This is a genomic window from Streptomyces sp. NRRL WC-3618 (assembly GCF_001280005.1).
GTDB lineage: Bacteria > Actinomycetota > Actinomycetes > Streptomycetales > Streptomycetaceae > Streptomyces.
Window position 1 is genome coordinate 1 of the sequence record NZ_LGDW01000155.1, and the last position, 56,057, is coordinate 56,057.

Annotated in this window: 53 protein-coding genes and 3 pseudogenes (1 of these 56 running past the window's edge); 26 read left to right on the top strand and 30 right to left on the bottom strand. The window is 70.7% G+C overall.

Annotation, left to right across the window (positions count from 1 at the left end; genetic code table 11):
- Nucleotides 1-297, top strand: a 297-nt coding sequence (locus tag ADL01_RS16900; protein ID WP_159049548.1) for an MBL fold metallo-hydrolase, incomplete at its 5' end; no start/stop codon positions are given.
- 84 nt (nucleotides 298-381) lie between these two features.
- Here the strand turns inward: ADL01_RS16900 and ADL01_RS16905 are convergent.
- Genes ADL01_RS16905 through ADL01_RS16915 form a run of 3 tightly spaced genes read right to left on the bottom strand, consistent with a single transcriptional unit; the run spans nucleotide 382 to nucleotide 2,855 of the window.
- Nucleotides 382-1,104 (bottom strand): FAD:protein FMN transferase, encoded by a 723-nt coding sequence (locus ADL01_RS16905; protein ID WP_053742828.1) that lies wholly within the window; start codon nucleotides 1,102-1,104, stop codon nucleotides 382-384.
- A 4-nt stretch (nucleotides 1,105-1,108) separates the two neighbouring features.
- On the bottom strand, nucleotides 1,109-1,507 hold the full coding sequence (locus ADL01_RS16910; RefSeq protein WP_053742829.1) for an FMN-binding protein: 399 nt from the start codon (nucleotides 1,505-1,507) through the stop codon (nucleotides 1,109-1,111).
- Between the two features lie 10 nt (nucleotides 1,508-1,517).
- Nucleotides 1,518-2,855 (bottom strand): ferric reductase-like transmembrane domain-containing protein, encoded by a 1,338-nt coding sequence (locus ADL01_RS16915; protein WP_053742830.1) that lies wholly within the window; start codon nucleotides 2,853-2,855, stop codon nucleotides 1,518-1,520.
- A gap of 150 nt (nucleotides 2,856-3,005) precedes the next feature.
- Here ADL01_RS16915 and ADL01_RS16920 point away from each other — a divergent pair, with 150 nt between their 5' ends.
- The 3 genes from ADL01_RS16920 (at nucleotide 3,006) to ADL01_RS16930 (ending at nucleotide 5,926) form a co-directional block, all read left to right on the top strand.
- A complete protein-coding gene (locus tag ADL01_RS16920) occupies nucleotides 3,006-3,704 on the top strand; it encodes a response regulator transcription factor (RefSeq protein ID WP_078960582.1) in 699 nt (232 codons plus the stop codon).
- Complete coding sequence (locus ADL01_RS16925; RefSeq protein WP_053742832.1) at nucleotides 3,701-5,179, top strand: sensor histidine kinase; 1,479 nt, start codon at nucleotides 3,701-3,703, stop codon at nucleotides 5,177-5,179. Before ADL01_RS16920 ends, ADL01_RS16925 begins: the two co-directional genes overlap by 4 nt.
- A 102-nt stretch (nucleotides 5,180-5,281) precedes the next feature.
- Nucleotides 5,282-5,926, top strand: coding sequence for an NAD(P)H-dependent oxidoreductase (locus ADL01_RS16930; protein ID WP_053742833.1), 645 nt, complete (start codon nucleotides 5,282-5,284; stop codon nucleotides 5,924-5,926).
- A gap of 25 nt (nucleotides 5,927-5,951) precedes the next feature.
- Here the strand turns inward: ADL01_RS16930 and ADL01_RS16935 are convergent, their stop codons facing one another.
- Both ADL01_RS16935 and ADL01_RS16940 read right to left on the bottom strand, forming a co-directional pair.
- The gene (locus tag ADL01_RS16935; RefSeq protein ID WP_053742834.1) at nucleotides 5,952-6,545 is read right to left on the bottom strand and encodes a TetR/AcrR family transcriptional regulator; all 594 of its coding nucleotides are present in this window, start codon (nucleotides 6,543-6,545) and stop codon (nucleotides 5,952-5,954) included.
- Nucleotides 6,546-6,567: 22 nt separating this feature from the next.
- On the bottom strand, nucleotides 6,568-8,640 hold the full coding sequence (locus ADL01_RS16940) for a discoidin domain-containing protein (RefSeq protein WP_053742835.1): 2,073 nt from the start codon (nucleotides 8,638-8,640) through the stop codon (nucleotides 6,568-6,570).
- Nucleotides 8,641-9,149: 509 nt separating this feature from the next.
- Here ADL01_RS16940 and ADL01_RS16945 point away from each other — a divergent pair.
- Nucleotides 9,150-10,349, top strand: coding sequence for an NAD(P)/FAD-dependent oxidoreductase (locus ADL01_RS16945; RefSeq protein WP_053742836.1), 1,200 nt, complete (start codon nucleotides 9,150-9,152; stop codon nucleotides 10,347-10,349).
- Nucleotides 10,350-10,467: 118 nt separating this feature from the next.
- Nucleotides 10,468-11,433, top strand: coding sequence for an RNA polymerase sigma-70 factor (locus tag ADL01_RS16950; protein WP_078960580.1), 966 nt, complete (start codon nucleotides 10,468-10,470; stop codon nucleotides 11,431-11,433).
- Nucleotides 11,434-11,436: 3 nt separating this feature from the next.
- Here the strand turns inward: ADL01_RS16950 and ADL01_RS16955 are convergent, their stop codons facing one another.
- The 5 genes from ADL01_RS16955 to ADL01_RS16975 form a co-directional block, all read right to left on the bottom strand.
- Entirely contained in the window at nucleotides 11,437-12,372 is a 936-nt protein-coding gene (locus ADL01_RS16955) for an alpha/beta hydrolase fold domain-containing protein (RefSeq protein WP_053742837.1), read from the bottom strand.
- A gap of 87 nt (nucleotides 12,373-12,459) precedes the next feature.
- Complete coding sequence (locus ADL01_RS16960; protein WP_053742838.1) at nucleotides 12,460-13,269, bottom strand: SAM-dependent methyltransferase; 810 nt, start codon at nucleotides 13,267-13,269, stop codon at nucleotides 12,460-12,462.
- 33 nt (nucleotides 13,270-13,302) lie between these two features.
- Nucleotides 13,303-13,866, bottom strand: a complete 564-nt coding sequence (locus ADL01_RS16965) for a hypothetical protein (protein WP_053742839.1) — start codon at nucleotides 13,864-13,866, stop codon at nucleotides 13,303-13,305.
- A gap of 272 nt (nucleotides 13,867-14,138) precedes the next feature.
- Complete coding sequence (locus ADL01_RS16970) at nucleotides 14,139-14,384, bottom strand: DUF397 domain-containing protein (RefSeq protein ID WP_053742840.1); 246 nt, start codon at nucleotides 14,382-14,384, stop codon at nucleotides 14,139-14,141.
- A gap of 3 nt (nucleotides 14,385-14,387) precedes the next feature.
- Nucleotides 14,388-15,209, bottom strand: a complete 822-nt coding sequence (locus ADL01_RS16975; RefSeq protein ID WP_053742841.1) for a helix-turn-helix domain-containing protein — start codon at nucleotides 15,207-15,209, stop codon at nucleotides 14,388-14,390.
- Between the two features lie 299 nt (nucleotides 15,210-15,508).
- Here ADL01_RS16975 and ADL01_RS16980 point away from each other — a divergent pair, with 299 nt between their 5' ends.
- The 4 genes from ADL01_RS16980 (at nucleotide 15,509) to ADL01_RS16995 (ending at nucleotide 19,258) form a co-directional block, all read left to right on the top strand.
- Nucleotides 15,509-16,963, top strand: coding sequence for a hypothetical protein (locus tag ADL01_RS16980; RefSeq protein WP_053742842.1), 1,455 nt, complete (start codon nucleotides 15,509-15,511; stop codon nucleotides 16,961-16,963).
- Nucleotides 16,964-17,199: 236 nt separating this feature from the next.
- Nucleotides 17,200-17,619, top strand: a complete 420-nt coding sequence (locus tag ADL01_RS16985; protein ID WP_053742843.1) for an ATP-binding protein — start codon at nucleotides 17,200-17,202, stop codon at nucleotides 17,617-17,619.
- A 25-nt stretch (nucleotides 17,620-17,644) separates the two neighbouring features.
- Nucleotides 17,645-18,235 carry a DUF6624 domain-containing protein gene (locus tag ADL01_RS16990; RefSeq protein WP_053742844.1) on the top strand — a complete coding sequence of 197 codons (591 nt, stop codon included), beginning with the start codon at nucleotides 17,645-17,647 and terminating at the stop codon, nucleotides 18,233-18,235.
- Between the two features lie 57 nt (nucleotides 18,236-18,292).
- Complete coding sequence (locus tag ADL01_RS16995) at nucleotides 18,293-19,258, top strand: SDR family oxidoreductase (RefSeq protein ID WP_053742845.1); 966 nt, start codon at nucleotides 18,293-18,295, stop codon at nucleotides 19,256-19,258.
- A 14-nt stretch (nucleotides 19,259-19,272) separates the two neighbouring features.
- On the opposite strand, the gene ADL01_RS17000 is transcribed toward ADL01_RS16995, so the two are convergent.
- A complete protein-coding gene (locus tag ADL01_RS17000) occupies nucleotides 19,273-19,860 on the bottom strand; it encodes a hypothetical protein (protein ID WP_053742846.1) in 588 nt (195 codons plus the stop codon).
- Between the two features lie 219 nt (nucleotides 19,861-20,079).
- Here ADL01_RS17000 and ADL01_RS17005 point away from each other — a divergent pair, with 219 nt between their 5' ends.
- On the top strand, nucleotides 20,080-20,775 hold the full coding sequence (locus tag ADL01_RS17005; RefSeq protein ID WP_053742847.1) for a L,D-transpeptidase family protein: 696 nt from the start codon (nucleotides 20,080-20,082) through the stop codon (nucleotides 20,773-20,775).
- A gap of 35 nt (nucleotides 20,776-20,810) precedes the next feature.
- On the opposite strand, the gene ADL01_RS17010 is transcribed toward ADL01_RS17005, so the two are convergent.
- Nucleotides 20,811-22,013, bottom strand: coding sequence for a Gfo/Idh/MocA family protein (locus tag ADL01_RS17010; RefSeq protein WP_053742902.1), 1,203 nt, complete (start codon nucleotides 22,011-22,013; stop codon nucleotides 20,811-20,813).
- Between the two features lie 217 nt (nucleotides 22,014-22,230).
- Between ADL01_RS17010 and ADL01_RS17015 the strand changes: the two genes are divergently transcribed.
- Together ADL01_RS17015 and ADL01_RS17020 are read left to right on the top strand one after the other, a co-directional pair.
- A complete protein-coding gene (locus ADL01_RS17015) occupies nucleotides 22,231-23,400 on the top strand; it encodes an ROK family transcriptional regulator (RefSeq protein WP_053742848.1) in 1,170 nt (389 codons plus the stop codon).
- A 109-nt stretch (nucleotides 23,401-23,509) separates the two neighbouring features.
- Nucleotides 23,510-23,695 (top strand): hypothetical protein, encoded by a 186-nt coding sequence (locus ADL01_RS17020; protein WP_053742849.1) that lies wholly within the window; start codon nucleotides 23,510-23,512, stop codon nucleotides 23,693-23,695.
- 193 nt (nucleotides 23,696-23,888) lie between these two features.
- On the opposite strand, the gene ADL01_RS17025 is transcribed toward ADL01_RS17020, so the two are convergent.
- The 3 genes and pseudogenes from ADL01_RS17025 to ADL01_RS17035 form a co-directional block, all read right to left on the bottom strand.
- Nucleotides 23,889-25,247 carry a S1 family peptidase gene (locus ADL01_RS17025; protein ID WP_053742850.1) on the bottom strand — a complete coding sequence of 453 codons (1,359 nt, stop codon included), beginning with the start codon at nucleotides 25,245-25,247 and terminating at the stop codon, nucleotides 23,889-23,891.
- A gap of 128 nt (nucleotides 25,248-25,375) precedes the next feature.
- Nucleotides 25,376-26,197: an SAM-dependent methyltransferase gene (locus ADL01_RS17030; protein WP_053742851.1), complete on the bottom strand. Its 822-nt coding sequence runs from the start codon at nucleotides 26,195-26,197 to the stop codon at nucleotides 25,376-25,378.
- 41 nt (nucleotides 26,198-26,238) lie between these two features.
- A pseudogene (locus tag ADL01_RS17035) lies at nucleotides 26,239-26,601 on the bottom strand (hypothetical protein); the annotation flags it as partial.
- Between ADL01_RS17035 and ADL01_RS17040 the strand changes: the two are divergent.
- The 4 genes and pseudogenes from ADL01_RS17040 to ADL01_RS17055 form a co-directional block, all read left to right on the top strand.
- Nucleotides 26,591-27,067, top strand: a pseudogene (locus tag ADL01_RS17040) (carbohydrate ABC transporter permease); the annotation flags it as partial. The pseudogenes ADL01_RS17035 and ADL01_RS17040 overlap by 11 nt on opposite strands.
- A 31-nt stretch (nucleotides 27,068-27,098) precedes the next feature.
- Nucleotides 27,099-28,007 carry a 5-dehydro-4-deoxyglucarate dehydratase gene (locus tag ADL01_RS17045; RefSeq protein ID WP_053742853.1) on the top strand — a complete coding sequence of 303 codons (909 nt, stop codon included), beginning with the start codon at nucleotides 27,099-27,101 and terminating at the stop codon, nucleotides 28,005-28,007.
- 32 nt (nucleotides 28,008-28,039) lie between these two features.
- Nucleotides 28,040-29,040, top strand: a pseudogene (locus ADL01_RS17050) (enolase C-terminal domain-like protein).
- A 62-nt stretch (nucleotides 29,041-29,102) separates the two neighbouring features.
- Nucleotides 29,103-29,489, top strand: coding sequence for a PPOX class F420-dependent oxidoreductase (locus tag ADL01_RS17055; RefSeq protein ID WP_053742854.1), 387 nt, complete (start codon nucleotides 29,103-29,105; stop codon nucleotides 29,487-29,489).
- 91 nt (nucleotides 29,490-29,580) lie between these two features.
- Here the strand turns inward: ADL01_RS17055 and ADL01_RS17060 are convergent, their stop codons facing one another.
- The 3 genes from ADL01_RS17060 to ADL01_RS17070 form a co-directional block, all read right to left on the bottom strand.
- A complete protein-coding gene (locus ADL01_RS17060) occupies nucleotides 29,581-32,373 on the bottom strand; it encodes a hypothetical protein (protein WP_053742855.1) in 2,793 nt (930 codons plus the stop codon).
- A gap of 182 nt (nucleotides 32,374-32,555) precedes the next feature.
- Nucleotides 32,556-32,966 (bottom strand): Zn-ribbon domain-containing OB-fold protein, encoded by a 411-nt coding sequence (locus ADL01_RS17065; protein WP_053742856.1) that lies wholly within the window; start codon nucleotides 32,964-32,966, stop codon nucleotides 32,556-32,558.
- 114 nt (nucleotides 32,967-33,080) lie between these two features.
- On the bottom strand, nucleotides 33,081-33,770 hold the full coding sequence (locus ADL01_RS17070; protein ID WP_053742857.1) for a TetR family transcriptional regulator: 690 nt from the start codon (nucleotides 33,768-33,770) through the stop codon (nucleotides 33,081-33,083).
- Nucleotides 33,771-34,085: 315 nt separating this feature from the next.
- On the opposite strand from ADL01_RS17070, the gene ADL01_RS17075 reads away from it, so the two are divergent.
- On the top strand, nucleotides 34,086-34,760 hold the full coding sequence (locus tag ADL01_RS17075) for a peptidoglycan-binding domain-containing protein (protein WP_053742858.1): 675 nt from the start codon (nucleotides 34,086-34,088) through the stop codon (nucleotides 34,758-34,760).
- A gap of 30 nt (nucleotides 34,761-34,790) precedes the next feature.
- Here the strand turns inward: ADL01_RS17075 and ADL01_RS17080 are convergent, their stop codons facing one another.
- From ADL01_RS17080 to ADL01_RS17100, 5 genes are all read right to left on the bottom strand, one after another.
- Nucleotides 34,791-35,165: a hypothetical protein gene (locus ADL01_RS17080; RefSeq protein WP_053742903.1), complete on the bottom strand. Its 375-nt coding sequence runs from the start codon at nucleotides 35,163-35,165 to the stop codon at nucleotides 34,791-34,793.
- Between the two features lie 325 nt (nucleotides 35,166-35,490).
- Entirely contained in the window at nucleotides 35,491-36,414 is a 924-nt protein-coding gene (locus ADL01_RS17085; protein WP_053742859.1) for a MurR/RpiR family transcriptional regulator, read from the bottom strand.
- Between the two features lie 47 nt (nucleotides 36,415-36,461).
- Nucleotides 36,462-38,264, bottom strand: a complete 1,803-nt coding sequence (locus tag ADL01_RS17090; protein WP_053742860.1) for an ArnT family glycosyltransferase — start codon at nucleotides 38,262-38,264, stop codon at nucleotides 36,462-36,464.
- Between the two features lie 36 nt (nucleotides 38,265-38,300).
- A complete protein-coding gene (locus ADL01_RS17095; RefSeq protein WP_053742861.1) occupies nucleotides 38,301-40,232 on the bottom strand; it encodes a phosphatase PAP2 family protein in 1,932 nt (643 codons plus the stop codon).
- A 179-nt stretch (nucleotides 40,233-40,411) separates the two neighbouring features.
- Entirely contained in the window at nucleotides 40,412-41,320 is a 909-nt protein-coding gene (locus ADL01_RS17100) for an N-acetylglucosamine kinase (RefSeq protein ID WP_053742862.1), read from the bottom strand.
- Nucleotides 41,321-41,683: 363 nt separating this feature from the next.
- Here ADL01_RS17100 and ADL01_RS17105 point away from each other — a divergent pair, with 363 nt between their 5' ends.
- The 6 genes from ADL01_RS17105 (at nucleotide 41,684) to ADL01_RS17130 (ending at nucleotide 49,956) form a co-directional block, all read left to right on the top strand.
- Entirely contained in the window at nucleotides 41,684-42,814 is a 1,131-nt protein-coding gene (locus ADL01_RS17105; protein WP_234354672.1) for an ROK family transcriptional regulator, read from the top strand.
- A 280-nt stretch (nucleotides 42,815-43,094) separates the two neighbouring features.
- Entirely contained in the window at nucleotides 43,095-44,417 is a 1,323-nt protein-coding gene (locus ADL01_RS17110; RefSeq protein ID WP_053742864.1) for an ABC transporter substrate-binding protein, read from the top strand.
- A gap of 122 nt (nucleotides 44,418-44,539) precedes the next feature.
- The gene (locus ADL01_RS17115) at nucleotides 44,540-45,451 is read left to right on the top strand and encodes a carbohydrate ABC transporter permease (protein ID WP_053742865.1); all 912 of its coding nucleotides are present in this window, start codon (nucleotides 44,540-44,542) and stop codon (nucleotides 45,449-45,451) included.
- Complete coding sequence (locus tag ADL01_RS17120; RefSeq protein WP_053742866.1) at nucleotides 45,448-46,347, top strand: carbohydrate ABC transporter permease; 900 nt, start codon at nucleotides 45,448-45,450, stop codon at nucleotides 46,345-46,347. The genes ADL01_RS17115 and ADL01_RS17120 overlap by 4 nt, the downstream gene beginning before the upstream one ends.
- Nucleotides 46,348-46,349: 2 nt before the next feature.
- Entirely contained in the window at nucleotides 46,350-48,068 is a 1,719-nt protein-coding gene (locus tag ADL01_RS17125) for a hypothetical protein (protein WP_053742867.1), read from the top strand.
- Between the two features lie 49 nt (nucleotides 48,069-48,117).
- A complete protein-coding gene (locus ADL01_RS17130; RefSeq protein WP_053742868.1) occupies nucleotides 48,118-49,956 on the top strand; it encodes a hypothetical protein in 1,839 nt (612 codons plus the stop codon).
- 70 nt (nucleotides 49,957-50,026) lie between these two features.
- On the opposite strand, the gene ADL01_RS17135 is transcribed toward ADL01_RS17130, so the two are convergent.
- The 3 genes from ADL01_RS17135 to ADL01_RS17145 form a co-directional block, all read right to left on the bottom strand.
- Complete coding sequence (locus tag ADL01_RS17135; protein ID WP_053742869.1) at nucleotides 50,027-50,686, bottom strand: nucleoside/nucleotide kinase family protein; 660 nt, start codon at nucleotides 50,684-50,686, stop codon at nucleotides 50,027-50,029.
- A gap of 13 nt (nucleotides 50,687-50,699) precedes the next feature.
- Nucleotides 50,700-51,809 carry a serine hydrolase domain-containing protein gene (locus ADL01_RS17140; RefSeq protein WP_053742870.1) on the bottom strand — a complete coding sequence of 370 codons (1,110 nt, stop codon included), beginning with the start codon at nucleotides 51,807-51,809 and terminating at the stop codon, nucleotides 50,700-50,702.
- Between the two features lie 86 nt (nucleotides 51,810-51,895).
- Complete coding sequence (locus ADL01_RS17145) at nucleotides 51,896-52,303, bottom strand: TOBE domain-containing protein (RefSeq protein ID WP_053742871.1); 408 nt, start codon at nucleotides 52,301-52,303, stop codon at nucleotides 51,896-51,898.
- Between the two features lie 115 nt (nucleotides 52,304-52,418).
- Here ADL01_RS17145 and ADL01_RS17150 point away from each other — a divergent pair, with 115 nt between their 5' ends.
- Nucleotides 52,419-53,453 (top strand): permease, encoded by a 1,035-nt coding sequence (locus tag ADL01_RS17150; RefSeq protein ID WP_053742872.1) that lies wholly within the window; start codon nucleotides 52,419-52,421, stop codon nucleotides 53,451-53,453.
- On the top strand, nucleotides 53,450-54,211 hold the full coding sequence (locus ADL01_RS17155; protein WP_053742873.1) for a TIGR03943 family putative permease subunit: 762 nt from the start codon (nucleotides 53,450-53,452) through the stop codon (nucleotides 54,209-54,211). Before ADL01_RS17150 ends, ADL01_RS17155 begins: the two co-directional genes overlap by 4 nt.
- A 33-nt stretch (nucleotides 54,212-54,244) precedes the next feature.
- On the opposite strand, the gene rpmF is transcribed toward ADL01_RS17155, so the two are convergent.
- The 4 genes from rpmF to ADL01_RS17175 all read right to left on the bottom strand — a co-directional run.
- Nucleotides 54,245-54,409, bottom strand: a complete 165-nt coding sequence (gene rpmF, locus ADL01_RS17160; protein ID WP_053742874.1) for a 50S ribosomal protein L32 — start codon at nucleotides 54,407-54,409, stop codon at nucleotides 54,245-54,247.
- A gap of 114 nt (nucleotides 54,410-54,523) precedes the next feature.
- Nucleotides 54,524-55,486 carry an ATP-grasp ribosomal peptide maturase gene (tgmB, locus tag ADL01_RS17165; RefSeq protein WP_053742875.1) on the bottom strand — a complete coding sequence of 321 codons (963 nt, stop codon included), beginning with the start codon at nucleotides 55,484-55,486 and terminating at the stop codon, nucleotides 54,524-54,526.
- A 16-nt stretch (nucleotides 55,487-55,502) separates the two neighbouring features.
- On the bottom strand, nucleotides 55,503-55,694 hold the full coding sequence (tgmA, locus tag ADL01_RS17170; protein WP_053742876.1) for a putative ATP-grasp-modified RiPP: 192 nt from the start codon (nucleotides 55,692-55,694) through the stop codon (nucleotides 55,503-55,505).
- A gap of 219 nt (nucleotides 55,695-55,913) precedes the next feature.
- Nucleotides 55,914-56,057, bottom strand: partial view of a DUF6479 family protein gene (locus tag ADL01_RS17175; RefSeq protein ID WP_053742877.1) — the 3' portion only. The gene runs 228 nt beyond the window's last position; the window shows 144 of its 372 coding nt (coding positions 229-372); its start codon lies beyond the right edge, outside the window; the stop codon is at nucleotides 55,914-55,916.

The window sequence follows — 56,057 nt, forward strand, 5'->3', positions numbered from 1 at the left end:
GTGCTGACCGTCGCCGGGGTGGAACTGACCGTGCTGCACACGCCCGGCCACGCCCCGGGCGCGGTCTGCCTGTACGCACCCGCCCTGGGCGCCCTCTTCACGGGCGACACCCTCTTCAACGGCGGCCCCGGCGCCACCGGCCGCTCCTACTCCCACTTCCCGACGATCATCGACTCGATCCGGGACCGGCTGCTCGCCCTCCCGCACGAGACGAAGGTCCTCACCGGACACGGCGACGCCACCAGCATCGGGGCCGAGGCACCGCACCTGGAGGAGTGGATCGCCCGCGGCCACTGACGGCCAGGGACCCGGACACACCGGTGGGCGCCCACCGCAGCGACGGGGGGCGCCCACACGGACGTACACAGCGATGATGTTCGTTCAGGCGGCGACCGGTAGTCCCGGGGTCCGGAAGACCTGGCGGTCGGCGTCCACCGCGAAGACCTCGCAGCCCGTGCGGGCGGCGGCCCACTCGATTCCCGCCGTGCCCATAGCGAACGCCGCCGTCGCCGTGGCGTCCGCCTCGGTGAGCGTGGGGGCGACGACGGTCAGGCTCAGCAGCCCGGTCGCCGGTCGGCCGGTGCGGCCGTCGAGGATGTGGTCGCCCCGCTCGTAGCGGGCGGAGGTCGCGACACCTCCCTCGGTGAGCTCCAGGACGGTGCACAACTGGTCGGCGTGCTCGGGATGCCGTACCCCCACCCGCCAGGGGCGCCCGGCGGCGACCACGTCACCGCCGGCGTTCAGGCAGTACGTCCGCACGCCCGCCGCCTCCAGCAGATCCGCCGCCCGCTGTACCGCCCAGCCCTTCACCATGGCGCACGGATCGAGGCCCCGGCCGGGCAGCCGTACGTCGAACGCGCCCTTCGTCGCGACCCGGTAGTCCTCGCACAGGCCGAGCACCTCGGTGAGGTCCGCGCTCAGCTCGCCGGGCTCCAGCTCGCCCCGGTCGAGGCGGGACACCTCGCTGTCGGGCTTGAAGGGGCTGAAGCGCGCGTCGACCTCGTGGAGCCAGGCGAACAAGGCGTCCGCCGCCTCCGCCGGAGCGTGTCCGTCGTCGATCCGCAGCGAGATCGGGAACCCCATGATGTGTTCGACGCGCCGCATCCCGTCAGCCCCTCGCGTCGATGGCGGCCTGGAGGGACTTCTTGTAGGCGCCGCTGGTGATGGTGGCGCCGGAGACGGTGTCGATGTCGGCGCTCTGTGCGGCCAGCGTCTCCTTGATCAGGACCGGTACGGCGGCGGTGGTCTGGGGGTGGTTCGGCTGCTTCAGCATCCGTACCGAGGAGATCTTCGAGCCCGCGAACGTCACCTCGACCTGGACGTCGCCCTTCTCGGTGGTCAGGGAGGGGCCGATGACGACCGTGGACGACGAACCGGAGGAGCCGGACGACGAGGTCGTGGTGGTGGACGCCGTCGATGAGGACGTGGTGGCCGGCGACGGCTCGTAGAGCCAGACGGGGACCAGGCCCGCGATGCTCAGGACCAGTACAGGCAGTGCTCGTTTCACGACGTTCCTCTTATCCGGCCAGGCTGAAGCGCTCGAAATGGGTCTGCGACCTGGGCACGCCCAGTTCTCGCAGGTTGCGCAGCACCGCGTTCATCATGGGCGGCGGCCCGCACAGGAAGACGTCCCGCTCCGCGATGTCCGGCACCAGCGCGGTCAGTTCGGCCGGGGCCAGCATGTCGGGGACGGCCGGACCGCTCACCAGATGCAGTTCGGCGCCCTTGGCGTGGGCGATGTCCCGCAGCTCCTCGTAGAGGACGGCGTCCTGTTCCCGGCCCACCCGGTAGATGACCACGGCGTGGCCCTTGATCTCCTCCAGGAGCGCGCGGATGGGCGTGACACCCACCCCGCCCGCGATGAGGACGGACTCCGGCCGGGTGCGGTGCATCGTGGTGAACGCGCCGTACGGGCCCTCGGCGAAGACACGGGTGCCGACCGGGATGTGCCGCAGGGCGGCGGTGCCGTCGCCGGCCACCTTCGCGGTCAGCCGCAGCGACTTGCCGTCGGGCGCCGCCGACAGCGAGAACGGGTTCGCCTGCCACCAGCGGTCCTTGGTGAGGAACCGCCACAGGAAGAACTGGCCGGCGCGGGCGGGCAGCTTGTCGAGGTCACGGCCCGTCATGTAGATCGACACGACGTTGTCGGCCTCGGGAACGACCGCCGAGACACGCAGCTGGTGACGGAGGTTCTTGCGCAGCGGCAGCACCACTCTGCCCAGGAACACCGAACCGAGCGCCACGCCCCACAGAGCCCACCAGTACGTGGTGGCGGCGGGCGACGAGGTGAACGTCGTACCGACACCGACCTGGTGCGTGAACGCCAGGACCACCGCCACGTAGGTGTAGAGGTGGATGAAGTGCCAGGTCTCGTAGGCGAGGCGGCGGCGGGCGTAGCGTGCGGAGACCGCGCCGATGATCATGATCAGGAAGAGGGCGACGATCGCGCGCAGCACGCCCTCGGTGGTCTCGGCCAGCTCCACCAGCTCGTCGATGGGGCCCACGGAGGCGCCCTGGGCGTAGCCGAAGGTGATGAACACCGCGTGGGACATCAGCGTCCACAGCAGCCCGAAGCCGACCCAGCGGTGCCAGGAGGTCAGCCGGTCCATGCCGATGCGGTGGTCGAGCCACGGCAGCCGTGCGACCAGTACCAGCTGGAAGGCCATGAACAGAGCGCCGTACAGCCCGGCGAGCCGGCCCATCACGATCAGCGCGTTCGAGGCGAACCCGGCCTGGGTGAAGAAGACGGTCACCACGGCCACGTTGGCGGCCAGCACGGCGTACAGGCCGGTGCGGGCCACCACTTTGGGTCGTATCGCCGTGGTGGGGGCGGGAGGCGATTGGACGGTCGTCACGGACAGTGCTCCTTGATCGGATCCTGGGAGACCGAGCTTGACCGACGGTAGCTGTCATTGCGCTGTCGTTCGACTTTCAAGTTGTTATCGATCGCGCGTACGACGGGAGGAAGGTGTGGTGACGCGGGCGGCGTGCAGCACTATGAGCACGTGGAAAAAGTACGACTTCTCGTTGTGGACGACGATCCGCCCATCGCCGACCTGGTCGCGACGGTCGCCCGCTACGAGGGCTGGGAGGCGGTCACGGCGTACTCGGGTGAGGACGCGCTGGTCAGAGCCGTCGAGTTCCGTCCCGACATCGTGGTGCTCGACCTGATGCTGCCGGGCCTCGACGGCTTCGCCGTGCTCGACCGGCTGCGGCTGTCGGGCACGATGGTGCCCGTGGTCTTCCTCACGGCCCGCGACGGAGTCGCCGACCGGGTCGCCGGACTCACCCGGGGCGGCGACGACTACCTGGTCAAACCGTTCGCCGTGGAGGAGTTGATGGCGCGCCTGCGGACCGTGCTGCGCCGCAGCGCGGGCCCGGGCTTCCAGCGGTCCGTGCTCCGGGTCGCCGACCTGACGATGGACGAGGACACCCGCGAGGTCCGCCGCGGCGACAAACGGCTCACGCTCACCCCCACCGAGTACGAGGTGCTGCGCTACCTGATGCGCAAGTCACCGACCGTGCTCACCAAGGCGCAGATCCTCGACCACGTCTGGGAGTACGGCTTCGGCGGCCGCTCCAACGTCGTGGAACTGGTGGTCAGCCGGCTGCGCCGCAAGCTCGACGATCCCGACCAGCACGACGAACCGCTGATCCACACCGTGCGGGGGGTCGGCTACGTGGTCCGGCAGGTCGGCGAGTGATCCGCCGCCGGGAGATCTATCGCAGGCTGCGGCTGGGCACGCGGCTGGCACTGGGCATGGGCGTGCTCGCGCTGGTCGTGTTCGCCGTAGTCGGCGCGTCGCTCTCCATGTACATGCGGGAGTATCTGGTGCGCCAGCTGAGCGACCAGATGACGCACGTCCAGACCACCCAGGCCAAGGACGTGGTGGTGTACGGCCGCGTCCAGGACAAGCCCTACTGGGGCTGGTACAGCGGCTTGTACAAGATCTCGGGCCCCGCACCTGTCCTCCGCAAGCCCGCCGACGTGCCGCCGGACGCCAGTGAACTCCGCGCCACCGCCGAGGCCGTACGGACCTCTGGCGCCGACGTGCTGCGCACCGCGCGTATCGGCGGGGAGCCCTACCGGCTGCGCGGCTGTGAGGTCGACGACGGGGTCGTGCTGGTCACCGCGGCGCCCCTGGAGGACATGGAGAACACCATGGACCGGCTGGTCGCGGTCCAGGTCGTCGCCTTCCTGCTCGCCCTGCTCGGCCTGGTGATCTTCGGCCGGGCGGTGCTGCGGCGCGGCCTCAGACCCCTCAGCGACATGGCCCACACCGCCCGCGGCATCACCTCGCACGACTTCACCGACTCCGCCCGGCTCCCCGTACGCGCCGACCGGGGCGACGGCGGCCCCGAGGTCGAGGAGCTGCGCACCGCGTTCAACACCATGCTCGAACACATCGACGACTCCCTCGCCGTGCGCACGGAGGCCGAACAGCGCCTGCGCCGCTTCGTCGCCGACGCCTCGCACGAGCTGCGCACCCCGTTGATGTCGGTACGGGGCTACGCGGACCTCTTCCAGTACGCCGCCGCGAACGAGCCCGGCGAACGGGACAGACACCTGGCCCGGCTGCGCGCCGAGGCGGCCCGGATGGGCGTGCTCCTCGACGACCTCCTGCTCCTCGCCCGGCTGGACGCCGCCCAGGTCGAGGCGCCGCTGCGCCCGGAGAGCGCCGACCTGGTGGAACTGGCCGGCCAGGCGGCGGACGCCTTCCGCGCGGGCCATCCGGACCATCCGCTGACGGTGACGGCCACGCGGAAGGAACTGCGGCTGCGTCTCGACCCGCTGCGTATCCGCCAGGTCCTGGACAACCTGCTGACCAACGCGGCCGTGCACACCCCGGCCGGGACGGCGGTGTCCGTGGAAGTGACCGTGGACGACAGCGATGGCGACAGGGAAAGCGACGGCGAGGCGGTGGTCCGGGTCGCCGATGCCGGCCCCGGCATCCCGGCGGCCGACAGGGACCGGGTCTTCGACCGTTTCTACCGAGTCGACAAGGCCCGCAGCCGGGACCGGGGCGGCAGCGGCCTCGGACTGGCCGTCGCGCTCTCCCTGGCCCGGGCACACGGCGGCACCCTCGACGTGACCAGCGACCCCGGCTCGACCGTCTTCACCCTGCGTATCCCGCTCGACAGGACGGAAGGACGGACGGACCGGCAACTGAAGAGCTGAACAGGAACAAGAACAGACGCCCCGACCGAACAGAACGACGAACTGAACAGAACGACTCAGTCCGAACGGCTCAGCACGGACGATCTGAGGAGACCCCCCACTGTGAACGTACTGATCGTTTTCGCCCACCCCGAACTCTGCTCATTCAACGGCGCGTTGAAGGTCAGAGCCGTGGACGCACTGAAGCACGCCGGGCACGAGGTCGTGGTCAGCGACCTGTACCGGCTCGGCTGGAAGGCGGCGGTCGACGCCGAGGACTTCCCCGGAGTCTGGACCGACCCCGACTTCCTGGATGTCGCCGCCGAGCAGGAACGCGTGTCGGCGGAGCGGGAGACCCCGCCCGACGTCCTCGCGGAACAGGAGAAGGTCTCCCGGTGCGATCTGATGATCCTCCAGTTCCCCCTGTGGTGGTCCGGCATGCCGGCCATCCTCAAGGGCTGGGTCGACCGCACGATGGCCCGCGGCTTCGCCTACGGAGAGGGACGCGCCTACGACACCGGCCCCCTGAAGGGCAGACGCGCCCTGGTGTGCACGACCACGGGCACCCCGTCGGGCCTGTACGACCCCGACAGCATCGACTGCGACCTGGACCGCGCCCTCTGGCCCATCCAGCACGGCATCCTGAGCTGCCTGGGCTTCGACGTCCTCCCGCCGTTCGTCGTACGGGCCCCGGGAGAGGCGACGGCGAAGCAGCGGGAGGAATACCTCACGGAGTACGCCGAACGGCTGCTGGCGGTGGCCCCGTAGAGGGCGCGGGGAACTCCCGCACGGTCTACTCCCGTACGAGGGCGGCCACATGGCCGGTGACGGTGTCGATGATGTCCACGCAGGTCTTCTCGTCGCCCAGGGCCAGGAAGTTGAGCGTCAGCCCGTCCGTCATCGCGGCCAGATATCCGGCCAACACCGGGACGGGCACGCTCAGTTCGAAGCCCATGGTCTCGCGCAGCTGCTCCAGCAGTTCGGCGTACGTGGCGGTGTACAGCTCGTACTGCCGGCGGGCCAGATGCGTGAACTCCGGCTCGCGCAGGGCGTACTGGGTGAGTTCATACGTCAGCATGTGCTCGCCCGGATGGGCCGCCACATGATCCCAGTACGCCCTGAAGCCCGCCCTGATCGTCTCCTGGAGGGTGGACTGCGGCTGGATCGCCGCGCGCACCACGTCGACGAAGTGGTCCATGATCGTGGTGATGACCGACTCGATCAGGGCCTGCTTGGAGTCGAAGCAGTAGTGGAAGACGCTCAGTGACACGCCTGCCTCGGCCGCGATGGACCGGGTCGTCGTCCTGGGGACGCCGTCCCGGGTCATCGCGCGGATGGCCGCCTCGGTCAGCTGCCGGCGTCTCTCGGCCGACGGCTTGCGTGCCATGAACTCCCCCTAGGTACGGAACTCAGGTGCCGTAGACACCCACTTCGTAGAGTGAGTATCCCCATTTCGTGCCCCGCTCCAGTCCGTGGACCCGCACATAACGGGCCGGGACCCCCGCGAACCGCGCCGTGTCCAGGCCGCCGTCACCGACGGTCGTGGACCAGGCGGTCTGCCAGGTCGTGCCGTCGGTCGAGAGCTCGACGCGGTACGACTTGCCGAACGCCTTCTCCCAGTCGAGGGTGACCCGCTTGACCAGGTTCGTCGACCCGAGGTCGAGCTGGAGCCACTGGTCGTCGCTCCAGTCGCTCGCCCAGCGGCTGCCCGGGTCGCCGTCCACGGAGCGGCCGGGCTGGTAGCTGGTGAACGGGTTCGACTCGGACGCACTGGCCGTCGCGGACGCGCCCTGGGCGAGGTTCACCCCGGCCTTGTGCGTCTCCGAGGCACCCCAGGTGTCGAGGTAGGACTCGGCGCCCCGGAACAGGTCACCGACCGCGTCCGCGCCGCCGACCTGCCGGATGTCCTGGATCCAGTCCGGGATCAGCCCGACGTGCGCGGCGCCGTCCGTGTTGATGTCCCAGGTGCGCGAACCCGTGGTCTGCCGGTCGATCACCGAACCGCCGTCGACACTGGTGAAGGGGTACGTCACCGCCGTACCCGTGTCCGTGCCGCGCGGGGCGGGGTGGTCGCCGATGCCGTTGAAGTCGGTGCCGAAGCCGTAGCCCTTGTGGTACTTGGTGCGCAGGGCGTCGGTGCGCGCGGCCTCCTCGACGAACTCCTTGGAGGAGTGCATGTACTGGGCGACGAAGCCGCCGAGACCGTAGACCCGGTCGGTCCAGTTGAGGTCCATCCAACTGTGCGAGGAGAGCACGCCCGGGTAGGACTCCGCCTCGAAGATGTCCATCGCCTGACCGGCGGCCTTGACGCTCATGTGGTCGATCTCGAGCATCATCTTGCGCTTCATCATGCCGCGCACCGCGTACTCGCCGAGATCGGTGAGCCCGCGCTTGTTGCACTGCGCGTCCGAGGAATACGTCGGCAGCTCGGTGCCCTCCGGCAGTTTCTGGATCGCGTTGGTCGCCGTGGCGCCGCCGATGGGGTTGTCGTGCATCGCGGTCGTGCACTTCTCCGTCTGCCAGAAGGTGCCCGTCGACAGGAACTGGCCGATGTTGATCGCCGTACCGAGTCCGCCCTCGTCGAATCGCACCCCGCACAGCGCGTTGTCGAACTTGTGGCACAGGAACATGCTGCGCACGCCCAGGCCGTACAACTCGTCGAGGCCCTTGTCGATGTCGGCCTTGCTGCACTGGCCGATGTCCAGGACCTGCTTGCAGCCGAAGGGCTCGGACGTCTCGACGCCCAGGACGACCGCCAGCTTGCCCTGCTTGATCACCTCGCGGGCCTGCGCGCTGTCGGTGACGATCCGGAACCAGCCCTTGCCGGCGCCGCCGTACTGCGCGTCGACGAAGTCCTGGAGCTGGTACGTCAGTTGGGCCTGGAGTCGGATCGACGTCATCTCGTCGCAGCTGCGGTCCTTGAAGAAGTAGACCGAGCAGATCATGCCGTTGGTGACGAGGTCGTTGACCAGCACACGCTGACCGCCGCGCCAGGCGCGCTCGAGCCAGGCGTAGTAGTTCGCCTGATGGGTCATCGAGTCGTACGCGGGCCAGTCCTTGAACGTCGGGTAGCCGACCGGGTCGTGCTTGCCGTCGCCGCCGTGGGTGATGTAGTCGAACACGGCGAAGGTGCCGTCGGGGTAGTGCTCGGGACAGTCCTTGAGGGCGTCGGCGATTCCGCTGGTGGAGAACACCTTCCCGCAGATGAGCCGGCCGCCGAAGGCCTCGTTGGCGAACAGGTGGTTGTGCGCGTCGACGAACCCCTGTACCTCCCCCTGGGAGTTGGTGCCCTTGAAGGGCTCGCCCGTGACGTTGATCTGGGAGTCGGGCGCCGGTCGCGCGGTCGGCGTCCACCAGTCCGCGCCGGCGGCGGAACTGGGCCCGGTACCGAGCGTCAGCGCCAGCACGGCGAGCAGCAGGGACACCACGCTGAGGGGTCTGCGTCGGCGACGCGGGCGAGGCGGGAAAGCGGGCTCGGTCATACTCACGTCCTCGCACGAAGATTGTCATGGCTCGCACAAAATCTGTGTTGAGGATCGCTATGGCGGGGTGAGGGAGTCAATAGTCCGGGACGCTTGACCTGATAGCGGGGTGGCTGTAAAGGGATGGTGGGCAAGGCTCCTCCAGCCCGGGTCGTGTTTCCTGCCCACCCACCCGTTTGCCGCTTCTGTCCAGTCCGGGCCCGGGTCTCTCGGCCCGTCCGGCGTCTGAGGACAAGCCCCCTTCGGCCCCAGCTTCTTTGCCGCCCACCGGCCACCGCTGTTTCTACAGTCCAGGCCCAGGCACCCCCAGCCCGTCCGGCGTTTGAGGACGAGGCCCCTTCAGGGCCGACAGCGGGGGCCGGGGGCGCAGCCCCAGGGATGGGATGGGTAGGGGCGGCGGGGGCGAGGGAAATTTTTGGGCCGACCCCCGCACCTGTCACAACAACCGGCCGCCCGGTGTCTTGTTGTCGAACGCCCCAGACGGGCGCCGTCCAAACGGAGGAGACACCATGAGCGGGAACATCGATGTGGTCGTGGTCGGCGGCGGCTACGCCGGCGTCATGGCGGCCGACCGCCTGACACAGTGCACCGACGTCACCGTCACGCTGATCAACCCCCGCCCCACCTTCGTCGACCGTATCCGCCTGCACCAGTTCGTGGGCGGCACCCACGACGCGGTCGCCGACTACCGGAAGGTCCTCGCCGAGGGTGTCCGGCTGGTGGTGGACACCGTGACGGAGATCGACGCGGCAGGACGCGGCGTGACGCTCGCCGGCGGCGACACGGTCGGCTACGACTACCTGGTCTACGCGGTGGGCAGCGGCAGCGCCGACCAGGGCGTGCCCGGCGCCGCCGACTTCGCCCACCCGATCGCCGGCCTGGAGGAGGCGCGGCGCCTGCGGTCGGCCCTCGATGCCGCACCCGCCGAGGCCCCGGTGACGGTGGTAGGGGCAGGGGCGACCGGTATCGAGACCGCGGCCGAGCTCGCGGAGCAGGGCCGCAGGGTCACCCTGGTGTGCGGCGGACCGCTCGGCCCGTCCCTGCATCCGCGAGGGCGCCGCTCGGTGGCCAGGCGGCTCACCGCCCTCGGGGTGAGGGTGCTCGACGGCCCCGACACGAAGGTGACGACGGTGACCCGCGATGCCGTGCGGCTGGCGGACGGGCGCGAAGTGCCGAGCGCTGTGACGATCTGGACCGCCGGGTTTGGCGTCCCCGACCTGGCCGTACGCAGCGGCCTGCGCACCGACGCCCTGGGCCGTCTGCTCACCGACGAGACACTGACGAGCGTCGACGACGCGCGCATCGTCGCGGCCGGGGACTCGGCCGCCCCGTCGGACCTGCCGTTCCGGATGAGCTGCCAGGCCGCGGTTCAGCTGGGCCCGCAGGCCGCGGAGACCGTACTGAGCCGGATCGCGGGTGAGCGACCCGCGTCCATCGACGTGGGGTTCGTCGCCCAGTGCCTCAGCCTGGGGCGACACGGGGGCGTCTTCCAGCTCACCGGCCGGGACGACACCGCCAAGAAGTACTACATCGGTGGCCGGGCGGCCGCGAAGATCAAGGAGTTCATCTGCCGGGGCATCCCCTGGCAACTGTCGTACGAGGCACGCAAGCCAGGTGCGCGCACCTGGTGGTCCAAGGACGCCAAGCGACGGCAGCGTCTCGAGGCCAGGATCGACCAGGAACGGGCCACCGCCAAGCGAGCGGCCTGAGACACCGCCCGGCTGTCGAAAGAAAACGAAACGAAGAGGACCCCGCTGTGGAAGCACACCCGAGAACCAGAACCGTCGGCACACGGGGCACCCACCGGCGCCGACCGGGGGCCGGAACATGAGCGATCCCACCACTCCCGAGCCCATCACCCCCCAGCCCACCACTCCCGAGCCCACCACCCTCCAACCCACCACCCCCTCCACCGACCCGGCGACCGACACCTTCGTCGCCCACCGCAATCTGCTCTTCACGGTCGCCTACGAGATGCTCGGCTCGGCCGCCGACGCCGAGGACGTCCTTCAGGAGACCTGGCTGCGCTGGGCCGAGGTCGATCTGGAACAGGTCCGCGACCAGCGCGCCTACCTGGTTCGCATCACGACCCGGCAGTCCCTCAACCGGCTGCGCACGATGAGCCGCCGCAAGGAGGCCTACGTCGGCCAGTGGCTGCCCGAACCGCTCCTCACCGCGCCCGATGTGGCCGAGGACGTCGAACTCGCCGAGAGCGTCTCGATGGCGCTGATGCTCGTCCTCGAAACGCTCTCGCCGACCGAACGCGCCGTGTTCGTGCTGCGCGAGGTCTTCGACACCGGCTACGACGAGATCGCCGCCGCCGTCGACAAGAGCCCCGCGGCCGTCCGCCAGATCGCCCACCGCGCACGTCGGCACGTCGACGCCAGGCGCCCCAGGCAGACGGTCACCCCGGATGAGAGCCGGGCCGTCCTGGAGTCGTTCCAGCGCGTACTGGAGACCGGGGACCCGCAGTCCCTCCTCGACGTGCTGGCCCCGGATGTCGTCATGGTGAACGACGGCGGCGGCATCAAGCAGGCCGCGCTGCGGCCGATCAACGGCGCCCAGAAGGTGGCCCGATTCCTGGTCGGTGTCCTCGGCAAGAACACGAGCCCGATCACCATCGCCCCCACCGTGGTCAACGGCGGCCTCGCACTCGTCGTGCACCTGGGCGGTGAGCTCGACGGGATCATGGCGATGCGTGTCGAGGACGCGCGCGTCACCGGCCTCTACTACGTCCGCAACCCCGAGAAACTGACCCGGGCCGAAACGGAGACCCCACTCACCCTGCGATGAACGTCAGTCGTCCGCCGTGGCCTGCCGGATGTGCCGGGCGACGAAGGCGTAGATCTCCCGGCTCTTCGCGTCGTCGTTGAGGTCGTACGCGTGATCGACCCCCGCGACGTCATGGTGCTCGACCAGTGAACTGGCCTGCCGAAGCCGCTCGGCGTACCGCACGCCCTCAGCCCGGAGCCGGTCGTGGGCGGCCGTGATGATCAGGGCCGGGGCGATGCCCTTGAGGTCCGCGGTCTCCCCCGGGTGGGCGGGGGAGACGAGCCGGTCGGCGCGCCGGCGCGGGTCCGGGACGTACGCGCTGTCGAACACCTCGCCCATCCACGGGCGCAGCATCGGCTTTGCGATCGCCGCCCGCTTGTCCTTCGCGGCGGTCGCCAGGTCGAGCGGCGGGTAGTGCAGGACCTGGAGTGCGATCGGGGGGCCTTGCTCCTCCAGGGCCTGGCGGGCGACGGCCGCCGCGAGACCGCCGCCGGCGCTCTGCCCGCCCACCGTGAGCCGGGTGCCGTCCCAGCCGTGTGCGGCGCCGTTCTCGGCGACCCACCGGACCACGTCGTACGACTGCCGGGGCGGCGCCGGGAACGGGTACTGCGGGGCGACGACGTAGTCGACGTTGACGACCACCACGCCGGCCAGCGCGGCGACGGCACGGCAGAAGGCGTCGTCCGTCTCCGTCACCGGCAGGATGAATCCGCCGCCGTGGAAGTTGACGTGGACCGGCGGGGCCGGATCCCCGGCCGGGGGCCGGTAGACCACCACCCGCGCCGGGGCGACGGAGGTCGGGATCGTCAGCTCGCTCGTCGCACGCGGGAACTCGGGAAGGCGGGCGTGGGACGCGGCGGCGGAACCGCGCCCGCCGGAACGACGGTCCGCCCGCATGACGAGGCGCTGCATGGTCTTGGCGATGAGCGAGGCCACCGCAGGCTGGGCCAGGAGGGACATACAGTTCCGTTCGGTCGAGTCATTGCCAGGAATCCTGTCGATGGACAGGATGGCATCCCCCACGACCGCCCGGTGCGGCGAGGGTGGCTACGCCTTGTAGGCGATCCCCCCGTACACATCCGTCGGCTCCGGCGAGGTGCCGGGCTCCGGGCGCCACAGGGGGCACGAGACGATGCCCGGCTCCAGCAGCTCCAGGCCCTCGTACAGGGCGGAGAGCTTGTCGGGGCTGCGCAGCACGTACGGGACCGCGCCCGTGTCGTCGTAGCCCTGCTGCGCCCGCTTGAGCTCCTCGTCGGTGTCCGTGCTGTCGTAGTGCACGAAATAGCTGCCCGGGGGCAGGGCCGCCTGGAGGTGGTGTGTGATCGACTTTGCCTCCTCCCAGTCCTGGATGTGGCCGAGGATGCCCATCAGCATCAGCGCCACCGGCTTGTCGAAGTCCAGGAACCTCCGCGCCGTCTCGATGATCTTCTCGGGCTGACGCAGATCGGCGTCCACGTAGTCCGTCGTGCCCTCGGGGGTGCTGGTGAGCAGGGCCTGGGCGTGCCGCAGGACGAGGGGATCGTTGTCGACGTAGACGATGCGCGACTCGGGGGCCGCCTTCTGGGCGACCTGGTGCGTGTTGTCGTACGTCGGCAGGCCGGTGCCGATGTCGAGGAACTGGCGGATACCGCGTTCGCGGGCCACGAAGGTGACCGTGCGGATCAGATAGACGCGCGAGGCGCGGGCCATCGTCTCGATGTTGGGGGCGATCTCGCGGTACGCGTCGCCCGCCTCACGGTCGATTTCGTAGTTGTCCTTGCCCCCCATCCAGTAGTTCCAGATACGGGCGGAGTGCGGCACCGTGGTGTCGATCTTGGACAGTGCTTCCTGGTCGGGGGTGGGCCGGCCGTCTGTCATCGGAGTCTCCTGACTTGCCTCGCGCGGACATCGCTAACCTACCGTCAACTGACTGGTCGGTTGCCGGAGTTGGGACTGCCGGGGTGCGGGTGCTCGGATGGGGCGAGTCCGCTCGGCGACCACGTCCGGCACGGCGGGGGTGATGTTCACGCTCACCACGGGAACGTGCTGGGCGATCGTGCGGACCGCCCGGGTGTAGGCGAGGGCGGCGGCCGCGCTCTCCGACCCGTCGTCGCCGCTCACTCCGCCGTGCTCGGTCCCGGTGAGGTGGAGCAGGGCGCCCTCGCGTTCCGCGACCGCCTCCGCGAGGTCGAGCGCCTGGATCCAGGTCACCCGGGACCGTCCGTGACGCAGCGGCCCGTACACGAGTTCACCGATGATGCCGCCGTCGATGACGAACCGGCCGGGCGCGGCCAGCAGTTCGCGGTACGGACGGGTGGGATCGAGGTGGTGCAGACCCCCGGCGGGCCGCCGTAGCGGGAAGCCGAGCAGGGCCAGTTGGGTGAAAAATTGAGTGCGGCGGATGCCTTCGTGACCCTCGACGACCAGGGTCCGGTACGACGCGACGGTCTCCGCGAGAGGCTGCGGAAGGGTCATCGCGGGGGCGTCTTCCCCCTGGGGGAGCGACCCGGCAGGGGAGTGCCGGCACGTCCGGGCGGCATGGCTGGACCCGGAGCGCGATGCGGCGTAGGCATGCCGCTCCCTTCGGAGTGGTGCGCGCACCGTGATGCGCGCGGTCGTGCGTCGACTCCCTCAGTGTGTACGCGGCCTCCGCACGGCGGCAGGGCCCGTGCGGGTTGTCCGGTTGTGCGGGAGTGGTGGTGCGCCGTACGCGGAGGGTTCGCGCCGCAGGCGTACGGCGGGGGGTGTCAGGCGATCAGGAAGTCGGCCTGACCGGCCTTCGCGCCCTCCAGGAACGCCACCATCTCGTCCCGGGAGTAGATCAGAGCGGGCCCCTCGAGGTCCTTGGACTGCCGGAACGCGACACTGCCGTCGGGCAGTCGCTTGGCCTCGACGCAGCTTCCGCCGTTGGTGCCGCTCCAGGGCTTGTGCCAGCCCTCGGCGCCGAGTTCGGACGCGGGCATGCCGCTGTGGACGGGGTTGTCGGTTGCCATGGTTCACAACTCCTTACGCAGTGCTGCCAGGATCTCCCTGGTCCGAGCGACCGGCTCCGCCTGAACGGACATCCGGTCCAGTACCTCCAGGTACGTCACAACGTCGGCGGGCTGGTCGAAGTACTGCGCGCCGGCGAGGCTCTCCGTGTAGACGACGTCGGGCAGTTCGGAGAAACCGAAGCGGAAGTAGTGGAAGGGACCGAAGGCTCCCGGGTGCGGACCGGCGGCGAAGCGCATGATCTGGATCCGGACCTTCGGGTACTCCAACATCTCACCCATATGATCGATCTGAGCCCGCATCATCTCGGCCCCGCCCACGGGCCGACGCAGCACGGTCTCGTCGAGTACGGCCCAGATGGCGGGCGCCTCGGGCTTGTCGAGCAGATCCTGGCGCTTCAGCCGCAGGTCGACCCGGCGCCGGATGTCCTCGGGACTCGCGTTGGGGAAGCCGATGCGCAGCAGCGCGGCGGCGTAGTCGTCGGTCTGCAACAGGCCGGGGACGTAGTGGGGTTCATAGAGCCGGATGACGGTGGCTTCGCTCTCCAGGCTCACATAGGCGCTGAACCAGTCCGGCAGCACATCGCGGTACTTGTACCACCAGCCCGGCTGGTTGGCCTCCCTGGCGAGGCGGAGGAAGTCCTCGATCTCCTTGGCCAGGACCCCGTAGGTGCGCAGTAACTCCTTCACGTAGGGGATGCGGAGGCCGACCTCGGCCTTCTCCATCCGGCGGACCGTCAACGGCGTGACTTCGATCGCCCGTGCGGCGTCATCGAACGACACACCCGCCTGTTCCCGCAGATGCCTCAGACGTTTTCCGAGGACCATCCGAAGGACGGTGGGGGCACTTCCGCCTGAGCGGTTCTCGCTCACCTGGGACCTCCGGGGACCGCCGTCACAGCGGGCAGTGTGTCATGTCTTCGCTTCCCCCCGACAGGCTTTTGCGCTTCGTTCTGAAATTATCAGAACGACGGTTGCGAGCTGTGTCCGTCGGTCACCATAGTGATCGGGTGACCTCCCGCGCGTCGCGGGTGGTTTCACCCAATGTCGTCCGTGTGCCAGGAAGTTGACGCTTCGACAGATCAGGGCGCGGACGAAGCCCCACACCAACGTGATGCGAGAGCTGGATGGCCGCCGTGACGAACGGACAACCGAGAAGCCCCGGCAAGGGCGCGGGTGGAGCCAACAGGGCGCTGGCGACGGCGCTAAAGGACGCGGGCTGCTCGTACGCCTCACTCGCGCACCGCGTCAACGAACTGGGCCGCCGTCAGGGCGTGGACACCAACTACGACAAGGCGTCGGTCACCCGCTGGCTCCAGGGCCAGCAGCCTCGGGGCGGCACACCGGAGTTGATCGCCGCCGTCCTGTGCGAACGCCTGGCCCGCCCGCTCTCCCCGGCCGACCTCGGGTTCGTGCCCGACCAGCAACGCCCCGTCGTGGGCAGGGCGCTCGTGTACGGCGACGATGTGGCGGAAACCCTGCACACCCTGGCGGAACTCGGCTCCACCGACATCGCCCGGCGCACCCTCCTCGGCACGGTGCCCTTCGTCGCGGGCGCCCTGACGAGCCCTCAGCGAGAGTGGCTGCTCTGGCTGTTGGAGAACACGAGCCCCACCGACGGAGCTGACGAAGCGGGCGGTGCCCATCCCCTGCCGGCCCTCGCGCCCCCTCCCGGCGCCGCCGGTCCCGTGGAGCAGGTCCACGCGATGATCGGCATGTTCGACGAGATGGACAACCAGTACGGCGGCGGCGGGGTCCGCACCAGCATCGTGCACTACCTGACCACCGAGCTCATCCCCATGCTCCAGCAGCGCGGGGTCGCCCCGGCCCCGCTGCGCGAGCTGTTCGCCGCCGCGGCCCGCCTCGCGGCGATGGCCGGCTGGAGCTCGTACGACGCGGGGGAGTACGGGCTCGCGCAGCGCTATATGACCCAGGGGCTGCGGCTGTGTGCCGAAGGACGCGACCGGGTGCTCGGCGGTCAGATCATGGCCGGCCTGTCCCACCTGGCGACCAGCCTGGGCCGTCCCGACGAGGGCGTGTGTCTGGCCCGGGCCGGCCTCGCCACGGCGAAGGGCGCGGGCAGCCCGCTCGGCCTGATGCGCCTGTACGCCATGACCGCCCGAGGACACGCGGCACTCGGCCGCGCCCGCGAGACCTCCGAAGCCCTGCGTGCGGCCGAGCGGCAACTGGCCGCGAGCCGGGGAAGCGCCGAGGAGTCCCCCTGGGTGCGTTTCCTGGACCACCACTACCTGGAGGCGGAATCGGCGCTGTGCTTCCGGGACCTCGGCTGGGCGGCGCAGGCCGAGGACACCGCGGCGCAGTCCGTACGCGCCCACGCCGACCGCCGCCGGCGTCAGGCGATCAGCCGCTCGGTGCTGGCGACGGCCCATCTGCAGCAGCACCGGCTCGACGAGGCGCTGAGCACGGCGACGGAGGCACTCGACGCGCTGAGCGGCGTCCACAGCGAACGCTCGATCCAGGCCCTGCGGGACTTCCGCGGCCGGCTCGCCCCGCACCGCGCGGAGCCGGCTGTCCAGGAGTTCGAACGCAGGTCACGCCCCGTCCTGGGAGCCGTGGCCTAGCCGGCAGCCGCGCCACTACGCATATGCAACCGGACAACCCCCGCACCCCCTGGCCCGGCAGGCCCCCGGTGCTGTTGTCTTCGACAACAGCACCGGCGCTCCGGAAGGAACCCCGATGACGACACCCCCCACATCCTTGCCACCCCCCACATCCTCGACACCCCGGGCACCCACGGCATCCACGGCGTCCCCAACACACTTACACCGCCGCACATGGACTACACGGTGAGGCTCCCTTGATCTCCCTCAGCAGGCCCAGCCTGTTCCAGGTCGTGGTGCCCGCGCACCCGTCGTGCGCTGCCCGGGTGCGGCGCACGGTCGCCGCGCACCTCACCTTCTGGCACCTGACCCATCTGCTCGACGACGCCGTCCTCGCGACAGACGAGCTGTTCGCGAACGCCGTCTCACACGCGGGCGCCGGTCCGGGCGACTCGGTCGCCATCGTGCTCCAGCACACCGAGCACGAGCTGCGCGTCACCGTCTCGGACAACTCCCCCTTGCTGCCCCGGCCGCGCACGTCCGGCTCGGCGGCCGAGTCGGGGCGCGGACTGGCCATCGTCGCGGCGCTCGCGGACGACTGGGGCACAGCGCCGCCCGAGCCGGGCAGCTTGGGCAAGAAGGTGTGGTTCTCCCTGCTCGTCGGAGAGAAGACATGAAGGGCCTCGGGGTCAGGAGAACGGTATGAGGAGCGCACCACCCACAAAGAGCGCGCGCGGCGCGGCCGCCGAGCCGGGACAGACCGCCCTGGCCGCCGAACTGGTGCGCCGGGCCGCGGAGGACCAGCGGCTGACCCGGCTGGCCCGGGAGACGCCCACGGCGCTCAACCGGCACTTCGTCACCCGGTGCCGCGGTGCCAACGCCGACGCACTGAGAGCGGTGGTGGCCCGGCGCGGCTGGCCGGAGGCCGGTCAGGTCGGCGAGTCCGCCTCGACGGCCGCCCTGATGATCCTGCTGCACACCGCCGACCTCGGCTTCCAGCTCACCTGCCGCGATCTGATCGCGGAAGCCGTGGCGGACGGCGGCTGCCCGGCCGTGCACCACGCCTACATCGCCGACCACTGCGCGGTCGAGCTGGGCCAGCCGCAGTACTACGGCACGCGCATCGACGCCGGCACCCTCTGCCCGTACCCCATCCGCCAGCCCGAGACGGTCGAGGAACGCCGTCAGGACGTGGGCCTGGATCCGCTGGCGGAACAACTGCCCGCGCTTCGGCATGCCGTGAGCGGAATACCCGACAAAGGACGTCCGGTATCAGCGACACCCTGGACGTGACGCCGGTCGCCGACCGGGTCGGTCGCGCTCGCGCGCACGTACGGAGGAGACACAGCCATGCCGAGGACGACGGAGAGCCCCCTGGACGGGCAGCGGGACGAAGGGGCTCGGGCCGGGCAACTGACAGGCAGGGTCGCCCTGGTAGCCGGGGCGACCCGTGGCGCCGGACGCGGCATCGCCGTGGAACTCGGGGCCGCCGGAGCCACCGTCTACGTGACCGGCCGCAGCACCCGGCAGCGGCGCTCCGAGTACGACCGGCCGGAGACCATCGAGGACACCGCCGACCTGGTCACCGAGGCCGGCGGCCACGGCATCGCCGTACCCACCGACCACCTCGAGCCGGAGCGGGTCCGGGCGCTGGTGGACCGCGTCGCCCAGGAGCAGGGCCGGCTCGACGTCCTGGTCAACGACGTCTGGGGCGGCGAGAACCTCTTCGCGTGGGAGAGCCCCGTGTGGGAGCACGACCTCGACAAGGGGCTGCGGCTGCTGCGCCTGGCCGTGGAGACCCACGCGATCACCAGTCACTTCGCGCTGCCCCTGCTGCTCCGCAACCCCGGTGGCCTGGTCGTCGAGATGACCGACGGCACCGCCGACTACAACCGCGCCAACTACCGGAGTTCCTTCTTCTACGACCTCGCCAAGTCGTCCGTCCTGCGCATGGGCTTCGCCCTCGCCCATGAACTCGGCCCGCGCGGCGCCACCGCCGTGGCCCTGACCCCGGGCTGGCTGCGCTCCGAGATGATGCTGGAGCACTACGGCGTCCGCGAGGAGAACTGGCGGGACGCCCTGGAGACCGTTCCGCACTTCGCCATCTCGGAGACCCCGCGCTTCGTCGGCCGCGCCGTGACGGCCTTGGCGGCCGACCCCGATGTGGCCCGCTGGAACGGCGAGTCCCTCTCCAGTGGCGGACTCGCACAGGTCTACGGCTTCACCGACCTCGACGGCAGCCGTCCGGACGCCTGGCGCTACCTGGTCGAGGTCCAGGACGCGGGGAAGCCCGCGGACGCGAGCGGATACCGGTAGGAGGGAGGAGTAGGTCAGCCGCCGCCGGTCCTGCCTCCGGAGTCCCCGGTGCTTCCGGTGCTTCCGGTGCCCCCGGGAACCGGCAGCACCGGCCAGCGGGCCGAGTGACCCGGCGGCAGCGCCAGGTCGTTGCGTACGGCCGTGTAGTAGCCCTCACGTCCGGCCCGCTGGCGTTCCAGCAGTGCCTGCCAGGCCCCCGGATTCTCGGTCCGCTCCCGCAGGAACGCCTCCATCTCCAGCAGCGTGACCACCCACTCCCGGGCCTTCGCCACCACCTCGGGGTCGCCCAGCATCAACAGGGCTTCCCCGTAGGGGTCCCGGGCGCCGGTGGCCTCCTCGATCAGCGGCGCGGCCTCCTCGGGCGTCAGCGGATGCGGATGCGGGTCGTTCCCGAGGCTCGCCGCGACCCGGTAGGTCAGGGTGACCGACTTCTTGAGCGCCCGCGCGTAGTCCGTGTACACCGACAGCCGCCGCTCCTCCCAACGCGCCTCCCGCTCGCGGAGGAAGCGGACCCGTTCCCCTCGGACGACGGCCCAGTAGGAACCGAGGGCGCCGATGACGACACCTATGAGAGCGGGAAGTTGCTGAATGAACGCGGACATGTCCGAACGGTATCTGGGCAGTTGATCTCCGGGACAGTACGGTCGGCCCGTGACACCGACACGGCGCCTCCAGCGGCCGACGAGATGGGCGGGTCACGAATGTCACTGTTTCGTCCCACCTCGGGCCGCTCTACAACCGATCAGCCGACACGCAGGTCATTGCAGGCAGAGAAAGTTGTTGCCGGTCCGCGCACATCACACAGGAGAGAGGTTCCCACCATGGGGGACATACGCAGACGAGGCGTGGTGGCGCTCGGCGTCACGGGGCTCGTGGCCCCGCTGACGCTCGTGCTCGGCACGGCCCCGGCGCAGGCCGCGAGCTGCACGACGCAGTCGGGTCCGTACCAGAAGAAGGTGGAGAAGTTCCTCGGCCGGCCCGTCGACGGCGTGCAGTCGAGCGCTGACTGCAAGGCCATCCGGGCCTTCCAGACCAAGCACGGCATCACCCCCAACCAGGGCTACGCGGGTTCCGTGACCTGGGGTGTGATGGACCTGATGCTGAAGCAGAGGGCCGTCGGCAACAGGCCCAACAAGGAAGGCAAGTGCCCGACGAACAAGGGCCGTATCGCCTGCGTCAACCTCACGCTCCAGCTGAGCTGGATCCAGGACGGCAGCCGTCTCGTCTACGGCCCGGTACCGGTACGCACCGGCCGCGACGGCTACGAGACCCGCACCGGCCTCAAGAAGATCTACTGGCGGGACCTCCACCACGTCTCGGACATCTACAACGTGCCGATGCCCTACAGCCAGTTCTTCGACGGCGGGCAGGCCTTCCACTCGGTGGGCCTCAGCATGTGGAACCCGCCGGGTTCGCACGGCTGCACCAACATGACGAAGAAGGACGCCAAGAAGTACTGGTCGCTGCTGAGGAACGGCGACGACGTCTTCATCTACGGCCGCAAGCCGGGCACCTGAGGCACCCGGCCGTCCCTCGCTCCGGGCCGCAGGCCTCAGGCCTCGGGCGCGTCCCCGAAGTCCTCGATCGTCAGCCGCACCCCACCCTGCCGCGCCGAGTCGTGCGCCACGACGCCCGGCAGGGTGTAGCGCGCGGCCACCCATGCGTTCACCGACGGCAGGGTGCGGGTGTTGACCGCGGTCACGAAGTCGTCCACCAGGAAGTGGTGGCTGCCCTCGTGGCCGTTGTGCAGTTCGTCGAACTCCCTCGGCAGGCGCGAGCGGTCGTGCACCGGAGCCGAGCCGGACGTGAACGCGGCCCGCAGGTCCGGCGCGATGTGCTGAAGTGACGGATCGTCAGGAGACATGGTGGGCTTGGGCTCCAGCAGCTCGCTGATGTCCGTGACCCCCTTCTTGTCCTGCCACAGGGCGACCGTGGCGAGCTGCTCCATGCTCGCGTCCGTACCGAAGAACCGGAACCGCGACTCCCGGATCTGCGAGGGGTAGCCGACGCGCCGGAACTCGTTCGTACGGAACGAACCGCCACCCGCGACCTCGAACAGCGCGCTCGCGTTGGAGTAGTCGTTGTCGAACTGGCTGACCTCCTTGTCGAACACGCCGTCGCCGCGCTCGTCCCGTACCCCGATCGCCGACACGCTCACGGCGTGTGTCTGCCAGGCGCCGAGCACCCCGCCCACCGAGTGCGTCGGGTACAGGAGCGGGGGATAGCTGGCGGTCGCCTTCCAGTTCTCGCCGCCGCTGTACCGGTAGGCCTCGTAGAACCCGAGGTCCATGTCGTGGACGTAGTCGCCCTCGGCGTAGAAGAGCCTGCCGAAGGCGCCCTCGGTGATCTGGTTGCGGGCGTGGACGGTCGCCGGGTTGTAGTGACTCGTCTCTCCCATCATGTAGGTGAGCCCGGTGGCCCGTACGGCGTCGATGATCGCGCCGATCTCCTCGGCGGTGACCGCCATCGGCACCGCCGAGTACACGTGCTTGCCCGCGCCGAGTCCCTGGAGGACCAGGGGGCCGTGCGTCCAGCGCTGGGTGAAGATCGCGACCGCGTCGACCGCCGGTGACTCCAGCATCGCCTCGTACGAGGGGAACGTGCCCGACAGCCCTTCCGCCGCGGCCTGTTGCTGCGCGCGCTCCGGCAGGAGGTCGGTCACGTACACCTCGCCGACGCCCGGGTGGGCGCGGAAGAGCCTGGCGAACTGGCCGGAGAACTGCCCGGCGCCCACGATGCCGAGGGAGAACGTCATGGTGTGCGTGCCCTTCTGGCGTTGTTCGACCAGTGGTCTCACTGGTCGAGGAACAGGTTGAGCTCGGGGGTGACCGGGAAGGCGATCCCCGTATTTACTTTTGCGGTGGAAGAATTCACCCGTCAAGGTGTGGGTCAGTGGCATTTCGGGCGGGCGGTCCCGTCGTATGGTGGTGCTGTTAGTTCCATCACGAAAGAAAAGGTGGGGTTTAATCGCCATGACCGCACTGACCGCACCGACCGACGGGTGGCCGCCGCTCAGCGCCGGCGAGCGCTCGGTGGCGATCGAGGTGCTCGTCCACGGCCCGCTGTCCCGCGCCGAACTCGCCCGGCGGCTCGACCTGTCCGCCGGCAGCCTCACCCGGCTGACCAAACCGCTGCTCGAATCGGGACTCCTCGTCGAGGTGCCCGACGCCGGTTCTCCGGCCGAGGTGCGTCAGGGGCGCCCCTCGCAGCCCCTCGATGTCGTCGCCGAGTCCCGCGCCTTCCTCGGCTTCAAGATCACCGACGACATGGTCCACTGCGTCGTCACCACGCTGCGCGGCGAGGTCGTCGCCCGCCTGGACCGGCCCCTCGCCACCCATGAACCGGCCTACGTGGCCGACCTGGTCGGCGAGATGACCGCCGAACTGACCGCCGCCCACCCCGCCGTGGCCGGTATCGGGATCGGCGTCGGCGGGCGCGTCGAGAACCGTTCGGTGGTCGCCGACTCCGTCTTCCTCGACTGGTACGACGTCCCGCTCGCCGCACTCGTCGAGGAGCGCACCGGGCTGCGGGTGGTCGTCGAGAACGACGTCACCGCACTCGTCGAGGCCGAGAGCTGGTTCGGCGCGGGCCGCGGCCTCGGCCGTTTCGCGGTCCTCACCATTGGAGCGGGCCTCGGCTACGGCCTGGTCAGCGGTGGCCGGCGTGTGCTGTCGTCGGAGGACGGCCTGGGCAGAGGGCGCCACTGGATCGTCAACCCGAACGGCCCGCTCACCCCGGACGGGGAGCGCGGCAGCGCCGTCTCCTTGCTCGCGATCCCCAGCATCCGCTACCAGATCCGCGCCGCCACCGGCCACGATCTGACGTACGACGAGATCCTCGCCCGGGCCGCCGCCGGTGAGCCCATGGCCGCCCGCGTCGTCGACGAGGCGGCCCGCGCGCTGGGCACGCTGGTCGCGCAGATCGCCAACTTCGCGATGCCCCAGAAGATCCTGCTCGCCGGAGAGGGCGTAGGGCTCGTCGAGGCGGCCGGCGGGGCGGTCGAGGAGAGCATCCGCGCCAACCGGCATCCGCTGGCGGACCCGGTCAACCTGGAGACCAAGGTTTCCGACTTCCACGACTGGGCGCGCGGAGCCGCCGTACTCGCCATTCAGGTGCTGGTGCTGGGGGCGGCCGACCGGTGAACTCCGAGGCGGGGAGCGGGAGAGTGACGTGAGCGACGTGATCAGCAACACGGTCAGTAATGCCGGAATAGTCCGAATTAATTGATTTAGCTTTCGCCCGGGGCGACATATGCTTCACAGCATGTCCACGACTCTTCAATCCGCCCCCGATCGCTCGGCAGCCGACGTCAACGAAGAGATCCGGGCCCTCTGGCTCCGGTCGGGCGGGATCCTCAACAGCGAGCAGCGGCTGACCTATCAGCAGCTCGTCGCCGAATGGGCCGCGGTCTCCCCGCACCCCGGATGCGACGCCTGACCACTTTTTCGTACGACGTCTGGCCGACAAGGCCGGGGCCGCGCACAGAGCGCGAAAGCCCCGGCCTTCAGTGTTTCCCCCGGAATCCCTGTTCCGCGGACGGTTCGCCCCACGCCCCGTAAGGGGCGCGGGGAACTGCGCGACCAGCCCCCACCGGCCCGGCGGCCAAAGAACCGCCGAACCAGCGGAGCGCCTAGCTCCAGGTCGCCGAGTACGACCTGCGGTAGTTCCTCCGGTCCTGTTCCACCCGGAACCACCGTGTGGCGACCAGAGCGATCAGGCTGCCGCCCACGATCAGCAGCCCCGGGCCCACGTTCTTCGGGTCCGTCAGCCTTTCCAGCAGCGCCTCCCCGGCGGAGCCACCCGTCACCGGCGCCACCGAGCCCGGCTGGGCTTCCCCAGGGGCGACAGCGCTCTGCGGGGCCGTCGCGGACGGCGCCGGAGCGGCCGCCTGCCCCGCCTGGCCGATCAGCCGCACGTTCAGCGCGGCCAGCGCCTTGGTCACCGGCTGGAAGAACGTCGTACCGCCGGTCTTGCAGTCGCCGTTGCCGCCCGAGGTGATCCCGAGCGCGATGCCCTCGGAGAACAGCGGGCCGCCGCTGTCGCCCGCCTCCGCGCACACGGTGGTCTCGATCAGGCCCGACACCGTGCCCTCCGGGTAGTTGACCGTGGCGTTGAGCCCGGTCACCTTGCCGTCGCGCAGACCCGTCGTACTGCCGCTGCGGAACACCTTCTGCCCGACGGTCGCATCGGCCACACCCGTGATCCGCACGCCCCGCCCGTTGCCGATGGCGACGACGTCGGCGCCGTCACCGGCTGAGCCGCCGTTGTACTGGACCAGCGAGTAGTCGTTGATCGGGAAGCTGTCGGTGATCGTCTTGCCGATCTCCTGCGAGGCACCGGCGTCCGCGAACCACACCGAACCGTTGGGCCCGCAGTGACCGGCCGTGAGGATGAAGTCGGCCGAGCCGTTGGTCACGTTGAAGCCGGCGGAGCAGCGCCCGCCGGTCGACAGGATCGGCTGCGCCGCGTTGATACGGGTGGTGAACGTGCCCTGGCTGCGCTCCATGCGTACGGAACCGCCGATGCTCTTGGCGACCTCGGACAGCTTGGCCCAGTCGGCGGCCGACACGGTGCTGTCGGCCTGGACGACCACCTCGTTCTTCGTGTAGTCGACCGCCCACGCCGTGCCCGCCACGCGAGGCGCCGAACGCAGCGTCTGCGTCGCCGACTTCAGGTCGTTCATGCTGTGGTCGACCACCTTGGCGCGGGCGCCCGCCTTCTCCACCTCCGCCGCGGCCTGGGCGTCGGTCACCGCGACGACCGGTTTCCCGTCGGCCGCGATCCAGCTGCCCGCCGTGCGGTCGGTGCCGAGTTCGGTGACGAGATCGCTGCCGGTCGTGCCGGCCGCCCGGGCGGAGCTGAAGGTCAGGTTGGTCGGCGGCGGTTCGCTCGCCACGGCCTGGGTGACCATCACTCCGCCGAGGATGACTCCGCCGACGGCCGCCAGCCGTGTCGCTCGCCGGACGATCCGTCGTCGTGCGTGCCTCATCAAATGGCTCCCGAACCCTCAACGCGCGGTGGCGACACCGCGGGGCCCTCCGGTCGTTGAGTGACCCTCACTTCCATACGTGGCGACGGGGGTTCGTGTTCACCCCATCCAAGATCCCGCGCATCACGTCAGGGCTTGCGGGCCACTCCGCAGTACATGGCGACCTCCGCCGGCTCGTCCTGCCCGGCGGGCGAGCCCTCCGGGCGCCAGTGCGAGCAGGACACGACGCCCGGCTCCAGGAGGTCCAGACCGTCGAAGAAGCGCGCCACCTCCTCGATGCGGCGCTGGGTCAGCCGGGGGGTGCCGTGCGCGTTCCAGTACCGGACCGCCGCGTCCACATCGCTGAGCGCCGGGCCGGTGATGGTGTGCGAGAGCGCGAGATGGCTGCCCGGGGGAAGTGCGTCGACCAGCCGTCGTACGACACCGTGCGGGTCCTCGTCGTCGCCGAGGAAGATGACCACCCCGAGCAGCATCAGGGCGACGGGCCGGGTGAAGTCCAGGGTGCGCCCGGCCTGTTCGATGATCGCGTCGACGTTGCGCAGATCCTCGTCGACGTGGTCCGTGCACCCCTCGGGCGCGCTGGTGAGCAGGGCGCGTGCGTGGACCATGACGAGCGGATCGTTGTCCACGTACACGACCCGGGTGTCCGGGGCGAGCCGCTGGGCCACCTCGTGCGTGTTGTCGGCGGTCGGCAGGCCGGTCCCGATGTCGAGAAACTGCCGTATCCCGCACTCGGTGACCAGATGGCGTACGGCCCGTCCCAGAAAGAGTCGGTCCGCGCGGGCGTACTCGCTGATGCCCGGGTGCAGTTCACGGATGTGGTCACCGGCCGCGCGGTCGACCTCGTAGTGGTCCCGGCCACCGAGCCAGTAGTTCCAGATCCGGGCCGTGTGCGGCTGTCGCGAGTTGATGCGCGAGTGCAGCGACGGGGCCGGTGAGTTCTCGGGCACGGGGGCAGCTCCTGCACTACGAGAAAGTGTCAACAGGCAATCTAGACAAGGTTGTTGATGTTGGCGAGCGATCTGACGGATTCGTTGTGCACAGCCCCGAAAAGCTGTCCCTGGCTGCGCTCGTGGCCCCATACGGACCGGGCGTCCACATACGGCCGCAGCAGCGCCGTGAGGGTCGCGTCCCCGCGCCCGTTCAGCTCGTGGGACGCGACGCTGCGGGCGATTCCGGCGAGGAAGTCGGCCAGCTGGACCCGGGCGTCGTCCCGTGCGACGACGAGCCTCAGGCCGCCGATCCGCGCGGCGCCCTTGAGCCACTTGATGCGCTCCTCCGTCAGCATGTTCTGCCGGTCGTGCACCAGCACGACAGCCCGCCCGCCGCTGCTCCAGTGGGCGGCCGTCGCCAGTTCCCTGGTCCTCGGTGACGTCCCGGTGGTCCACCTCGACCTCAAGGGGACCGTCTGGGGCGTCATCCTGCCGTTGGGTGCCTGGGGCTTCTCGGTGATGATGCTGACCGAGTTCATGAAGGACATCCCCGACGAGATCGAGGAGGCCGCCCGCCTCGACGGTGTCGGCGAGCTGCGCATGCTGTGGCAGATCGTGCTGCCGCTGTGCAAGCCGGCGCTCGGTGTGGCCGGTGTCCTCGGTTTCATCATGATCTGGGACCAGTACCTGCTGCCGCTGATCGCCGCGAAGGACCCCACCGACTACACGGTGACCGTCGCCCTGTCCGTCCTGCGCACCGACCCCCAGGTCGGCTCCGGGGTGGTGCTGGCGGGCGCGGTCATCGCGCTCGTCCCCAGCCTGATCGTCTATCTGCTGCTCCAGCGCTCGCTGGTCACCGGTATCGCCGCCGGCGCCACCAAGGGCTGACATTCCCCAACCTCCCACGTCTGAGAGAGACATGAAGTTCCAAGGAGTGCTGTTCTTCCCGGTCACCCCCTTCCGGCCGGACGGAACGCTGGACGGGGAACGCCTCGCCCGGCACATCGAGGCCGGGGGCGCGGCCGGCGCCGGCGGGGTGTTCGTCGCCTGCGGCACCGGCGAGTTCCACGCGCTGACGCCGGCCGAGATCGAGGAGGCGACCAGGATCGCGGTCGCCCCGACCGCCGGACGCGTCCCCGTGCTGGCCGCCGCCGGCGGTCCGGTGCCCGTCGCCCTCGACCAGGCCGCCCGCATCAGGGAGGCCGGCGCCGACGGCATCCTGCTGCTGCCGCCGTACCTGGTGACCGCACCGCAGCAGGGGCTGGTGCGGTACGCGCGTGAGGTGACGTCGGCCGCCGGGCTTCCGTTGATCTTCTACCAGCGCGGCACCGCCCGCCTCACCGAGGCCACGGCCGCCGAGATCGCGAGCCTGCCCGGCGTCGTCGGCCTCAAGGACGGCATCGGCGACCTCGAACGTATGCACCGCATCGTCCGTACGGTACGGGCGCTGCCCGGTGGCGAGGACTTCGCCTTCTTCAACGGCCTGCCGACCGCCGAGATGACGGCCGCCGCCTACCAGGGCGTCGGCGTCGACCTGTACTCGTCCGCCGTGTTCGCCTTCGCCCCGGAGATCGCCACCGCGTTCCACCGGGCGCTGGGAGAGGGCGACGAGGCCCTGGTCACCAGGCTCCTCGACGAGTTCTACGGGCCGCTCGTCGAACTCCGCGACGAGGTACCGGGTTACTCGGTGTCGCTGATCAAGGCCGGCGTGACCCTCCGGGGCCTGGACGTCGGCGGCGTCCGGGCGCCTCTGCTCGACCCGACGCCGGAACACGTGGCCCGGCTGGCGAAACTCATCGACCACGGTCTGGAGGCGGTCCGCGCATGAGCGGCGGCCCCAACGACGACAGGAGTACGACCATGAGTGGCACCGGCACCGGCACCGGCACCCGTATCCGCGAACTCGTCGTCACCCCCATCGCGTTCGGCGACCCGCCGCTGCTGCTCAACGCCGACGGTGTGCACGAGCCGCTCGCCCTGCGCTGCGTCCTCCAACTCGTCCTGGAGGACGGCACGGTGGGCCTCGGTGAGTCGCCCGGCGGCAGTGCCCGCCTCGAGCGGCTCCAGTCGGCCGCCAAGGCGGTCGTCGGCATGGACGTCTTCGACACGACCGCCGTCGCCGCCGCGATCGACGCCGTCCTGGCGCCGACGGTGCCCCGGTCCCACGACCGCGGCTGGGCCACGTCGGCCGTCGAGGTCGCCTGTCTAGACGCCCAGGGCAAGCTGCTCGGCCGCCCGGTCAGCGACCTGCTCGGCGGCCGGGTCCGGGACGCCGTGCCGTTCGCCGCGTACCTCTTCTACAAGTGGGCCGAACACCCCGCCCTCGACGGCCGTGAGGCCATCGGTGACGAATGGGGCGAGGCCCTCGATCCGGCCGGGGTCGTCGAACAGGCCAGGCTGATGCGACAGCGGTACGGATTCACCTCGTTCAAGCTCAAGGGCGGTGTCTTCCCGCCCGACGAGGAGATCGCCGCGATGCGGGCGCTCGCCGAGGCCTTCCCCGGACACCCGCTGCGTCTCGACCCCAACACCGCCTGGAATCCATGCACTCCAACTCGCACCTGGGCATCAGCCTCGCCGCGATGACCCACGTCGGCGCCGCCGTCCCCAACCTCGCGCACTCCTGCGACACGCACTACCCGTGGAACTCGGCCGACGACGTGATCGTCCCCGGCGTCATCGAGGTCCGCGACGGCGCGGTGAAGGTGCCGACCGGCCCCGGTCTGGGCGTCGAGCTCGACCCCGCCGCCCTCGACCGGGCCCACCGCCGCTACCTCGACTCCGGGATACGGGACCGGGACGACACCGGGTACATGCGGCGGATCCGGCCGGAGTACGAGCGGCGCCTGCCGCGCTGGTGAGAGCGGGCGAGGAGAAGAAGGCGTCGGGTGGCAGGCGGCGTCCAGGACCTAGACTCCCGCCCATGGACGACACCAGCACCCTGGACCGGCTCGGCGCGGGCAAGTACCTGCTGATCACCAGCTACCGCAAGAACGGCACGTCCGTCGCCACCCCGGTCTGGGTGGTGCGGGACGGGGACGCGCTCGGCGCCTGGTCGGCGGCGGACGCGTGGAAGGTGAAGCGGATCCGCAACCGCGCCGACGTCCTCGTCGGCCCCTGCGACGTCCGTGGCAACCCGACCGGCGACTCGGTCCCCGCCACCGCCGAGATCCTCGGCCAGAGCGCGACCGACGTCTACCGGCAGCTCCTCGCCCGCAAGTACGGCGTCCTGGGCCGGCTCACCCTGTTCGGCAGCCGGCTGCGGCGCGGAAGGACGGGCACGGTCGGCATCCGGATCACTCTCGTCTAGAAACAGCTGAAGGTGGGACCGCCCCGCAGGGGAAGCGGCCCCACCTTCAGTGACGCGCAAGGGACTTCGCGTCCTGTTCGCGTCCTACGCCCTACGAGGCGTCCAGCACCGTCCCGGTGAACTCCGGACCCGGGGTCGGGTCCCCGGTCTCGTCGTCGAAGGTCACCTGCCGCAACCGCAGCGACTCCGCCGGCTCAGCCACGCTGTCGGCGACCGTCGGCACACTCAGCTCCGCGCTCAGCGAGCCCGACGGGATGTTCACCCACAGGTTGAGCTCCTCGATCGAGGACAACGGCCGCGCCGGCAGCGGTGACTGACCGGAGACGTTCGTCAGCCACGTCGGGTCGACGTCCGTGGTGGACAGTTCCGTGCCACCGGTGACCGGGAGTACCTCCAAGACCGCGTTCATGTCGGGGCGGGCGGGCGCCGAGAGGGTCGCGCGCCAGGTGAGCGGCTTCCCCTCGGTGACCCGGTCCGCGACCGGGCTGACGGTGACCGTCGGCCGGGGATCGTCGTTCGCGACGGTCACCCCGCCGAGGTACGAGCCGATGACCGTGCCGCGCACCGCCTTCACGAACACGTAGTTCCAGGCGTCGTAGTCGAACAGGGTGTCGCCCTTGACCGTCACCGGCACGTCGATGCTCTGCTGGCCCGGACGCACCGTCACCAGTCGGCTCGTCACCGTTTCCGACCCGGCGGGCTGGACGTACACCCGGACCGTGCCGGCGCCCTGACCGGCGATCCGGACCGGCATCCGGTAGACACGGGAGCCCGAGTCGCCCTCCTTGACGGTGAGCCGTCCGAGGTCGACGCGCGGCAGCGCGGCGGCGCGTACCGCCGGGGTACCCGGTCGCCAGCCCCAGGTGTCGATGAGCCAGGCCTGTCCGGCGCGGCTGCGGGGAGTCAGCTCCACGCTGCGCACCTTGCGCAGGTCGACTCCGGCCGGGGCGGCGGCGGACAGCGGTACGCGGACCTCCCGCGCCCAGTACGAGGCCGTCCGCTTGCTTCCGGGCAGTCCGTCGACGCGGACCCGGCCGAGTGTGGCGCGCTTGCCGGCGGTGTCGGTGACGGACACGTCCAGCTGGGTACCGGTGGTGTTGGGCGGCACGACGACCCGCAGTGCGAGGGCCTTGGCGCCCTTGAGGGAGACCGGTCGCGCGGGGGTGACTCGCACCGGGGTACCCGGCTGCGACCACTTGACGGCGACCGCCCGGCGGCCCACCTCCCGCTGCGTCATCCAGCTCGCGAAGTGCGGGGACTGACCGGCGTCCGGGGCCAGGCAGCTGACCGAGAGACGGTCGTCGATGGCCGAGCAGAGCCGTCCGCCGGCGCCCTGCACGGTCACCGCGCCGTCCGGCAGGATGCCGGCCGAACGGTTCGCGCCCACCGCGTGCGTCAGGACACGCGCCGGGTCGGCCGACGGCGCCCGCCGGCCGGAGCCGTCGAGCAGCGGACGTACCCGGTCATCGCCCGCGACGAACAGCCGGGCCGCCGCCGCGATGTAGGAGGCGCCCGCCTTGTGCTGCTGGTCGGGGGTCAGCCGGGTCCTGGTGCCCATGTCGCACAGCGGGTCACGCTGGTCCGGGTCCGGCCAGAAGTCGTCTTCCGCCGGTGCCTGCGCCTGCCTGGGCGTCCACTCGCTGTTGAAGTAGTTGTGGTTGGCGCCGATCACATACACCGCGCTGTGCAGGGCGGTGCCGCTGCTGATCCCACGGGTGCCGTCCACGGCCAACTCGCCCTGGAGATCGGACACATCGCCGTCACAGCCCGGCAGAATCGTCATCGACGGCACATCGGCGACCGGGTTCTGCCCGAAGATCGTCGGGCCGATGAGGACGGTGCCCCGGATGTTCCAGCGCACCGCGCCGTGGTATCCGTCCTGGTCGGCGGGCGGCCGGTACAGGCTGTCCATCGCGGCGCGGTTCACGCCTTCGCCGCCGCGCGAGTGACCGACCAGCAGCACCCGGGAGAGGTCGGCGGGCGGTGCGCTGCGGACGATCGCGGGCGCCGAGGGCCGGTGTGCCATCCAGTCGGCCCAGTGGGCGAGATGCTGCCGTACGAGGGAGGAGCGGGCCTGGGCCCCGGCGTCCTCGAGCGGGGCGTCCTGGGCGTTGATGCCGTTGGCGGAGATCGACACCGTCACGTATCCCTGCGACGCCAGGAGCTTCTGGTCGCGCAGATAACCCCGGTAGCTCGGGATCTGCTTCTCGCCGGCCGGGCAGGGCCACGCGCCGCTGACATCGTTGCCGCCGGGCTTGTAGCAGGTGGAGTGGCGTCCGTGCAGGAACAACGCGAGCGGCCTGCGGCCGGTGGTCCCGGTCGGCGCGACCACCACGGCCTTCATCTCCACCGGCACGGCCATCCCGGGCAGCTTCACCGAGTCGAGCGTGTACTCGCCCGAGACCGTACGGTACGAGCCCGGCTTGCCGGGGTCGACGGGGTTCGCCGGCTCCGGGGCGGGCAGCGTGACCGGCGCGCGTCGTCCGCTCGGCGCCGCCGCCTGTCCGGCCGCGTCCAACCGGCGTCCACCGGCGAGTACTTGGAGGTCCGAGAACGCCTTGGCTCCCTTGAGCCCGGTGGCCTTCAGGGCCTCTTCCAGCGGGAGCCGGTACGTCCGGCCGTCCTTCGCGGCGACGGGCCGGCCGAGCAACTGGTCGCCCGCGTAGAACTCGACACGCGCGTCACCCATCGGTACCGGTCTGCCGGAACGCCACTCGAGCTGCCGCTGCGCACCGTCACCGGTGAACTGCCAGCCCGAGGGCAGCTGTTCGTCGGCCGCCACCCCGGACCGGGTCGGCTGCTGCGCCTGCGCCCCGACGGGTGATCCCGCCACCACCGCGAGTACCGCCGCAGCGGTGACCCATATTCGCCGCGCACGTAGCAACGGTCTCCTCCTCATGCCCCTTGCTCAGGAGCCGCGGATTCCCGACAGCCCCTCTTGCCCCGGAGGACGGGATCAAGGACCTGTGGGTTGCCTGTGGAGGACGATCAATGGCGGTGCGTATCAAGGTGGTTGGCGAGGCGCGGAACAGGCACGCCGTCAGGGCGGCAGAAGGTGGCGATATGTCAGATCCAGGCCCGGTACGGCTCGTCCAGGAGCTGGAACACCGGTTCACCGCGCACGGGGTCCTTCGCGGTGGACAGCCGGACCCGGTCCCCGCTGTGGATGCCGACGGCCGGGCCCATCACCCGGCCGCGTACGACGAAGCCCTCGGCCATCTCGACCAGCGACACATTGCGCGCGGCCGGCGTGTTCCGGTTGACCACCGTGGCGTGCCGGACGGTGCCCGCGCCCTCGCTGCGCTCCGTACGCAGGTCACTGCCCCCGCAGACCGGGCACAGCAGCCGGTGGTACATCGCGGTGGCACACCAGCCGCAGCGCTGGAAGACAAGAGTGTTCGTGGAGGCCGGGGCGTCGAGCAACCCCGTGGCGGAGCCGCCGACCGGCGGACGCGTGGCGCCTGGTGAGTGGTACACGGTGTCGTCTCCCTGCGCTCGGGCTGATCCGAAGTGCGTGCGCGGTGCGCCGTGCCACCGTGCACGGCCTCAGGGTATGGCACTCAGTGTCACGCGTAAAGGTACTGCGTACCCTCAATCCTCCCGTGGAGTGGCGAGCGTCGACTCGATCTCCTGCACGACCCGCCACATCGGTGCCCCACGCCGCGAGATGACGACCACCACGTCCTCGGACCCGGGTTCGGGCGTGTCCCGGCCGGGAGTCGCGGACGGAGTGCCGAAGGTGGCCTTCACGTAGTCCAGGGCGTGATCGACGGCCGTGGTCACGTCGCCGTGTCCGTCCGAGCGCAGCCACGAACGCAGCGCGTTGTTGTGGGCCGCGACGACGGCCGCCGCGATCACGTCGGCCTGGAGCGTCCCGTCGGGCCGGCCGGCGAAACGCCCGCGCAGATACGCGGCCAGGGCGCGCTCGTACCGCCAGACCACCGACAGTTCGGACGCGCGCAGCCCGGGGACCTTCTTGGTGAGGCGGTAGCGCTGAACGGAGAAGGCCGGGTTCTCGGCGTACATGAGCAGTACCCTGCGGGCGGCGGCGCAGACCCGCCCGACCGGTTCCGCGTCCTCGGTGCTGTCGGCGAGGTAGGAGGTCATGTCGGCCAGGCACCGCTCGTGGTCGGGGAAGACCACGTCCTCCTTGGCGGGGAAGTAGCGGAAGAAGGAGCGGCGCCCCACCCCGGCCAGCGCCACAATGTCGTCCACGGTCGTCTGCTCGTAGCCCCGCTCCAGGAACAACTGGAAGGCCGCCGCGACCAGGGCGTCCCGCATGGGCGGTTTGGTCATGAACGGGAAACTAGCATCAGACCGAGACCGATGGCACTCAGTGCGCTCGGTATGGGGAACTGAGTGCACTTCCGATCCCGCCGACGGTTCACGCGAGGCGCGGGATCAGCCGTGGCGGTGAGCCCGACCGGCGCCGCCTCCCGCCGACGGACACCGTGCTCCCCGTAAGCCGTGCCCTATGCACTGAACCCAGGGGCCCCCGCCCGCGTATCACTGCAAGGAGCCGTCGCGTCACCGTGCGCGGGCCGTCGCAGTTGGTACGCGGGGAACATCCGGGAACCCGCAGGGAAGGGGAGCAGAGTGTCGACACCGCCCGCTCCGGGCCGGCCGCAAGGCCGCCGACCCCTGGAGCCGACGCGCGTGGTGCGCCGTCGCCGAACCGAGGCACTGGCGCAGCTCATGCGGGAGCACGAGGAGGCGATGGCCGGAATCCCGGAGGGCTACGAGTTCGTGGACCTGCCCCGGCCCGCGCCCGGCGCCGAGGACGCGACGCAGGAACTGCCGCCCGTCAGCCGCCGCCGACGTGCCGAGCCGACTCAACGGACGCGCAGCGGCTTCGGGTTCGGCCCGAACCTGCGCCGCGCCGCCATCGGGGTCGCCGTCGGTGCGGCGGCCCTGGTCGGCTTCGCTGCGGCCCTGCTGGTCCCGGACAGAGCCGAGGGTGAGGAGGTCCGGCCGGCGCCCCAGGCCGTCGTCCCCGCCACGGTCCCCACCCCGTCGCCACCGGCACCGGCCGACCCGGACGGCGCCGGCACCCTGCGGGAAGGGGACAGCGGCGCCGAGGTGGCCGAGTTGCAGCAACGTCTGCTGCGTATCCCGGACGTCTACACCGGCGGCGCCACGAGCGGCAGTTACGACACCGCCCTCACCGAGGCGGTGGCCCGCTTCCAGCTCTGGTACGGCATCCGCGGCGACGAGTCCGGCGTCTACGGCGACGACACGCGTAAGGACCTGGAGTCCCGTACGGGGTCCTGAACGGGCGCACCGGTCAGGCGGGCGGTGGGCTCAGCGGGCGGCGTGGGTGTCGACCAGGGCCTGGGTGACCGCGCGGATGCTGCGGGCGATGTGCTGGAGCTGGAGCACCTCGGCGGCGTACATCTTGATCGTGTGCTCGATGACCGACTCGCTCAGGCCGAGGCCGGGGAGGTCGGCGCGGGCCGTCTGGAGGGCGGTGCGGGCGACCCGGATCTCGTGCTGGACCTGGATGTGCGCGTGGCGGGCCAACAGGACGGGGTGGCGGATCAGCGTCGGGTAGCCGGCGTAGCGCGTCGGCACCAGCTCGCGCAGCCATTTGACCGCCGAGCGCTCCCAGTCGTAGCTGCCGGGGATCTTGACCTGGCAGGGCCAGTCCGGGCTGGTCCGCGTGGTCGTCATGGTCATCGTGGGCATGGATCGCTCCGGGTGTACGGCGCCGAAAGGTGGTGCGACGGGATGCAGCGGCCCCGGCCCAGGGGATGGCCGGGGCCGCAACGGGCGTTCGCACGGGCGACACCCGTCCGGACACCCGAGCGCCGACGCGGGTAGGAGACGGCGGCAGCGAGTGTGCGGGGCGTTGGAACGAGTCCCGGGTCCCACCTGGACGCGATCCGTGAGCAGTATTTATATATGCCGTCCGGTTTGCAAGAAGTATAAAAAAATTCATGAACGGAACGGGATGAATCCGGATGAAACCCCATACGCCCGGACGAGGACGCGGACGGCCGACTTACTCCCGGAGGAAGAACTGATGGAGGTCGGCGCTCTGCTCGTATTCCTCCAGGCGCCCCTGTGTCCGCTCCGGATCTGCGTCCGTCATGGCCTGGAGCAGCGCCGCCGACAGCACCGCGGGCCCGGCGTACGAGTCGAACACCAGCCGGGACCCCGTGCCGGTGGCGAAGGCGATGTCGGCCTCGTCGGCCAGCGGCCCGAGGGCGAGGTCGGTGATCAGGGCCACCCGCAACCCGGCCCGCCGGGCGACCTGCACCGCGGTGAGCGTCTCCTGCGCGTGCCGGGGCATGGAGAACGCCAGCACCCAGGTGCCCCCGGCGCCCCGGGACTGGAGAAGCGCGTCGTAGGCGACACTGCCGCCCCGGGTCACCAGCCGGACGTCGGGGTGGATACGGCGGGCGGCATAGGCGAAGTACTCGGCCAACGACCCGGAGATACGCAGGCCGAGCACGGTCAGCGGAGTCGAGCGCGACAGATTACGGCCGACCTCGATCACCCGGTCCGGGTCGGCGAAGTCCCGGCGCAGGTTCTCCAGGTTGGCGATCTCGGCGTCCACCGCCGCCTGGAGTTCGTTGCTCCGGTTCTCCTCCGCCGTGCCCGGCGCGCTCGCGAGGGTGCTGAGCGCGATGGCCTGGAGCCTCTCGCGCAGTGCCGGGTAGCCGCTGAAGCCGACGGCCGCCGCGAACCGCGTCACGGACGGCTGGCTCACTCCCACCCGGTCCGCCAGGTCGGTGATCGACAGGAACGCGGCCTCGGTGATGTGCTCGATCAGATACTGCGCGATGCGCCGCTGCCCGGGGGAGAGCCGAGGCCCGTCGAACAGCTCCCGCAGCCGGGAGGCCGGCGCCGCTTCCACCTCCGGGGCCGTCTTCCCCGAGGTGATGGCGGACGCCTGGGCGCGAGCCTGCTGCGGCGATGGCACCGATGTGCCTCGTTCGTCTCCCACAGCGACTCAACATAGCTCACCGTTCACCGGCGGAAGATCGTGATCGAGTGGCCGACCTCGTCAACCTCGTGGCTGCTGTGGATCAGCCGCGCCAGCCGCCCCCGCGCCTTGGCGACCGACGAGTCCGACACCACCAGCAGTCCGCGCACCTTCCGTTCGGCCTGACGGCGCGGATCGGACGCGTGGATCCCGTAGTACGACGGCACACCGCTGCCCTTGTAGACCAGCCAGACGTGCCGGCCCGCGTACCGATGGCGCAGCCGGTCCGCGAGCCGCCCCAGGTCCTGGCCCCAGTCGACGTTGGAGTCGTGCAGCCGCTCGTGCGTCTTGGCCGGTCCGCCGAACGCCTCGTTGGCGTAAGGGAGATAGAACGGGAAGGTGCGCAGCGAACTGACCGCCACGAACGCCAGCAGCCCCGCCGCCACGACCGGCACCCACCGCCGCCGCAGCGCGAGCACACCGACCGCCGCCACCGCCCCGAACATCGGCACGAAGACGGCGTACCGCACCCCGAAGTCCCGCCGGCTGTCCATGGCCGCGACCAGCAGCACAGCCGCTGGAAGCAGCAAGTAGGGCGCGCCGCACCGAAGTTGACGGTTCGTCAAAAACGCTGCCGTGCCCGCCGTCCACAGCACCAGCGCGCCGATCGGGGTCTTCACCAGGAGTGCGGCCGGCAGGTAGTACCAGAGGGAACCCGCGTAGTGCCGCCCGAAGAGGAAGCCCTCCCAGTGCGCGTTGTCCAGGCCGAACTGCAGCCGCATTCCGTCGCGGTAGGCCTCCGGGAAGGGCAGCAGGCCGGTCAGCAGCCCCCGCAGCCCGTGCACGGCCGGGACCTCCCCGGAGGCCGGCGTCCAGCGCAGCCGGGGATCGACGGCGAGATACGCGGCCCATACGACCGCGATCGCGACCAGCGCCGCCACTGCCGCGCCCGCCGCGGCGCGCGCGAACAGGCTGAGACGCGCTCCCGAAGCCGCCGTGCCGCGCCGGGCACGCCACACCGACAGGCCGGCCAGCAGAAGCAGCACGGGGACGGCGGCGAGGGTGTTCATCTTCGTGGCCACGGCCGCCCCGAGGGCCGCTCCGGCGAGCGGAAGACCCAGAAGGGGCCGCCGCCGCGCCCGCCACAGCAGCCACACCGACGTCAGCACGAACCCGGCCGCCGGTACGTCGAGCGTGGCCAGCGAACCGTGCGCGACGACGTCCGGCGAGAAGGCGTACAGGGTGAGCGCCCCCAACCCGCCCACCACACCGGCGAGTTCACGAGCGAAGACGAACACCACCAGCCCGAAGAGCAGCGTCAGCGCGATCACCGGCAGCCGCGCCCACAGCATCAGACGCCAGGGGTCGTTGCCGGACTCGTAGAGCAGATGGCGGCCCACGTGGCTCTGGTCGCCGTCGTAGCCCCGGTCGAAGTGGGGGCCGGCCGCGGCGACTCCGGCGGCGATGACCAGCTTGCCCAGCGGCGGGTGCTCCGGGTTGAGCCGCAGGCTGTGCTCGTGGAGATAGACGGCTGCCGCGGCGACGTACACGGGCTCGTCGATGGTGGGCGTCTGCTCCACCGCCGTCGTGATCATCGCGACGGCCATCTGGAGGAGCAGGACGGCCACGACGAGCGGGACCAGCAGGCGTCGACGGCGTCCGAGACGGGCGAGAAGTCGCGCACGTCGGGTCGGGATCGGGGGCGCGGCGCCGGGGAGGACCTCCTCCGGAGGCGCACAGCCGGGCGGGGTCACCGCGTCGGGGGGAGTCACGGGGGCGAGAACCGTGTGCTGATCGCGCGTGATCGTCCGCCCCGCGGTGGCGGGAGTGATCCGGAGCCGGGCCATGGCCCCACTCTCGCATCAGCTCCCGCCCCGCACCTGTTACCGCTTCAGGAGTCGTACCGACAGACCTGCCGCCGTGTAGACGGGTACGGCACGGACGTGGTCCGAGTCCACCTCGATACGGTCGAACTGCCCGCGCAGCGCGGCGGCGCCGATGACGCGGACGACGCTGCCCACGGCCGGCGGGTTCTCGGCGTCGAGGGTCAGCGACAGGACGCTGCCCTTCTCCAGGAGCGCGCGCCGGGTCACCGTCACGACCTCGGTGTGGCAGCCCTTGCGCAGCGTGACCGCCAGCGTTCCCGACCGCTGGGCGTACGTGCCGTGCACCCGCACCGGCTCGGTCACCCGCAGCGTCCCACCCAGCACCCGGACGTCGCCGCGGCCCAGCGCGTGCGCCGAGGCCGAGACCAGCGTGCCCGCCGTGAGGTCCGTCCCGCCCCTGTAGCTGTTGTGCCCGGTCAGCGTGAGCGTGCCGGTGCCGGTCTTGGTCAGTCCGCCCCGGCCGTCGATGTCGTTGCGCCACGCGTCGGCGGCGCCGAAGCCACCGGCCGCCGCGTCGAGCGAAACGGTCACGTCGGACTCGAAGGAGCCGTAACCGTCCGCCGCGGCGAACAGGTTGAGCCGCCCCCACTGCTCGAAGCCGTCGAGCAGGACGTATCCGGAGGGCAGCGCGGTGGTGCGCAGCACGTCCCGGCGCTGTGCGGCCGTCAGGTAGGGCAGCCGCGTCTCCAGCAGCACCTCGGCGCCCTTCGGCACGGTCAGCGGAGTCGAGCAGCCCTGCCGGGTCAGGACGTACGTCAGCTTGGGCGTGACCAGGGCGAGGTTCGCGTCCCGGTCGGCGTACTTGTCGCCGGCGTCGGAGTGCGCGTAGGCGAACAGGGTGTCGGCCGTCGTGCCCGTTTTGGCCTGGAAGTACTCGGCGGCCTGCTTGCGCGCGGCGGCCTTGAGCGCGGTGTTCTCCGGCTTGAACAGCACGGCGGCCGCCAGCGCGGTGGCCATGATCCGGCCACCCATGACGTCGACCGTGGAGTGCATACCGGACATGATCCGGGTGTGGCTCAGCTCGAAGGCGCGCGTCACGATCTCCTGGAAGCGCTCCGGGACCGCGTACGCGTACGCCAGGGCCGCCAGATGGAAGGCGTTGGTGTGACCGCTGGGGAAACCGCCGTCCTCGGCCGGGGTGTCGCTGCGCTGGCGCAGCAGCTGCGGCACGACGACGACGTCGGATTCGTAGACCGGGTACCCGAGCGCGTCGGTCTTTCCGGTGTCGACGACCTGGCTGTTCTCGTTCATCCGCCACGGGCGCGGGTACTGGAAGCTGAGCTTGGCGGGGTTGCTGGAGGTGAAGTCGCCGCGCACGGTGTCGACGAGCCTGGCCACCTGGCCGAGGTCCGAGTCGTACGACCCGGCGCCCAGCGCGGACCCGGCGGGCGCGCCGGCCGGCACGGCGTCGTTGATCTTGGCTGCCGGGATGCCGTCGGGGGCGGAGGTGATCGAGGTGACCGCCTTGGCGCCCGAACGGTACAGATCGGCCAGCGGGCCGAGCCCGCCGATGATGGCGTAGCTCTGGTGCTGGCGGTCGTAGACGAAGGCATCCCTCGCCTGTTCCTCCGTGCGGCCGTGGGTGAGGCGGACGCAGTAACGCATGTTGGCGCGCAGTATCTCGGGCCGCAGCGGCGTGCCCGTGTTCCAGGCGGCGCCGGTCTTCCACACCTTGGCGAAGCCGCCGAGCGCGCGGATCACCGCGTTGGTCTCGGGCGTCGAGTTGGTGACGACGTTGGTGCTGTAGTCGTCGACGAACGCGAGAGGCGCGGTGGCCGCCTTCGCGTCGGCCGCGGCCAGCCAGCCGACGGCGGTCGGCGCGGCCAGCACTCCGGCCGACGCGCCCAGGGACGTCCTGAGGAACCCTCGGCGGTTCAGGGCGTGTTCACGGACCGACGCGGGGGAGTCGTGCCCGACTGATGACGGCATGCGGCTGCCTCTCTGGAGTTCTAGGGAGCTCTACGGCCGCACGGCCATAGAGGGGTGGGGGTGACTGCGACTGGTGGCGCGCTCGTGACGCGAGCGCCGAAGGCGCCTTCCCGAGCGCACGAGCGAAGATCTACGGGCGGGTTGTGTCCGGTCGGCGTTGGCCCGTCGACCAGCACCTGTCACAGGAGTGAACGGGCCATCGCCAGTGCCCCTTCTACCGGCGGCACGTCGAGATGCCTCGGTCGGGCATGCGGCACGCGTTCGGCCAGGGACGCCACGAAGGCGTCGTACAGGACGGGTTGGGCGAGGACCGTGCTGCCCGCGACCACGACGTCGTCGACCGGGACACCGCGCGCGGCGAGCCGGACGACGAGCGCCGCGAGCGACCGGCCGCCCTCGGTGAGCACCGCGCCCGCGAGAGAGGAGCCCGCCTCGGCGGCGGCGAACACGGCCGGCGCGTGCCGGCCCCAGTCGGCGGAGGGAGAGGTGGCGCCCTCCAGCGCCCCGCCGAGCGCGGGCACGTCGGGCACCTCGAACGCGGCGAGAAGTCGCTTGGCGAGTTCGTCGGGCTCCTCGCCGAGGTCGTGTGCCGCCCACACCACGCGGACGGCCTCGCGGACGAGACCGGCGGCGCCGCCCTCGTCGCCGAGGAGCGCGCCCCAGCCGCCGACCTGCACGGGAGTGTTGTCCTCGCGGCGGCCGACCGCGACGGAACCGGTGCCGGCGACCAGCCCGGCGCCCCGGTCCAGACCGGCCGCGGGAACGAGCAGTTCGGCGTCGCCGACGACCGACGCGGGCGCGTCGAAGTGGAGACGCAGGGCGGCGCGGATCTCGGCGCACTGACGGGGCGTCTCGCAGGCGTGCGCGCCCACGGCGACGGCGGCCGGGCGCGCGCCCGCGGGCAGGGCACCGGCGACCAGCGCCGCCAGCCAGTCGGCGGCGGCCACCGGGTCGTGCGGCCGCCAGCCGCTGCTCGGGCGGATGTGATCGGCGACCAGCTCGTCCCCGGCGCGGGCGCGCAGGTGCGTCTTGGTGCCGCCCACGTCGATGCCCACGACGAGCGGGCGCGGGAAGGGGGAGTCCTGCACGGATCCTCTTTCGTCGTACCGCTGTGGCTGTGACGGCGGGCGAACCGTGCTTTGACCAGCGAAAACCTGGCGCGAACCCGGCGAAAACCGGGCGGAGAACCTGGCGTACGGAGGAGCTTGGGAAGCCCCGGGACGGGCCTCTGAGCGGACACGGCAGGCGAGTACCGTGACATTCGTTAGGAAGTTAACTAACGAAGTACAGTGCGTGTCAAGAGGTATCGCGCACCCGACCGCGACGGCCGCCCGACCAGGCCGGAACGCGACGGGAAACCGCGCTGCCAGGGCATCCCGTCGCCGCACCCCACGCCATCGAACCGTTGGGGGAGCGCGGCCCTCGACCTTGGGGAGACTGTGGAACACGATGTGGCGAAGGCCCCGCGCCTGACCGAGAGCGCCAGCGCGGTGTTCGCCGTGCTGGCCGGGGCGGGCACGGCCACCCGGCCGCAGCTCGCGAGTCTGGCGGGCCTGTCGAAGCCGACCGTGTCCTCCGCCGTGGCGGAGCTGGAGACCGCCGGGCTCGCCGCCCACTCGGGCATCGCCTCCGGCGGTACGGGCCGTTCCGCCGCCGTGTACGCACTCGGTCCCGCGGCCGGCGCCGTACTCGCTGTCGACCTCGGCCCCGCCCTGACCCGGGTGCGCGGCTGCGCCCTCGACGGCACCCTGCTCGCCGAGGCCACCGGCTCCCGCGACCAGGCCGCCGGCGTGGTGCGCGAGGCGCTGGCCGCGCTCCCCGCCGACGCTCCGCTGCGCACCATCGTGGTGGCCGTCGGTGACGTCGCCGCGCGCGCCGAGGAGGGCACCGTGCGTCCGGCGACCGCCAAGGCGAGGCCAGTCTTCGACGCGGTGGCCGTGGCGCTGCCGCCCGGGGTGCCCGTCCACCTCGAGAACAACGTCAACTGCGCCGCGCTCGCCGAGCTGCACGAGGGCGCGGCGCGCGGCCGGCACACCTTCGGCTATCTGCGGATCGGTGTCGGTGTCGGTCTCGGCATCGTCGTGGGGGGCCAGGTGCTGGCCGGGGCCAACGGGGCGGCCGGAGAGCTCGCCCGGCTGCCCTACCCGTGGGACGACGACCTGGAGCCCCGCCGCGAGGCCCTGGAGGAGTACATCGGCGCCCGCTCCCTGCTGCGCCGGGCCGCCGAGGTTTGGCCGGAATCCGACGGTTCGTGCCCCCGTACCGCCGAACAATTGTTCGCGCTGGCTGGTCAGGGCGGTGCCACGGCCCGCGCGATCGTCGACCGGCACGCGGTGGACGTCGGCCGGCTGGCCGCCGCGGTGACCGCCGTACTGGACCCCGGGCTGCTCGTCCTGAGCGGCAGCACCGGCGCGTTTCCGCAGCTTCTGCCCGGCGTGCGGGCCGAGTTGGCGCGGCTGAGCTGGCCCACCGAAGTGGTCAGCAGCCAGATCGGTGATCTCGGTACCGTGGTGGGTGCGGCACGGCTCGCGGTCGCCAGAGGAGTCCAAACCGTGACCCAGGCAGCGCGGGCGAAGGATTGACGGTTTCGGACTCGGTCTGCCAATGTCCGGACAAGCGCTTTCTAAGTCGGCCGGGAACGCCGGCTTGGGGTGAGCCTCCCGCCCGTACTCGACGTACGGCAACCGCACGAGGGCGTGCCCGTGCGGTGACGGCCCATTTGGCCGGGGATCCCGCCCCGCGTGGACGACGCGGCCGGGCGAGGCCGCGCCCCCGGAAGGCGACTGCTCCTGCAAACTGCACCAGTGCCGCCTCGGTCGGCGCCGTGCTCCGTCCCCTAACCACGAAAAAAAGGGATCGAAGATGACCACTGTGGGTGTGCGGCGCTCCAGCCGACTCGGCCGCGGCGGTATGCGCCGCCTGGTTCCCCTCGCTGCCGTCGCGTCGGCGGGTGCCCTGCTGCTCTCCGCCTGCGGGGGTGGATCCGACTCGGGGGGCACCTCCAAGTCGCTGACGTTCTGGATCTCCACGGTTCCGGGGCAGGACGCGGGCTGGAAGAAGCTGATCGCGCAGTACAAGAAGGACACCGGCGTCGACGTCAAGCTCGTCAACATCCCCTACGAGGGCTACACGACGAAGCTGCACAACGCCGCGCAGGCGAACTCCCTGCCCGACGTGGCGGCCGTGCCGGCGCTGGACCCGATCTGGTCGAACAAGCTGCTCGACCTCAGTACCATCGCCAACAACAAGAGCAACAACATCAACGCCAACTTCCTGGCCAAGGACAAGTCCGGGAAGGTGCTGGCCATCCCCTCGGACGTCACCGCGTCCGGCATGTTCATCAACAAGTCGCTCTTCGAGAAGGCCGGGGTCCCCTTCCCGACCTCGCCCCAGAAGACCTGGACCTGGGACGAGTTCATCAAGGCGGCCAACACCGTCCGGGACAAGACCAAGGTCAAGTACTCCCTGACCTTCGACCAGTCGCCGTCCAGGCTCCGCGCCATGGTGTACGAGATGGGCGGGCAGTACGTCCACGCGGACGACTCCGGCAAGTTCTCGGCGGACGCGGCGACCAAGAAGGCCGTGAACTACTTCGTCAAACTGAACGACGACAAGACCATGCCGAAGTCGGTGTGGACCAGCGGCGCCGACCCGTCGGCCATGTTCCAGAGCGGTGACGTGGTCGCCTACTGGTCCGGCGTGTGGCAGGTCCCCGCCTTCGCGGACAGCGTCAAGAAGTTCGAGTGGGCGAGCGTCCCGACCCCCGCCCAGCCGGTGCAGGCCAGCGACGTCAACAGCGGCGGCCTGACGGTGGGCTTCAACAACAACGCCGACGCGGCCTCCGCCACGACCAAGTTCCTGTCCTGGCTGTACGAGCCGGCCCACTACCAGGTGCTGTGCGAGACGTCCGGGTTCCTGCCGGTCGAGAGCGGACTGAACCCGAAGTACCCCTTCAAGTCCGAGGCGGCGCAGGCGGCGTACAAGCTGTACAACGAGTCGATCCCGCTCTACGCCCCGATCTCCGGCTACTTCAGCGGCGCGCAGAACGACTGGGTGCTGAAGGGCAAGACCCTCACCGAGGACCCGACCAAGACGGAGCTCGGCAAGGCGATCAACGGCCAGCAGTCGGCCGACAAGGCCCTGGAGAACATCGTGGCCGGCTACAACCAGCAGGTCGGCGGCTGATCGTCGGCGCGAGGGCCGGGCGGCGGTGTCCCGGCGTCGCCGCCCGGCCCCCGCGCCCACGCAATGCCGGGCTCATGGTGTGAGCTCACCGGAATCCATTCGACCAGCACGGAGTCAGGAAGATGACCAAACGCGCCTCGGACGTGTCCGTGAGCCCGCCCAGGAGACGCAGCAAGTACACCCTTGCGCCGCTCGTGCTCATCGCGGCCAATGTCGTGCTGTTCTCGCTGTTCTTTGTCTGGCCGGCGGTGATCGGGCTCCTCTACTCCTTCACGAACTACACGGGTGTGGGGGCGTTCCAGTTCATCGGACTGGACAACTACAACAACCTGATCGGGGACTCCGCCTTCTACGGCGCGCTGACCCGGACCCTGTTGTACGCCGTGCTCTTCGTCCCGCTGAACTTCGGGGCCTCGCTGCTCATCGCCAACCTGCTGGTGAGCAAGCACGCCAAGGGGGGGACGGTCGCCCGCGTCATCTTCTTCATCCCCTGGCTGCTGTCGCCCATCGTCGTGGGTGTCCTGTGGCGGTGGCTGTTCGGTGAGAACTTCGGACTGGTCAACTACGTCATCGAGCAGCTCGGCGGAAGCGCCGTCCCGTGGCAGTCGAACGCGGACCTGTCGTTGCTCGTGGTGGTGATGGCGGCATCCTGGACCTGGACCGGTTTCTCGATGCTGCTGTTCATCGCGGCGATCAAGAACGTACCGGTGTCGTACTACGAGGCGGCCTCGCTCGACGGCGCCGGCCCATGGCGCCAGTTCATCAGCATCACGCTGCCGAGCATCGCGCCCACCTCGTTCATCGTCATCCTGCTCAACACGATCAACGCGATGAAGGAATACCCGGTGTTCGTCGCCCTCAACAACGGCGGACCCGGTACGTCGAACAACCTGCTGGTCCAGTACATCTACGAGACCGGCTTCAAACGGGGCCAGATCGGCTACGCGAGCGCCGCGTCGTTCGTGCTCATGCTCATCCTGATGGCCGTCGCGATCGTCCAGCTGATCGTCAACCGGCGGGTGGAGAACCGATGACAACCACAGACATCCCACGCCCGGCCGACGCCGGTCCCGCACGGGCCGTCTCCAAGAAGCGGCCCCCCAGGGACCGTGGCGGGCTCCGGCGAGCGGTGCCCGCGACGACCCTGCTGTGGATCCTGGCGTGCCTGTACGGGCTGCCGGTGCTGTGGTTCATCCTCAGCTCCCTCAAGCCGGCCAGCGACCTGTTCTCCTATCCGCTGTCGCTGGTTCCGCACAACCCCACCCTGTCGGGCTACCTGACCGCGTGGCGCAGCGCCAACTTCTCCCAGTACTTCCTCAACACGGCCCTCGTGTGCGTGATCACCACGATCCTCACGGTGGGAGTCAGCTGCTGCACCGGGTACGCGCTGGCCAAGTACGACAACAGGTGGCTGAAGGCCTTCTTCATCTGCATCCTGGCCACCACGATGCTGCCCGGCGAGGTCATGCTCGCCCCGTCCTTCCTCGTGGTCCGCAACCTCGGCCTCTACAACTCGTTCACCGGCATCATCCTCCCGGCCGTGCTCACCGCGACCGGATGCTTCATGTTCCGCCAGTTCTTCCTGACGGTCCCCGACGAACTCGTGGAAGCCGCACGCATCGACGGCGCGCGTGAGCTGTCGATCTTCCTGCGGATCATGGTGCCGATCTCCCGGCCCATCATGCTGACCCTCGCCATCCTGTCCTTCCAGTGGCGCTGGAACGACTACATCTGGCCGCTGCTGATGCTCAACGACCCCGACAAGTTCACCGTGCAGATCGGCATCCAGAGCATCGTCGGCGCGCAGAACATCAACTGGTCGGTACTGCTCGGCGCATCGGTCATCTCCATGATCCCGCTGATCGTCATCTTCCTGGTCTTCCAGCGTTACGTCATGGGCGCCGACATCAACGCCGGCCTGAAGGACTGACCTTGCCGAGCCCGCTCGACCACGAGTTCGTCAGCGCGGTGGCCGCGGCCGCCGACCGGTCGGCCGTCCCGATGGCGACCGCGCCCGACGAGGAACCCGTCGGTGTGCCGCACCGTGGTCTGGCGCGCAGGGTGAAGACGCTGGTCGCGGCGTACCGTTCCCCGGATTCGGCACTGCACGGCAGCAGCCGGGCCGTCGCCGCCGCGATGACCCACGTCCGGGCGCTGCGGGCCACGCAGACCACCACCGGCCTCTTCGCCGGCGGCGACAATGTGCAGTCACCGCCGGACTCCGCCTTCAGCGTCAACGACGTGTGTGACGCGCACGTCCTCGCCGTCGGCGCGGGACCGGAACTGCACGACGTCACGGCGGCGCTCGCCGAGATCGCCGGCGCCGCCACGGGGAGTCTCCTGACCGGTGGGGTGCACACCCCGAACCACCGCTGGGAGCTGTGCGCGGCGCTGGCCCGCCTGCACCGGTCGTTCCCCGACGACCGGCTGCTCGCCCGCGTCGAGGAGTGGCTCTCCGAGGGCGTCGACATCGACGCGCAGGGCCTGTATTCGGAACGCAGCGCCGGCTACGCGTCCCATGTGACCAACCCTGCGCTGCTGTTGCTGGCCGAAGTCCTCGACCGCACCGACCTGCTCGACGCCGTCGAACGCAACCTCGCCACGACCCTGGACCTCATCAGGCCGGACGGCACTGTGGAGACCGTCCACTCACGTCGGCAGGACCAGAACCACCCGTTCCCGCTGGCGCCCTACCTGCCGCACTACCGGCTGCTCGCGATCCGCACCGGCCGGGGCGACTTCGCCAGGCCGGCGCGATTGGCGGCCGCCGGCGGCATCGACGACCCCGACCTCCTCGCCCAGACCCTCCTCACCCCGGACCTGAGCCGCGAACTGCCGTCCCCGCACGCGGAGAAGCTCCCGCGCGCCCGGTACCTCAGCACCGCACGCCTCGCGCACCACGCTTCGGCCACCGCGCACACCGTGGTGTACGGCGGCTCCGACGTGCCCGTGCACCGGCGCATCCGCTCGGGCCTCGCCTGCAACCCCACCTTCCTGCGCCTGTTCGCCGGTGCCGCCGTCCTTGACGCGGTCCGTCTCTCCCGCGGCTTCTTCGATCTGGGTCCGTTCCGCGCCGCCGACATGCGACGGCTCGCCGACAACCGGTACCGGCTCACCGAAACCCTCACGGCCGCCTACTACCAGCCGCTCCCGAAGGACCGGAGGCGGGACGACGGCGACTACCGACTGGTGGACGACGGACGCTTCTCGGCCGCGATGGCCTTCCCGGACCGTCCTCGGGACGAGGTCTCCCACACGACCCTCGTCGAGGTGGACCTGCGGGAGGACGGTGCCGACCTGCGGATCGACATCAGCGGCCCCCCGGTGCCCTGGGCCCTGGAACTGACCTTCCGGCCGGGCGGAGTGCCCGAGGGCGCAGTCCCGATCGGCGACGAACGCTGGTGCCTGACGACCGGCCTGATGACCTACCGGGCCGGCGACGACGAGATCCGGGTCGAGGTAGACGTCGAGGCGGGCGAACCGCTCGCCGGGCCGGACCGGAGTGACGTACTGCGGTACGACCCGGGGCAGGATCACACGGTGGTGCGCGGCACCGACGCGACGACCGGGAACCGCGTCCACATCGGTGGACTCGGCCCGCACACAGTGGCCGTCGCACTGCGCGCCCACCGGCCCACCCCCGTTGTGTGACCCCGCCCAACCACGCCATGGCCACCCCAGGCATGAAGGATTGATCCCCGTGCACCTCACGCACCAGCGCGGCCCCCTCCACGACCTGCCCGACAGCCCGGAGGCGTACGACGCGGTCCTCGCCGACGTCGTCGAGCAGGCCCTCGCGCGCCTCACGCCCGAGGGCAACCTCGAACACCCCGACAGTGTCGACGACATCGGCGACACCTCGCTCGGCATCACCTCGCTCCTCGCACTCGCCTGGCAGCGCGGCAAGGACCCCCGGCTGCCGGAAGCGGTGCACCGCAGCCTCGCCTTCCACCTGCGAGAGCGCGTCTACACCGAGGACAACCCCGGCTACCCCAACCTGAGGGTCCGCAACTCCGGTCTGCCGTACGCCCGTTACACCCTCGCGACGGGCGCACACCCCATCGGCGACTGGCCCAGTACCGTCTGGGCGCTGCTCCAGGCCGTCAACGTGCTCGACCTGGCCGACGGCCTCGTCGACGACACGCAGCGCGCACGGCTGCTGGAGGTGGCGCGCGGCTACTGGCGCTGGCTGACCGAGGCGACCTTCTTCAATCCCCAGGAGGCGGGCAACCAGGCGATCGGCTGTGTGGTCGGCGGCCTGATGCTGGCACGCCAACTGCCCCCGCCGGAGGGGGAGCCGGTCCGTGCCCGCGCCCTGGAGCTGTACACCGACAAGATCCACGCACACCGGGTCCGCGACCGCGGCGCACTGCTGCCGCCCGAGCACGGCGGCGCCTACGACAACAACTACGGCCCGATCTCCCTGTCCTTCCTCGCCCAGGCCCACCGGATCAGCGGTGAGGAGATCTTCGCCGAGGACGGCGACGCCCTGGCTCGCTACATCGACGCCCGCCTCACCGGCGGCGGGTTCGACAACGGCGGCCCCCGCTACAGCGAGCAGCACTCCGCCTTCGAGTCCGTCCTCGGCCTGCGCTACTTCGGCGCCCGTATCGGCTCCGACCTCGGCCGCTACCGGTGCGACAGCCGTTGGGCCCGGCACGCGGTCAACGCCGGCGGCGGGGTCGACGGCCACTTCGCGTGGATGCTGATCTGGCAGATCCAGGACACCACCCGCTGGCACCGGGAACCCTCCGAGGCCCCCGTCCGCCACCAACTGCGCGCGGGCACGGTCTCGGTCGCCTTCGACAGTCACGTGACCCCGACGGTCGTGGAGGCCGCCGGAACGTACTACCTGCCCGCCGCCGTCAACCGTCAGCACGGCCACGGCCCCGTCACCGAGGGCTTCCTGCTGTGCCGCCCCATGGGCGAGGTCCGCGTACGGGACGTACGCACCGCCGCCCTCGCCGCCAAGCTGGTCACCAAGCCGGTCGTCGGCCGCGACCACGTCCTGCGCCACCTCCGGTCCCTGTACGTCACGGACGGCACGACCCTGTGGGTCACCGTCGCCGTCGAACACTTCGACGGCACCCCGTACCTGCTCGCCGGCCTGCCGTACGCCACCGACGACGGCGACCGGATCCGCCGGACGGCGCAACCCGGGGACGTCGTCTCGGCGGGCCCCTTGCGTCTGACCCACCCGCAGTCCGCCGGGGTGGAGCACTTCGACGCCCGCTCGGACATGTCCCAGGAGCGGGCGGCCTTCGCCCTCGCGGCGGACCCACGCGGCTACGGCAACCCCGACGAGGGCTGGCGCCACCTGGTCAGCTCCACGGCACTGGAGGCAGACCCCGCCCCCGGCGCGCCGGAGGGGCTGAGCGTCTTCGCCGTACGGTACGGCGGCGCCGACGACGCCGAGTTCACGCCGGTCTTCGAGACCACGCCGGAAGGTCTGCGGGTGCGCACGGAGGCCTTCACGGCCGTGATCGGCGACGCGGCGGGCGACGCCCACGGCGAACCGGAGCTGACGCTTCTCGACTGAGAAGGCGGACGACCCGAAACGTACGAGGCCGAGCAGCCCACCCGCCCGCTGCTCGGCCTCCGCGCGTCGCTCAGATCCGCGTCTCCACGACCAGATCCGCCCGGTCCCGGGTCGCCGCCACCAGATCGGCGTTGCGCTGGTCGGTGCCCAGCACCCACGCGAGGGCGGTGGCGTGGTCCTTGCCGAACTCCTCGTGCCGGGCGACCAGCCGACGGACCCGCTCGTCCTCGTCCAGCGCGCAGAACCACACCTCGTCGAGCTGGGCCCGCACCCGCGACCACGAACCCTCCGTCAGGAGAAGGTAGTTGCCCTCGGTGATGACGAGCCGCGCCGACGGAAACACCGGGATCGCCCCCGCGACCGGCTGCTCCAGCACCCGCTCGAACCCCGGCGCGTAGACGATCTCCCGGTCGCCGTTCTCCCGCAGTCGCCGCAGCAGCGCCGCGTACCCCGCCGCGTCGAACGTGTCGGGCGCGCCCTTGCGGTCGCGCAGGCCCAGCCGCTCCAACTCGACGTCGGCGAGATGGAAACCGTCCATCGGCACATGGGCGACCCAGGGCGAGCCGTCGCCGTTCAGCGCCCGGACGAGCCGTTCCGCGAGCGTCGTCTTGCCCGAGCCGGGACTCCCGGCGATACCGAGCACGGCACGCCGGTCACCGTGGACCAGCGCCCTGGCCCGGCCCAGGAGTTCGTCGAAGGTGGGTGCGGGGGAGGAGAGAGGGCGTTCCACGCGGCCGAGTCTCTCACCCGGACAGACCTTCGTAGGCGGCCGCGACCATCAGGAAGGCCCGGTCGTCACCGGGGTCACCCGAGTTGATCATGCGGTTCATGACGTACGCCACCGTCAGGCGCGCGTCCATGTCGACCAGGACCATCGAGCCGCCCCAGCCACCCCAGGAACAGGTGCGGGGGTTGGGGAGCTGGTCGGACAGGCTGTACCCCATGCCCCAGCGTATGGGCCCGCCCAGGACCGAGTCCGTCCCGTTGAACTGTTCCTCCAGGACGCGTGCACAGCCCGCCTCCGACAGCAGCCGTACGCCTCGTGCGGTGCCCCCGCAGGCCAGTACCGACTGGACGGCGGCGACCGAGCGGGCGTTGCCGTGGCCGTTCGCGGCGGGGATCTCGGCGCGCCGCCAGGCCTCGGTGTTGGCGGTGCCGGCCACGATGGGCGGGTTGCCGGGGCGGTCGGGTTCCGCGTCCGGGTCGCGCGGACGCTCGGCCGGGGGAATCACGGGCGTGACGCGGTGGTCGTGCTCGGCGGACAGCCCGATGTGGAAGTCGGCGCCGAGCGGCCCGGCGATCTCCTCGGCGAAGAAGGCACCCAGGCTGCGGCCGGTGATCCGGCGGACCACCTCGCCGAGGAGGTGGCCGTAGGTGGAGGCGTGGTAGCCGGCCTCGGTGCCGGGCTTCCAGGCCGGAGCCTGGGCGGCGAGGCGGGCGGTGGCGGTCGGCCAGTCGTAGAGGTCCTCGATCGTCATGGGAGCGTCCCAGGTGGGCAGGCCCGCCGTGTGGCCCAGCAGATGCCGTACCCGGACGTCGTCCTTGCCGTTCGCCGCGAACTCCGGCCAGTAGCGGGCGACCGGCGCGTCCAGGTCGAGTTCACCCCGGTCGGCGAGGACCAGCGCGCACAGCGCCGTCATCGTCTTCGTCGTGGACCACGTGTTGGTGATCGTGTCGCGCTGCCACAGGTCGGTACGCGCCTCGTCCGTGTGGCCGCCCCACAGGTCGACCACCGGCTCGCCGTCCAGGTACACCGCGACGGACGCGCCCACGTCCTTGTCGTTGAGCGATGCCGTCAACGCCTCGCGCACGGGCGCGAACTGGTCGGTGCACGTGCCGAGTGTCTCCACCATGGCGCGATCGTAGCCAGGCCCCGTGGACGCGGGCCACCGCTTATTCTCCGGCCCCGCACCCGGCTGATGCCCGGCTCATGTCCCGCTCATGTCCGGTCGATGTGCACGTTCGTCGACTTCACGCGGGCCGTGGCCTCCACCCCGACCTCCAGGCCCAGTTCCTCCACGGCCTCCCGGGTCAGCAGCGACACCAGCCGGTGCGGGCCCGCCTGGATCTCGACCTGGGCCGCCACATCACCGAGTTTCACGGCCGTGACGATGCCGGCGAAGGCGTTCCGGGCGGAGGTGTACGACGGCTCCTCCTCGCCGGAGCCCGTGCCCGCGCCGGAGCCCGCCAGCTCGATCGAGAAGGCGGCCAGATCCCGGCCGTCGATCAGGCGTCGTCCGCCCTCGTCGCGGTGGGTCTTCACCCGGCCCGCGTCCGCCCACCGCCTCGCGGTGTCGGGGCTCACGCCCAGCAGACGGGCGGCCTGACCAATGGTGTAGGACTGCATACGCGCCAACCTAGCTCGTTCCCCGATCTCGCAAAATGAGCAACCTTGCCCGTCCCGGCGTACTGGAGTGGCAGGGAACGCACGCAGCACAGCCACGCCCGGAGGTACCTCGCCCGTGAGCACCACCAAAGCGGCCCCGCCAGGGGCCGGCCACCGCGACGCGGAGGCTCCGCCGGACCGGGCGAGCGGCGAGCAGCAGGGCTGGCAGTTCAGCTCGCCGCTGGTCCTGACCATGCTGCTGATACTCGTCGTCGCCTCACAGGGGGCGATCCGCCGGGCGGTGTCCGCGCCGGTGATGCAGAGCTGGATGACGGTGTTCGTCGCCGTCGTCGTACAGGCCCTGCCCTTCCTCGTCCTCGGCGTGCTGCTGTCGGCGCTGCTCGCGGTGTTCGTACCCCCGTCGTTCTTCGTCCGGGCCCTGCCCAGCCGGCCCGCCCTCGCGGTACCGGTCGCGGGGATGGCCGGAGCGATCCTGCCCGGCTGCGAGTGCGCGTCGGTGCCGGTGGCCGGCGCGCTGGTGCGGCGGGGGGTCGCCCCGGCGGCGGCGCTGGCGTTCCTGCTCTCCGCCCCGGCGATCAACCCGATCGTGCTGACCGCGACCGCCATCGCGTTCCCCGGCAAGCCGGAGATGGTCGTCGCCCGGTTCGTCGCGAGCCTGCTCGCGGCGTGCGCGATGGGCTGGCTCTGGCAGCGGCTCGGCCGCACGAACTGGCTGCGCCCGCCGGCCCACCCCTCGGACGAGGGCCTCGGCAAGGCTGCCGCGTTCTGGAACTCCGTACGGCACGACGTGATGCACGCGGGCGGCTTCCTGGTCGTCGGCGCCATGGCCGCCGCCACCCTGAAGGCAGTGGTCCCGGCGAGCTGGCTGAGCCTCGCGGCGGACAACCCCGTGGTGGCGGTCCTCGCGCTCGCCGTCCTCGCGGTGCTGCTGTCGATCTGCTCGGAGGCGGACGCGTTCGTCGCCGCGTCCCTGACCCAGTTCTCGCTCACGGCCAGACTGGCGTTCCTCGTGGTCGGCCCGATGATCGACCTGAAGCTCTTCGCCATGCAGACGGGCACCTTCGGCCGCGGTTTCGCCCTCCGCTTCGCGCCGGCCACCTTCGTCATGGCCGTGGCGTCGGCGGTCCTCGTCGGGACGGTGCTCCTGTGAACCGGCAGGCACAGGCGGTCGTCCTGTTCCTGGTCGGCGGGGCGATGGTGCACGCCGGCACCACCGACCTGTATCTGCGCTACGTCAAGGCGGGGCTCCAGCCGATGGTCGTCGGCGCCGGCGCGGTGCTGATGGTGGCCGCGCTGGCGACGGTCTGGTACGAGCGGAAACTCGCGAAGACCGGCCCCGACGACAAGGCCGACGCCCACGACAAGGACATGGACGCCCACGACAACGGGGGTCACATCCACCGCGAACCCCGGGTCTCCTGGCTCCTGGTCCTGCCCCTGTTCGCGCTGATCCTGGTGGCCCCGCCCGCCCTGGGCTCCTACAGCGCCCTGCGCACGGGTACGGCCCTCCAGGCGCCGTTGGCCTACGCGCCCCTGCCCTCCGGTGACCCCGTACGCCTCAGCCTCGTCGACTACGCGGGCCGCGCGGCCTACGGTCACGGACGCTCACTGGGTCACCGGCGGATCGTCATCACCGGGTTCGTCGCGCTCGACGGCAAGGGCACCCCGTACCTCGTCCGGATGGCCCTCAACTGCTGTGCGGCGGACGCCCAGCCGGTCAAGGTCGGGCTGACCGGCCGGATCCCCCCGGTGCTCCAGCCAGACACCTGGCTCGAACTCACCGGCACCTACACGGACCGGCGGACCAAGGACCCGGTGAACCACGGCGTCATTCCGTTCTTCGACATCACCGGGGCCAAACCGGTGGTGACGCCGCGTGACCCGTACGACGAGAGCTGGAACAACTGAGGCCGGGGCCGGGCACTTTGGCGGGGCGGCGGGTCAGGGCCGGAGCAGCCCGCGCTCGTACGCCTTGACCAGCCGCTGCGGCACCATGTGCGCGACCCCGTCGACAGTGACCGCCACCAGCTGGGTGGTGGTCGCCTTCCACTGGGCGCGGCGGTGACGGGTGTTGCTGCGGGACATCTTCCGCTTGGGAACGGCCATGGGAATCCTCCTCGGTTGGCAAGCGAGACAGGACGCTACATGAAAATGGATCCCATTAACAGTGGTGAACGTGTGGGGCGGGTGACGCTGTCTGTGTCATGACTCCCTGGGGGTCTACGGATGCGGCTGTGCTTCGGGCGACCCCTCCCCGGACAGCCAGTCGGCGACGGACTGGGCGATCGGCTGCCCGGTGTCCATCTCGACGAAGCCGAACTGGCCCGACTGGTTGCATTCGAGGAACCACCAGACCCCGTCGCGATCCTCCGCGAAGTCGAAGGCCCCATAGGCGAGTTCGGCCTCCCGCAGATACCGGTGCACGGCCTCGGCGAGCCGCGTCGGCACGTCGACCGGTCGCCACGGCTCGTCCGAGGGTGCGAACCGGACATCGATGTCGTCGGGATGCGCGTCGGGTGCGACGGCCTTGCGGGCGGCGAGGACGCGGTCGCCGACCGCTGTCAGGCGGACGTCGGCCCGCTTGTCGACCCGGCGCTGCAACAGGGTGGGCCCGAAGGCGACGGCGGCGAAGTCGACGTCGGGTGCCACCCGGCTCGTCGGCACCACCCTGGGCGGCTCCTGTGGATGCGACCCGGAGACGGGTTTGACGACCAGATCGGGAAACCGCCCCGCGAAGTCCCGGGCCGCCTGCGGGAACGTGGTGATCAGCGTGGCCGGTACGGGGAGTCGGCTGCGTTGGGCGAGGTGCAGCTGCCAGGGCTTGTGGCGGGCCCGGGCGGCGGCGTCGGGGTGGTTCATCCAGCGCGCGCCGGTGCCCCGGAGCATGCCGTAGAAGGCCTGCGAGGCCTCCTCGGTGAGCCAGCCGGACGGCTCGCCGGCCCGCGTGCCCGGAACCCCCGGCCTGCGCACCCAGACGGACCGCAGCCCGTCCATGCCCACCAGCCTGCCCCCGACGGACAGATGCCCGCGAAAAGCGCCGTGCGCGTACTCGCCGGAGAGGGCGACAGTGCCGGGCAGATCGGCGGGATCGAGCCGGACCACGGGAACACCGGTGCCATTGAGTCGGGCCACCACGAGATCCGCCGTCACATCGTGGTCGGACGTCAGAACCAGGACCGTCATCGTGTCAGGTCCACGCTCAGTCGTCGAAGTGCGTCTTGGAACCGGCAGTTGACGTGGTGGCCCCGAATTCCCGCATCACGGCATGGTCATGAGCGGCGATGTGCCCACCCGGCAACACATTCAACTGCAGTCCGCTGTCGTAGCTGTACGGAGTGCTCGCCTCCAACTGCTCAGCCGGGCGCGCGTAGTTCAGGACGAACAGCTGCATCGCTTCTCCTCGATCGGCGACGACGTCGGTCAAGTGGACGGTGGAGGTCCGGAAATAACAACTGTCCGGTCTCCGGTGCCCCGCCTTCAAGGAGTTATACGAATCGAACGCGTGAATGGTTGCGTCGGGTTGTGGGCAACCGTATCCGGGCAGCCCTTCACAGCTCTCGGCCCATGATCCACCGGGCCCCCGGCCCACCGGGGGCAGGTCGCCGACAGGTCAGTGGCGCCCCAGGCCGCCACTGCCGAAGGAGCCACTGGAACCGGGATCCCAACGTCCGCGCTGCTGGTCCTCCCGTCGTTTCGTCGACGCGGGGTGGAGTTCGTGCGGCAGGAGCCGCTCCCGGTCCTGGTCCGCGTGCGG

What these genes read in the sequence shown, in the direction of transcription:
- ADL01_RS16905 (WP_053742828.1), bottom strand. Translation starts at nt 1,104, where the DNA reads ATGCGGCGCGTCGAACACATCATGGGGTTCCCGATCTCGCTGCGGATC.
- ADL01_RS16935 (WP_053742834.1), bottom strand. Translation starts at nt 6,545, where the DNA reads ATGGCACGCAAGCCGTCGGCCGAGAGACGCCGGCAGCTGACCGAGGCG.
- ADL01_RS16940 (WP_053742835.1), bottom strand. Translation starts at nt 8,640, where the DNA reads ATGACCGAGCCCGCTTTCCCGCCTCGCCCGCGTCGCCGACGCAGACCC.
- ADL01_RS16945 (WP_053742836.1), top strand. Translation starts at nt 9,150, where the DNA reads ATGAGCGGGAACATCGATGTGGTCGTGGTCGGCGGCGGCTACGCCGGC.
- ADL01_RS16950 (WP_078960580.1), top strand. Translation starts at nt 10,468, where the DNA reads ATGAGCGATCCCACCACTCCCGAGCCCATCACCCCCCAGCCCACCACT.
- ADL01_RS16955 (WP_053742837.1), bottom strand. Translation starts at nt 12,372, where the DNA reads ATGTCCCTCCTGGCCCAGCCTGCGGTGGCCTCGCTCATCGCCAAGACC.
- ADL01_RS16960 (WP_053742838.1), bottom strand. Translation starts at nt 13,269, where the DNA reads ATGACAGACGGCCGGCCCACCCCCGACCAGGAAGCACTGTCCAAGATC.
- ADL01_RS16965 (WP_053742839.1), bottom strand. Translation starts at nt 13,866, where the DNA reads ATGACCCTTCCGCAGCCTCTCGCGGAGACCGTCGCGTCGTACCGGACC.
- ADL01_RS16970 (WP_053742840.1), bottom strand. Translation starts at nt 14,384, where the DNA reads ATGGCAACCGACAACCCCGTCCACAGCGGCATGCCCGCGTCCGAACTC.
- ADL01_RS16975 (WP_053742841.1), bottom strand. Translation starts at nt 15,209, where the DNA reads ATGGTCCTCGGAAAACGTCTGAGGCATCTGCGGGAACAGGCGGGTGTG.
- ADL01_RS16980 (WP_053742842.1), top strand. Translation starts at nt 15,509, where the DNA reads ATGGCCGCCGTGACGAACGGACAACCGAGAAGCCCCGGCAAGGGCGCG.
- ADL01_RS16990 (WP_053742844.1), top strand. Translation starts at nt 17,645, where the DNA reads ATGAGGAGCGCACCACCCACAAAGAGCGCGCGCGGCGCGGCCGCCGAG.
- ADL01_RS16995 (WP_053742845.1), top strand. Translation starts at nt 18,293, where the DNA reads ATGCCGAGGACGACGGAGAGCCCCCTGGACGGGCAGCGGGACGAAGGG.
- ADL01_RS17000 (WP_053742846.1), bottom strand. Translation starts at nt 19,860, where the DNA reads ATGTCCGCGTTCATTCAGCAACTTCCCGCTCTCATAGGTGTCGTCATC.
- ADL01_RS17005 (WP_053742847.1), top strand. Translation starts at nt 20,080, where the DNA reads ATGGGGGACATACGCAGACGAGGCGTGGTGGCGCTCGGCGTCACGGGG.
- ADL01_RS17010 (WP_053742902.1), bottom strand. Translation starts at nt 22,013, where the DNA reads ATGACGTTCTCCCTCGGCATCGTGGGCGCCGGGCAGTTCTCCGGCCAG.
- ADL01_RS17015 (WP_053742848.1), top strand. Translation starts at nt 22,231, where the DNA reads ATGACCGCACTGACCGCACCGACCGACGGGTGGCCGCCGCTCAGCGCC.
- ADL01_RS17020 (WP_053742849.1), top strand. Translation starts at nt 23,510, where the DNA reads ATGCTTCACAGCATGTCCACGACTCTTCAATCCGCCCCCGATCGCTCG.
- ADL01_RS17025 (WP_053742850.1), bottom strand. Translation starts at nt 25,247, where the DNA reads ATGAGGCACGCACGACGACGGATCGTCCGGCGAGCGACACGGCTGGCG.
- ADL01_RS17045 (WP_053742853.1), top strand. Translation starts at nt 27,099, where the DNA reads ATGAAGTTCCAAGGAGTGCTGTTCTTCCCGGTCACCCCCTTCCGGCCG.
- ADL01_RS17055 (WP_053742854.1), top strand. Translation starts at nt 29,103, where the DNA reads ATGGACGACACCAGCACCCTGGACCGGCTCGGCGCGGGCAAGTACCTG.
- ADL01_RS17070 (WP_053742857.1), bottom strand. Translation starts at nt 33,770, where the DNA reads ATGCGGGACGCCCTGGTCGCGGCGGCCTTCCAGTTGTTCCTGGAGCGG.
- ADL01_RS17080 (WP_053742903.1), bottom strand. Translation starts at nt 35,165, where the DNA reads ATGACCATGACGACCACGCGGACCAGCCCGGACTGGCCCTGCCAGGTC.
- ADL01_RS17090 (WP_053742860.1), bottom strand. Translation starts at nt 38,264, where the DNA reads ATGGCCCGGCTCCGGATCACTCCCGCCACCGCGGGGCGGACGATCACG.
- ADL01_RS17095 (WP_053742861.1), bottom strand. Translation starts at nt 40,232, where the DNA reads ATGCCGTCATCAGTCGGGCACGACTCCCCCGCGTCGGTCCGTGAACAC.
- ADL01_RS17110 (WP_053742864.1), top strand. Translation starts at nt 43,095, where the DNA reads ATGACCACTGTGGGTGTGCGGCGCTCCAGCCGACTCGGCCGCGGCGGT.
- ADL01_RS17115 (WP_053742865.1), top strand. Translation starts at nt 44,540, where the DNA reads ATGACCAAACGCGCCTCGGACGTGTCCGTGAGCCCGCCCAGGAGACGC.
- ADL01_RS17120 (WP_053742866.1), top strand. Translation starts at nt 45,448, where the DNA reads ATGACAACCACAGACATCCCACGCCCGGCCGACGCCGGTCCCGCACGG.
- ADL01_RS17140 (WP_053742870.1), bottom strand. Translation starts at nt 51,809, where the DNA reads ATGGTGGAGACACTCGGCACGTGCACCGACCAGTTCGCGCCCGTGCGC.
- ADL01_RS17145 (WP_053742871.1), bottom strand. Translation starts at nt 52,303, where the DNA reads ATGCAGTCCTACACCATTGGTCAGGCCGCCCGTCTGCTGGGCGTGAGC.
- rpmF (WP_053742874.1), bottom strand. Translation starts at nt 54,409, where the DNA reads ATGGCCGTTCCCAAGCGGAAGATGTCCCGCAGCAACACCCGTCACCGC.
- tgmB (WP_053742875.1), bottom strand. Translation starts at nt 55,486, where the DNA reads ATGACGGTCCTGGTTCTGACGTCCGACCACGATGTGACGGCGGATCTC.
- tgmA (WP_053742876.1), bottom strand. Translation starts at nt 55,694, where the DNA reads ATGCAGCTGTTCGTCCTGAACTACGCGCGCCCGGCTGAGCAGTTGGAG.